This is a genomic window from Alishewanella sp. SMS8, assembly GCF_030737935.1.
GTDB lineage: Bacteria > Pseudomonadota > Gammaproteobacteria > Enterobacterales > Alteromonadaceae > Alishewanella > Alishewanella maricola.
Window position 1 is genome coordinate 172,062 of sequence record NZ_JAPJEA010000003.1, and the last position, 57,671, is coordinate 229,732.

Annotated in this window: 56 protein-coding genes (2 of these 56 cut by a window edge); 36 read left to right on the forward strand and 20 right to left on the reverse strand. The window is 45.9% G+C overall.

The genetic code is table 11. The features are described from left to right. Window positions 1–800, reverse strand: partial view of a methionine adenosyltransferase gene (gene metK, locus ORJ01_RS11260; protein WP_226751868.1) — the 5' portion only. 349 nt of this gene lie to the left of the window's left edge; the window shows 800 of its 1,149 coding nt (coding positions 1–800); its start codon is at window positions 798–800; the stop codon falls past the left edge of the window. A gap of 362 nt (window positions 801–1,162) precedes the next feature. Here metK and tkt point away from each other — a divergent pair, with 362 nt between their 5' ends. The 11 genes from tkt to ORJ01_RS11315 all read left to right on the forward strand — a co-directional run bounded on the left by tkt (window position 1,163) and on the right by ORJ01_RS11315 (window position 12,599). Further along, window positions 1,163–3,160: a transketolase gene (tkt, locus tag ORJ01_RS11265; protein WP_306178109.1), complete on the forward strand. Its 1,998-nt coding sequence runs from the start codon at window positions 1,163–1,165 to the stop codon at window positions 3,158–3,160. 200 nt (window positions 3,161–3,360) lie between these two features. Continuing rightward, a complete protein-coding gene (epd, locus tag ORJ01_RS11270; protein ID WP_306178110.1) occupies window positions 3,361–4,368 on the forward strand; it encodes an erythrose-4-phosphate dehydrogenase in 1,008 nt (335 codons plus the stop codon). Window positions 4,369–4,390: 22 nt separating this feature from the next. Beyond that, window positions 4,391–5,569 (forward strand): phosphoglycerate kinase, encoded by a 1,179-nt coding sequence (locus tag ORJ01_RS11275; protein WP_306178111.1) that lies wholly within the window; start codon window positions 4,391–4,393, stop codon window positions 5,567–5,569. 56 nt (window positions 5,570–5,625) lie between these two features. Continuing rightward, complete coding sequence (fba, locus tag ORJ01_RS11280) at window positions 5,626–6,690, forward strand: class II fructose-bisphosphate aldolase (protein ID WP_229584467.1); 1,065 nt, start codon at window positions 5,626–5,628, stop codon at window positions 6,688–6,690. Between the two features lie 244 nt (window positions 6,691–6,934). Beyond that, the gene (locus tag ORJ01_RS11285; protein WP_226751873.1) at window positions 6,935–7,705 is read left to right on the forward strand and encodes a DUF3450 domain-containing protein; all 771 of its coding nucleotides are present in this window, start codon (window positions 6,935–6,937) and stop codon (window positions 7,703–7,705) included. A 6-nt stretch (window positions 7,706–7,711) separates the two neighbouring features. Then, window positions 7,712–9,079: a MotA/TolQ/ExbB proton channel family protein gene (locus tag ORJ01_RS11290; RefSeq protein ID WP_306178112.1), complete on the forward strand. Its 1,368-nt coding sequence runs from the start codon at window positions 7,712–7,714 to the stop codon at window positions 9,077–9,079. After that, on the forward strand, window positions 9,079–9,606 hold the full coding sequence (locus ORJ01_RS11295; RefSeq protein WP_226751875.1) for a MotA/TolQ/ExbB proton channel family protein: 528 nt from the start codon (window positions 9,079–9,081) through the stop codon (window positions 9,604–9,606). Before ORJ01_RS11290 ends, ORJ01_RS11295 begins: the two co-directional genes overlap by 1 nt. A gap of 12 nt (window positions 9,607–9,618) precedes the next feature. Continuing rightward, window positions 9,619–10,023, forward strand: coding sequence for a biopolymer transporter ExbD (locus tag ORJ01_RS11300; RefSeq protein WP_306178113.1), 405 nt, complete (start codon window positions 9,619–9,621; stop codon window positions 10,021–10,023). A 2-nt stretch (window positions 10,024–10,025) separates the two neighbouring features. Beyond that, on the forward strand, window positions 10,026–10,643 hold the full coding sequence (locus ORJ01_RS11305) for an energy transducer TonB (protein ID WP_226751877.1): 618 nt from the start codon (window positions 10,026–10,028) through the stop codon (window positions 10,641–10,643). A gap of 4 nt (window positions 10,644–10,647) precedes the next feature. Next, window positions 10,648–11,913 carry a tetratricopeptide repeat protein gene (locus tag ORJ01_RS11310; protein WP_306178114.1) on the forward strand — a complete coding sequence of 422 codons (1,266 nt, stop codon included), beginning with the start codon at window positions 10,648–10,650 and terminating at the stop codon, window positions 11,911–11,913. A gap of 80 nt (window positions 11,914–11,993) precedes the next feature. Continuing rightward, window positions 11,994–12,599: an ACP phosphodiesterase gene (locus tag ORJ01_RS11315; protein WP_306178115.1), complete on the forward strand. Its 606-nt coding sequence runs from the start codon at window positions 11,994–11,996 to the stop codon at window positions 12,597–12,599. A 59-nt stretch (window positions 12,600–12,658) separates the two neighbouring features. On the opposite strand, the gene ORJ01_RS11320 is transcribed toward ORJ01_RS11315, so the two are convergent. Further along, the gene (locus ORJ01_RS11320; protein ID WP_306178116.1) at window positions 12,659–13,492 is read right to left on the reverse strand and encodes an ion transporter; all 834 of its coding nucleotides are present in this window, start codon (window positions 13,490–13,492) and stop codon (window positions 12,659–12,661) included. Between the two features lie 55 nt (window positions 13,493–13,547). Further along, a complete protein-coding gene (locus ORJ01_RS11325; RefSeq protein WP_306178117.1) occupies window positions 13,548–14,255 on the reverse strand; it encodes a helix-turn-helix domain-containing protein in 708 nt (235 codons plus the stop codon). Between the two features lie 238 nt (window positions 14,256–14,493). Between ORJ01_RS11325 and ORJ01_RS11330 the strand changes: the two genes are divergently transcribed. From ORJ01_RS11330 to chrA, 7 genes are all read left to right on the forward strand, one after another. Next, window positions 14,494–15,420, forward strand: coding sequence for a M14 family metallocarboxypeptidase (locus ORJ01_RS11330; RefSeq protein ID WP_306178118.1), 927 nt, complete (start codon window positions 14,494–14,496; stop codon window positions 15,418–15,420). 1 nt (window position 15,421) lies between these two features. Beyond that, entirely contained in the window at window positions 15,422–15,934 is a 513-nt protein-coding gene (locus tag ORJ01_RS11335; protein ID WP_306178119.1) for a GNAT family N-acetyltransferase, read from the forward strand. Between the two features lie 190 nt (window positions 15,935–16,124). Continuing rightward, window positions 16,125–17,177, forward strand: coding sequence for an aldo/keto reductase (locus tag ORJ01_RS11340; protein ID WP_306178120.1), 1,053 nt, complete (start codon window positions 16,125–16,127; stop codon window positions 17,175–17,177). A 212-nt stretch (window positions 17,178–17,389) separates the two neighbouring features. Then, the gene (locus tag ORJ01_RS11345; protein ID WP_306178121.1) at window positions 17,390–18,163 is read left to right on the forward strand and encodes a metalloregulator ArsR/SmtB family transcription factor; all 774 of its coding nucleotides are present in this window, start codon (window positions 17,390–17,392) and stop codon (window positions 18,161–18,163) included. 119 nt (window positions 18,164–18,282) lie between these two features. After that, window positions 18,283–19,287 (forward strand): ArsJ-associated glyceraldehyde-3-phosphate dehydrogenase, encoded by a 1,005-nt coding sequence (locus ORJ01_RS11350; RefSeq protein WP_306178122.1) that lies wholly within the window; start codon window positions 18,283–18,285, stop codon window positions 19,285–19,287. Window positions 19,288–19,310: 23 nt separating this feature from the next. After that, window positions 19,311–20,501, forward strand: coding sequence for an organoarsenical effux MFS transporter ArsJ (gene arsJ, locus ORJ01_RS11355; RefSeq protein WP_306178123.1), 1,191 nt, complete (start codon window positions 19,311–19,313; stop codon window positions 20,499–20,501). 645 nt (window positions 20,502–21,146) lie between these two features. Further along, window positions 21,147–22,346, forward strand: coding sequence for a chromate efflux transporter (chrA, locus tag ORJ01_RS11360; protein WP_306178124.1), 1,200 nt, complete (start codon window positions 21,147–21,149; stop codon window positions 22,344–22,346). Between the two features lie 3 nt (window positions 22,347–22,349). On the opposite strand, the gene ORJ01_RS11365 is transcribed toward chrA, so the two are convergent. The 5 genes from ORJ01_RS11365 to ORJ01_RS11385 all read right to left on the reverse strand — a co-directional run bounded on the left by ORJ01_RS11365 (window position 22,350) and on the right by ORJ01_RS11385 (window position 26,963). After that, complete coding sequence (locus tag ORJ01_RS11365; RefSeq protein ID WP_306178125.1) at window positions 22,350–24,206, reverse strand: M1 family metallopeptidase; 1,857 nt, start codon at window positions 24,204–24,206, stop codon at window positions 22,350–22,352. A gap of 144 nt (window positions 24,207–24,350) precedes the next feature. After that, complete coding sequence (locus ORJ01_RS11370) at window positions 24,351–24,701, reverse strand: hypothetical protein (RefSeq protein ID WP_306178126.1); 351 nt, start codon at window positions 24,699–24,701, stop codon at window positions 24,351–24,353. A gap of 3 nt (window positions 24,702–24,704) precedes the next feature. After that, on the reverse strand, window positions 24,705–25,070 hold the full coding sequence (locus ORJ01_RS11375) for a thiol-disulfide oxidoreductase DCC family protein (protein ID WP_306178127.1): 366 nt from the start codon (window positions 25,068–25,070) through the stop codon (window positions 24,705–24,707). Between the two features lie 4 nt (window positions 25,071–25,074). Beyond that, entirely contained in the window at window positions 25,075–25,485 is a 411-nt protein-coding gene (locus ORJ01_RS11380) for a DUF3429 domain-containing protein (protein WP_306178128.1), read from the reverse strand. A gap of 134 nt (window positions 25,486–25,619) precedes the next feature. After that, window positions 25,620–26,963, reverse strand: a complete 1,344-nt coding sequence (locus ORJ01_RS11385; RefSeq protein WP_306178129.1) for a tetratricopeptide repeat protein — start codon at window positions 26,961–26,963, stop codon at window positions 25,620–25,622. Between the two features lie 591 nt (window positions 26,964–27,554). On the opposite strand from ORJ01_RS11385, the gene ORJ01_RS11390 reads away from it, so the two are divergent. Genes ORJ01_RS11390 through ORJ01_RS11400 form a run of 3 tightly spaced genes read left to right on the forward strand, consistent with a single transcriptional unit; the run spans window position 27,555 to window position 29,643 of the window. After that, window positions 27,555–28,121, forward strand: a complete 567-nt coding sequence (locus ORJ01_RS11390; RefSeq protein WP_306178130.1) for a type VI secretion system tube protein Hcp — start codon at window positions 27,555–27,557, stop codon at window positions 28,119–28,121. A gap of 35 nt (window positions 28,122–28,156) precedes the next feature. Continuing rightward, the gene (locus ORJ01_RS11395; RefSeq protein ID WP_306178131.1) at window positions 28,157–29,062 is read left to right on the forward strand and encodes a type VI secretion system tube protein Hcp; all 906 of its coding nucleotides are present in this window, start codon (window positions 28,157–28,159) and stop codon (window positions 29,060–29,062) included. 14 nt (window positions 29,063–29,076) lie between these two features. After that, window positions 29,077–29,643, forward strand: coding sequence for a PEP-CTERM sorting domain-containing protein (locus ORJ01_RS11400; RefSeq protein ID WP_306178132.1), 567 nt, complete (start codon window positions 29,077–29,079; stop codon window positions 29,641–29,643). A gap of 99 nt (window positions 29,644–29,742) precedes the next feature. Here the strand turns inward: ORJ01_RS11400 and ORJ01_RS11405 are convergent, their stop codons facing one another. After that, entirely contained in the window at window positions 29,743–30,147 is a 405-nt protein-coding gene (locus tag ORJ01_RS11405) for a YccF domain-containing protein (RefSeq protein ID WP_226750360.1), read from the reverse strand. Between the two features lie 341 nt (window positions 30,148–30,488). Between ORJ01_RS11405 and ORJ01_RS11410 the strand changes: the two genes are divergently transcribed. From ORJ01_RS11410 to ORJ01_RS11420, 3 genes are read left to right on the forward strand one after another with little or no spacing between them, the layout of a single operon-like run. After that, window positions 30,489–31,025: a TetR/AcrR family transcriptional regulator gene (locus tag ORJ01_RS11410; RefSeq protein ID WP_306178133.1), complete on the forward strand. Its 537-nt coding sequence runs from the start codon at window positions 30,489–30,491 to the stop codon at window positions 31,023–31,025. Next, entirely contained in the window at window positions 31,025–32,083 is a 1,059-nt protein-coding gene (locus ORJ01_RS11415) for an efflux RND transporter periplasmic adaptor subunit (protein WP_306178134.1), read from the forward strand. The genes ORJ01_RS11410 and ORJ01_RS11415 overlap by 1 nt, the downstream gene beginning before the upstream one ends. Window positions 32,084–32,094: 11 nt before the next feature. Beyond that, window positions 32,095–35,136 (forward strand): efflux RND transporter permease subunit, encoded by a 3,042-nt coding sequence (locus ORJ01_RS11420; protein WP_306178135.1) that lies wholly within the window; start codon window positions 32,095–32,097, stop codon window positions 35,134–35,136. A 42-nt stretch (window positions 35,137–35,178) separates the two neighbouring features. On the opposite strand, the gene ORJ01_RS11425 is transcribed toward ORJ01_RS11420, so the two are convergent. The 3 genes from ORJ01_RS11425 to ORJ01_RS11435 all read right to left on the reverse strand — a co-directional run bounded on the left by ORJ01_RS11425 (window position 35,179) and on the right by ORJ01_RS11435 (window position 37,692). Next, complete coding sequence (locus tag ORJ01_RS11425; RefSeq protein ID WP_226750356.1) at window positions 35,179–35,493, reverse strand: TraR/DksA C4-type zinc finger protein; 315 nt, start codon at window positions 35,491–35,493, stop codon at window positions 35,179–35,181. A gap of 85 nt (window positions 35,494–35,578) precedes the next feature. Continuing rightward, window positions 35,579–37,390 (reverse strand): ABC transporter ATP-binding protein/permease, encoded by a 1,812-nt coding sequence (locus ORJ01_RS11430; RefSeq protein WP_306178136.1) that lies wholly within the window; start codon window positions 37,388–37,390, stop codon window positions 35,579–35,581. 20 nt (window positions 37,391–37,410) lie between these two features. Next, window positions 37,411–37,692: a pyrimidine/purine nucleoside phosphorylase gene (locus ORJ01_RS11435; protein ID WP_306178137.1), complete on the reverse strand. Its 282-nt coding sequence runs from the start codon at window positions 37,690–37,692 to the stop codon at window positions 37,411–37,413. Between the two features lie 184 nt (window positions 37,693–37,876). Between ORJ01_RS11435 and ORJ01_RS11440 the strand changes: the two genes are divergently transcribed. Both ORJ01_RS11440 and ORJ01_RS11445 read left to right on the forward strand, forming a co-directional pair. After that, on the forward strand, window positions 37,877–40,405 hold the full coding sequence (locus tag ORJ01_RS11440) for an ExeM/NucH family extracellular endonuclease (RefSeq protein WP_306178138.1): 2,529 nt from the start codon (window positions 37,877–37,879) through the stop codon (window positions 40,403–40,405). Between the two features lie 19 nt (window positions 40,406–40,424). Further along, window positions 40,425–40,991, forward strand: coding sequence for a cohesin domain-containing protein (locus ORJ01_RS11445; RefSeq protein WP_306178139.1), 567 nt, complete (start codon window positions 40,425–40,427; stop codon window positions 40,989–40,991). A gap of 84 nt (window positions 40,992–41,075) precedes the next feature. Here ORJ01_RS11445 and fadE read toward each other — a convergent pair whose 3' ends face one another. Next, on the reverse strand, window positions 41,076–43,571 hold the full coding sequence (gene fadE / locus ORJ01_RS11450) for an acyl-CoA dehydrogenase FadE (RefSeq protein WP_306178140.1): 2,496 nt from the start codon (window positions 43,569–43,571) through the stop codon (window positions 41,076–41,078). Between the two features lie 232 nt (window positions 43,572–43,803). Between fadE and ORJ01_RS11455 the strand changes: the two genes are divergently transcribed. After that, window positions 43,804–44,574, forward strand: coding sequence for a class II glutamine amidotransferase (locus tag ORJ01_RS11455; protein WP_306178141.1), 771 nt, complete (start codon window positions 43,804–43,806; stop codon window positions 44,572–44,574). Here ORJ01_RS11455 and ORJ01_RS11460 read toward each other — a convergent pair. From ORJ01_RS11460 to cmoA, 7 genes are all read right to left on the reverse strand, one after another. Next, window positions 44,542–45,267 carry a DUF3108 domain-containing protein gene (locus tag ORJ01_RS11460; RefSeq protein ID WP_306178142.1) on the reverse strand — a complete coding sequence of 242 codons (726 nt, stop codon included), beginning with the start codon at window positions 45,265–45,267 and terminating at the stop codon, window positions 44,542–44,544. The two genes, ORJ01_RS11455 and ORJ01_RS11460, sit on opposite strands and share 33 nt — an antisense overlap. Before the next feature lie 58 nt (window positions 45,268–45,325). Next, window positions 45,326–45,988 (reverse strand): phosphoribosylglycinamide formyltransferase, encoded by a 663-nt coding sequence (purN, locus tag ORJ01_RS11465; RefSeq protein ID WP_226750350.1) that lies wholly within the window; start codon window positions 45,986–45,988, stop codon window positions 45,326–45,328. 9 nt (window positions 45,989–45,997) lie between these two features. Continuing rightward, the gene (purM, locus tag ORJ01_RS11470) at window positions 45,998–47,041 is read right to left on the reverse strand and encodes a phosphoribosylformylglycinamidine cyclo-ligase (protein ID WP_306178143.1); all 1,044 of its coding nucleotides are present in this window, start codon (window positions 47,039–47,041) and stop codon (window positions 45,998–46,000) included. 75 nt (window positions 47,042–47,116) lie between these two features. Next, complete coding sequence (locus tag ORJ01_RS11475; RefSeq protein WP_306178144.1) at window positions 47,117–47,524, reverse strand: hypothetical protein; 408 nt, start codon at window positions 47,522–47,524, stop codon at window positions 47,117–47,119. A 12-nt stretch (window positions 47,525–47,536) separates the two neighbouring features. Beyond that, the gene (locus ORJ01_RS11480; protein ID WP_306178145.1) at window positions 47,537–48,424 is read right to left on the reverse strand and encodes a LysR family transcriptional regulator; all 888 of its coding nucleotides are present in this window, start codon (window positions 48,422–48,424) and stop codon (window positions 47,537–47,539) included. Window positions 48,425–48,446: 22 nt separating this feature from the next. Next, on the reverse strand, window positions 48,447–49,412 hold the full coding sequence (gene cmoB / locus ORJ01_RS11485; RefSeq protein WP_371930738.1) for a tRNA 5-methoxyuridine(34)/uridine 5-oxyacetic acid(34) synthase CmoB: 966 nt from the start codon (window positions 49,410–49,412) through the stop codon (window positions 48,447–48,449). A gap of 5 nt (window positions 49,413–49,417) precedes the next feature. Continuing rightward, window positions 49,418–50,146, reverse strand: a complete 729-nt coding sequence (cmoA, locus tag ORJ01_RS11490) for a carboxy-S-adenosyl-L-methionine synthase CmoA (protein WP_226750346.1) — start codon at window positions 50,144–50,146, stop codon at window positions 49,418–49,420. 197 nt (window positions 50,147–50,343) lie between these two features. On the opposite strand from cmoA, the gene aspS reads away from it, so the two are divergent. The 9 genes from aspS to tolA form a co-directional block, all read left to right on the forward strand. Further along, window positions 50,344–52,119: an aspartate--tRNA ligase gene (gene aspS / locus ORJ01_RS11495; RefSeq protein WP_306178146.1), complete on the forward strand. Its 1,776-nt coding sequence runs from the start codon at window positions 50,344–50,346 to the stop codon at window positions 52,117–52,119. 79 nt (window positions 52,120–52,198) lie between these two features. Beyond that, window positions 52,199–52,942: a YebC/PmpR family DNA-binding transcriptional regulator gene (locus tag ORJ01_RS11500; protein ID WP_306178147.1), complete on the forward strand. Its 744-nt coding sequence runs from the start codon at window positions 52,199–52,201 to the stop codon at window positions 52,940–52,942. A gap of 2 nt (window positions 52,943–52,944) precedes the next feature. Beyond that, on the forward strand, window positions 52,945–53,466 hold the full coding sequence (gene ruvC / locus ORJ01_RS11505; RefSeq protein WP_229584432.1) for a crossover junction endodeoxyribonuclease RuvC: 522 nt from the start codon (window positions 52,945–52,947) through the stop codon (window positions 53,464–53,466). Between the two features lie 24 nt (window positions 53,467–53,490). After that, window positions 53,491–54,111, forward strand: a complete 621-nt coding sequence (ruvA, locus tag ORJ01_RS11510; RefSeq protein WP_306178148.1) for a Holliday junction branch migration protein RuvA — start codon at window positions 53,491–53,493, stop codon at window positions 54,109–54,111. A gap of 96 nt (window positions 54,112–54,207) precedes the next feature. After that, window positions 54,208–55,221 carry a Holliday junction branch migration DNA helicase RuvB gene (gene ruvB, locus ORJ01_RS11515; protein ID WP_229584431.1) on the forward strand — a complete coding sequence of 338 codons (1,014 nt, stop codon included), beginning with the start codon at window positions 54,208–54,210 and terminating at the stop codon, window positions 55,219–55,221. A 597-nt stretch (window positions 55,222–55,818) separates the two neighbouring features. Then, complete coding sequence (gene ybgC, locus ORJ01_RS11520; RefSeq protein ID WP_306178149.1) at window positions 55,819–56,229, forward strand: tol-pal system-associated acyl-CoA thioesterase; 411 nt, start codon at window positions 55,819–55,821, stop codon at window positions 56,227–56,229. Further along, window positions 56,219–56,899, forward strand: a complete 681-nt coding sequence (tolQ, locus tag ORJ01_RS11525) for a protein TolQ (protein WP_226750339.1) — start codon at window positions 56,219–56,221, stop codon at window positions 56,897–56,899. The genes ybgC and tolQ overlap by 11 nt, the downstream gene beginning before the upstream one ends. 2 nt (window positions 56,900–56,901) lie before the next feature. Further along, window positions 56,902–57,327: a protein TolR gene (gene tolR, locus ORJ01_RS11530; RefSeq protein ID WP_306178376.1), complete on the forward strand. Its 426-nt coding sequence runs from the start codon at window positions 56,902–56,904 to the stop codon at window positions 57,325–57,327. Continuing rightward, window positions 57,317–57,671: the 5' portion of a cell envelope integrity protein TolA gene (gene tolA, locus ORJ01_RS11535; RefSeq protein ID WP_306178150.1), read on the forward strand. 614 nt of this gene lie beyond the right edge of the window; only the first 355 of its 969 coding nucleotides appear in the window; it begins with the start codon at window positions 57,317–57,319; the stop codon falls past the right edge of the window. Before tolR ends, tolA begins: the two co-directional genes overlap by 11 nt.

Sequence of the window (57,671 nt, forward strand, 5' to 3'; positions counted from 1 at the left end):
TCTTTACCTGAGAAAGCACCACCACCGTGACGTGCCATACCACCGTAAGAGTCAACGATGATTTTACGACCGGTTAAACCACAGTCGCCCATCGGACCGCCGATGACGAAACGGCCAGTAGGGTTAATAAAATATTTGGTTTTGCTGGTTAGCCATTCTGCAGGTAATACTGGCTTAATAATGGTTTCCATAACGGCTTCACGCAAATCAGCGGTGCTGATGGTGTCACAATGCTGTGTCGACAAGACTACTGCATCAATACCGATGGGCTTACCGTCTTCATAAATAAAGCTTAACTGCGATTTCGCATCGGGACGTAACCACGGTAAGGTACCGTCTTTACGTACTTGCGCCTGACGCTGTACTAAACGGTGCGAATAAGTAATAGGAGCAGGCATCAAAACGTCGGTTTCGTTGCTTGCATAGCCAAACATTAAACCTTGGTCACCTGCGCCTTGCTCGCTTGGATCGGCACGGTCAACACCTTGGTTGATGTCAGGAGATTGTTTACCAATTGCGTTTAACACTGCGCAAGAGTCAGCATCAAAGCCCATGTCTGAATGGGTATAACCAATTTCACGCACGGTTTTGCGAACGATCTCTTCGATATCAACCCAAGCTGAAGTAGTGATTTCACCACCCACAAGCACCATACCGGTTTTAACGAAGGTTTCACACGCAACACGTGCTTTACTGTCTTGTTCTAATATTGCATCCAGCACTGCGTCTGAAATCTGATCGGCAATTTTATCCGGATGTCCTTCAGAAACTGACTCAGACGTGAAAATATGTTGTGCCATTAGTTGTTTTCCACCACGTTGGTTAATGCGGAATGCGCCAAAGCGCCTGTCTAAAATTACGCCTATTTGCAAAAGCTTGTACCGGCAAGCAATGCCAGTGCAGGTTGCAAAGTGATGGGCGCCAAAAAAATAGCCGCTAATTTTAGTGAAAATTGCGGGTAATTACCAGTAATATTTGACGCCCAGACGTCTTTCTTTCCGTCAATTACGCCAGGCGCTGTTTTTAGATCAGATGCCAAGGAAATAAAGGCATCTAGCAAGATTAACATTTGCCATCTGCCGGCAGCTGAGTGAAAATAGTGGTAATTTAAGCAGCAAGCTAGGCGCTTAACTTGCCTTGCGCCCAATTTTCAGGAGTAAACATGCCATCTCGTAAACAACTTGCTAATGCTATCCGTGCACTCAGCATGGATGCGGTACAACAAGCTAAATCGGGCCACCCAGGTGCACCCATGGGCATGGCAGATATTGCCGAAGTACTCTGGCGAGATTACTTGAAGCATAACCCAACCAATCCAAATTGGGCTGATCGTGATCGCTTTGTGTTATCAAACGGCCATGGCTCAATGCTGATTTATTCTTTACTACATCTTAGTGGTTATCAGTTAAGCATTGACGATCTAAAACAATTTCGTCAATTACACTCTAAAACCCCAGGGCACCCAGAATACGGTTATGCCCCCGGTGTAGAAACCACTACGGGTCCATTAGGGCAGGGTATTACCAACGCCGTAGGTATGGCTTTAGCAGAAAAAGCCTTAGCCGCACAATTCAATCAGCCAGGTTTTGATATCGTTGATCACTTTACTTACGTGTTCTTAGGCGATGGCTGCCTAATGGAAGGCATTTCGCATGAGGCTTGTTCTTTAGCGGGTACTTTAGGCTTAGGTAAGCTGATAGCCTTTTGGGATGATAACGGTATCTCTATCGATGGCCACGTTGAAGGCTGGTTTACTGATAATACTCCAGCACGCTTTGAGGCCTATGGCTGGCACGTTGTGCCGAATGTCGATGGGCATGATCCTGAAGCAGTAAAAGCGGCCATTGAGCAAGCGCGTGCGGTTACCGATAAGCCTACCTTGATTTGTTGTAAAACGGTGATTGGTTATGGTTCGCCAAATAAAGGTGGTAGTCATGATTGTCATGGTGCACCGCTGGGCGATGCCGAAATTGCCGCTGCTCGCGCCTTTTTACAATGGCCACATGCGCCTTTTGATATTCCTGCTGATATTTATGCAGATTGGGATGCGAAAACCACAGGCCAACAAGCAGAAGCTAAGTGGCAACAGCTTTTTGCTAGCTATCAAGCCGCTCACCCCGCTTTAGCTGCGGAGTTTTTACGTCGTAGTAGCGGTGCATTACCGGCAAATTGGGCTGAGCAAAGCCAGGCCTATATCGCCAAGCTACAAGCTAACCCTGCAACGATTGCCACGCGCAAAGCATCGCAAAATGCACTAAATAATTTTGGCCCCTTATTGCCTGAGTTTATGGGCGGTTCGGCTGATTTAGCCGGTTCTAACCTGACTATTTGGTCGGGCAGTAAGCCCCTGACTGCCAAGGATGCCAGCGGTAATTATGTTTATTACGGCGTGCGTGAGTTTGGTATGTCAGCCATGATGAATGGTATTGCCTTGCATGGCGGCTTTGTACCTTATGGTGCGACTTTCTTAATGTTTATGGAATATGCACGCAATGCCGTGCGCATGGCCGCATTAATGAAGCAACGGGTTATTTTTGTTTATACGCACGACTCGATTGGTTTAGGTGAAGATGGTCCAACACACCAACCGGTAGAGCAACTGGCTAGCTTACGTGTTACCCCTAATTTAATGAATTGGCGTCCTTGTGACCAAGTTGAATCAGCGGTGGCTTGGCAACAAGCTATTGAGCGAACTGAAGGACCAAGCAGCTTGATTTTTACGCGTCAAAATCTGGTGCAGCAAACCCGTAATGCTGAGCAATTAGACGCGATTAAACGCGGTGGTTATGTGCTATTAGATAGCGCTGATACACCTGAACTGATTTTTATTGCTACAGGTTCAGAAGTTGAACTGGCCATGCAAGCAGCAAAACAATTACAAGCTGACGGAAAAGCGGTACGTGTTGTTTCCATGCCATCTACTGATGTGTTTGAGCAACAAGATGCTACATATCGTGAAGCCGTTTTGCCAAAAGCCGTGACTAAACGTGTTGCGGTAGAAGCGGGCATTACAGATACATGGTATAAGTATGTGGGTTTGAACGGTGCCATCATTGGTATGAACTCTTTTGGTGAGTCAGCACCGGCAGAGCAATTATTTGCTCACTTTGGTATTACTACCGAAAAAGTACTTGAGGCTGCTCAGCAATTACTGAGCTAAGTTAAGCTTTTATAACGGCTCATGTTGAGCCTGTGCTGTTCATCTCAACGCTAATGGGGCCAACAAGGCCTCGTTACGCCAGCAAGGATGCATGAGGTAAAGTGGTGATGAATTGCATCATCACTCTGCTTCATTTCATATTAGCACGGCGCGTTAGGTGCACAGTATTACCCGCAGATAAGGTTCTTGCAGTTACGTTTATGGCAATAAAACTGGCAATAAACGGCTTTGGCCGTATTGGACGCAATATCTTACGTGCTATTTATGAAAATGGCTGGCAAAAGCAATTTCAAGTCGTCGCGATTAATGAATTGGCCGACGCAGCTGGTGTCGCACATTTATTAAAGTATGACAGCTCGCATGGTCGATTTGGTTATGCTGTGCAATCGTTTCCTGGGGGGATAACGGTGGCTGGCGATAATATTGCCCTGTTTGCAGAGGCCGATCCGCTGGAATTACCTTGGCGCGAATTAGCAGTAGATGTGGTACTGGAATGCACCGGCATTTTTTCTACGAGAGAGCACGCACAGTGGCATCTCGATGCCGGTGCCAAGCAAGTGTTATTTTCACATCCCGCGGCAGCGGACATTGATGCCACTATTATTTACGGTATTAATCAGCATTTACTCGAACCGAGCATGCAAGTTATTTCAGCCGGTTCTTGCACTACCAATTGTATTGTGCCGGTGATTCAGGTGCTCGATCAGCATTTTGGTGTGGAAAGCGGTACCATCACAACGATTCATGCCTCGATGAATGATCAACAAGTAATCGATGCTTATCATCCCGATCTACGCCGCACGAGAGCGGCCAGTCAATCGATTATACCGGTGGATACCAAATTAGCCTTGGGTATCGAACGCATCATGCCACACTTGGCCGGCCGTTTTGAAGCCATTGCAGTGCGGGTGCCTACGTTAAATGTCACGGCAATGGATTTAAGCGTTACCTTAGATCACGATGTCAGTATTCATGATATTAACCGGGTGTTACGCGAAGCCAGCCAACAAGCATTGCGCGGTATCCTAGATTATACTGAAGAGCCTTTAGTTTCTGTCGATTTTAATCATGATCCGCATTCCTGTATTGTTGATGGCTCGCAAACGCGGGTTAGTCATAAACGATTAGTTAAGTGTCTAGTTTGGTGCGATAACGAGTGGGGTTTTGCCAATCGTATGTTGGATACCGCCAGAGCTATGGCAGGGTAAGCTTTTTGCAATGGAGAATAAAATGTCAGTAATTCGCATGTCCGAACTGGATCTTAGCGGTAAAAGAGTGTTAATCCGCGAAGATTTAAATGTTCCTGTTAGTGAAGGGGTTGTTACCTCTGATGCGCGCTTAAGAGCGGCAATGCCTACCATCGAGTTAGCGTTAAGCAAGGGCGCCAAAGTGATGGTGATGTCGCATTTAGGTCGACCTGAAGAAGGCGTCTTTGACAGCGCATCATCAATGCAACCTGTGGCTGATTATTTAGCAAAAGCTCTTACTGTTCCTGTGCGGTTAGTAGCCGATTATCTCGAGGGGGTCGAGGTTAACGCTGGTGAAGTGGTGGTTTTTGAAAACGTGCGCTTTAACAAAGGCGAAGGCAAAAACAATGACGAGTTGGCAAAAAAGTTAGCGGCATTATGTGATGTGTTTGTGATGGACGCTTTCGGTACTGCGCACCGCGCACAAGCGTCTACTCACGGTGTGGCTAAGTACGCACCTGTTGCCTGTGCGGGCCCTTTGCTCACCGCTGAATTAGATGCCTTAGCCGCAGCATTGAAGAATCCGAAACGGCCATTAGTAGCTATTGTTGGTGGTTCTAAAGTGTCAACTAAACTCACGGTGCTTGAATCTTTATCCAATATTGTGGACCAACTGATTGTCGGTGGTGGTATTGCCAATACCTTTATTGCAGCAAATGGCCATAATGTCGGTAAATCGTTATGTGAAAATGATTTAATCCCAGAAGCGCAGCGCTTGATGGCGCAAGCAAAAGCGCGCGGTGGCAACATTCCTGTACCCACAGATGTCGTGGTGGGTAGCGCCTTTAGTGCTGACACAGTAGCGGTTTTAAAACCGGTTGCTACAGTTAACCACGATGACATGATCTTTGATATCGGACCAGACAGCATTGCAGAACTTACCGCTATACTAAAACAAGCTGGCACGATAGTCTGGAATGGTCCTGTTGGGGTATTCGAATTTGCGCAGTTTGGCGCAGGTACTGAAGCTTTAGCTCGCGCTATTGCAGAAAGCTCAGCGTTTTCTATTGCAGGTGGAGGTGATACCTTAGCTGCAATTGATAAATATGGTGTAGCGGCAGATATTTCTTATATTTCAACCGGTGGTGGTGCCTTTTTAGAGTTTTTAGAAGGTAAAACTTTACCCGCGGTCGCCATTTTAGAAGAACGTGCAAAAAAATAACAAAATAACAAAACTAAAATCTTACTACTGTACCTAACACAAAAAGAGAGGAACTCATGGCACTGATATCATTACGGCAAATGCTGGATCACGCCGCCGAATTTGGTTACGGCATCCCAGCATTTAACGTGAATAATCTGGAGCAAATGCGCGCTATTATGCTGGCAGCTGAGAAAACCGATAGTCCGGTTATCGTGCAAGCATCAGCAGGCGCGCGGAAATACGCTGGCGCACCTTTCTTGCGTCACTTAATTTTAGCTGCGGTGGAAGAGTTTCCACATGTGCCGGTTGTGATGCATCAAGACCACGGTACCTCTTTAGGTATTTGTCAACGCTCAATTCAGTTAGGCTTTTCATCTGTCATGATGGATGGTTCGCTAGCGGAGGACGGTAAAACGCCGACTGACTATGCTTACAATGTGAATATAACGCGCAAAGTTGTTGAAATAGCGCATGCTTGTGGTGTATCAGTAGAGGGCGAGTTAGGTTGTTTGGGCTCGCTTGAAACTGGCGACGCGGGTGAAGAGGATGGCATTGGTGCCGTGGGTAAACTAACGCACGATCAAATGCTTACTGATCCGGAAGAAGCCGCACAGTTTGTTCGCGAAACACATGTTGATGCCTTAGCCATTGCTTGTGGTACTTCTCATGGGGCCTATAAGTTTAGTCGGCCACCAACAGACGACATTCTGGCGATTGACCGGATTAAAGCGATCCACCAACGTATTCCAAATACCCACCTTGTTATGCATGGCTCTTCTTCAGTGCCGCAAGACTGGTTGGAGATTATTAATGAATATGGCGGTGCTATTCCTGAAACCTATGGCGTTCCGGTTGAACAGATCCAACAGGGAATCAAATTTGGTGTGCGCAAAATTAACATCGATACTGATTTGCGCTTAGCTTCTACAGGTGCTATTCGTCGTTATATGGCAAAGCATCCTGCAGAATTCGATCCTCGAAAGTATTTACAAGAGTCCGTGAAGGCGATGTCTGATATCTGTATTGCACGTTATGAGGCATTCGGCTGTGCTGGCCAAGGTAGTAAAATTAAGCCATTATCTTTAGATGCTATGGTAGATTTGTATACGGCGGGCAAATTAGTGCCGCATATAAAATAAGCAGAGTTATTAATAAGAGTTAAAAAAAATTAATAATGAGTTTATCGGTACTCAGAAAATGGTGTTAAACCATACAAAACCCGCATAAATACAGGTGTTTCAGGGGCGTCTGTCAGTTGACATCTTACTTTTTACCTGTAATGATGCGGTTGGTTTACCCTCTAAAACGAGGGTCTGCTGTCGTTTTAAACGGCGACCCTTACAACATCAGGTTACGTTAATCAGCAATCATTGGTTGGGAACTATGTTTAATAAAAAAACTCATATGAGTCTTGTGGCCTCTGCGTTGGCAGGCAGCTTCGCGCTGGCTGGTTCAGCTGCAGCAACAGACTTAAAAGATCTTCATCAAGCAAATAATCAAATTCAACGTGCTGCTGTTCAGTCACAAGAGAAAATCAACACAATTTATGAGCAAGCTCAAGAATTGTTAGGTGAGTACCGTGTAGTTGTTGACCAAACAGACAACTTAAAAGTATACAACGATTTCTTAGCTACCTTAGTTGCTGACCAACAACGTCAAATCAACTCTGTGCAACGCCAGATTGATGGCCTTGAGAGAACTAACCAAGGTACAGTACCGCTCATGTTCCGCATGATCGATTCTTTAGAGCAATTCATCAAAGCCGATATTCCACTGCGTACTGAACGTCGTTTAGAGCGTATTGAGCGGTTACGTGAATTGATGGCTCGCTCAGACGTACAGCGTTCAGAGCAATTCCGTCAAATCTTAGAAGCCTATGAAATTGAAATGGGTTACGGTAGCGAGTTAGCCGCTTTCCAAGGCACGTTAACCACTGGCGGTAGCGAAATTACAGTTGATTACGTTCACTTAGGCCGTTTATCTTTAATGGCAATCGCTTTAGATGGCAGCGCTGGTTGGGTGTTCAATAAGAGCACTGGCGAGTGGGTTTCATTAGACGCTTCCTATTTACCTTCAGTAGGTAACTTTATCAAGATGGCTCGTCGTGAAGCCACGCTTGAAATGGATCGTGTACCACTTTTCGCAGCGGAGTAAGAATAGATGAAAATGGCAATTAAAAGTTTAGTTGTTGCTGCGGCAGTTACACTTTCTGCGTCAGTAGCTTTCAACGCGGTAGCTAATACCGAAAAGTTAGACCAATTACTGCAACAAATTCAACAGCAACGCACCGTTGAAGGTCGCGTTAACCAAGAGCGTGAGCGTGCATTCTTAGCTGAGCGCGCTGATAAGCAAGCATTATTAAATGCGGCGAAAAAAGCCTTAGCTGATCAAGAAGCTCGTGGTAAACGTTTACAGCAAGAATATGCTCAAAACGACATCCTTATCGCCCAAAAGCAACAAGAGTTACAAAGTGCTTTAGGTACAATGGGTGAGGTATTCGGTGTGGTTCGTCAAACAGCCAACAAAACACTCGGTACCATTAGCAGCTCAATCATCAGCGCTCAGTATCCTGGCCGTGATGTACCATTACGTGAAATCGCTGCAGCAACTGAACTTCCAACGTTAGATCAAATGGAAGACCTGTGGGTTGCTATGTTAACTGAAATGACTGAATCAGCTAAAATTTCAAAGTTTGACGCTGAAGTGGTTGAGTTAGCCGGTGGTACTTCTACTCAACGTGTAACTCGTTTGGGTGCTTTCCACTTAACCACAGCGACTGATTATTTGATCCGTAACGTTGATACTGACCAAATACAGCCACTGGGTCGTGCTCCACAGTCTAAAATCCAAAGCTCAGTTGCTACGTTTAACAGCGCAGGTGCTGGTGAATTAGCGGGTATGTATGTGGATCCAACAAAAGGTAACTCACTGTTACGTTTAAATCAGCAACGCGCAACATTGATGGAATACTACCATCAGGGTGGCACGGTTGGTTATTTGATCACCGTATTATTAGCTATCGGTTTACTGATTGCCTTAGAGCGTATCCTAGTATTAGCTGCTGTTGGCGGCAAAATGCGCGCACAGCTGAAAAATCTGGGTACACCATCAGAGAAAAACCCACTGGGTCGTATTCTGAAAGTTTATCATGACAACAAATCTGCTGATGTTGAAAACTTAGAGCTTAAGTTAGACGAAGCTATCCTGCGTGAAACTCCAGCGGTTGACCGTGGTATCGGCTTAATCAAACTGTTTGCTGCAGTAGCACCGTTAATGGGTCTATTAGGTACAGTAATCGGTATGATTTTAACGTTCCAACAAATCACGTTATACGGTACAGGTGACCCGAAACTGATGGCAGGTTCAATCTCTTTAGCATTGGTAACAACTGCGCTAGGTCTGATTTGTGCTTTACCATTACTGTTCGTTCACAGCATCGTTCAGTCACGTGCTAAATCAATTCTACAAGTTCTAGATGAGCAAAGCGCGGGTATTGTTGCTGCTCACGCGGAGAAGGAGAAAGCCTAATGAATCTCCAGCTAGTAGGGCTGTGGGAATCAGTACAGGATTTTATCCATACGGGAGGCAACGTCCTGTACGTTGTCGCCATAGTGCTCTTCATTATGTGGGTATTGATGATAGAGCGTTACTGGTATGTCACTTCAATATTTCCTAAGATGAAACGGGAAATTATTGCTAAGTGGGATGCTCGGGAAGATACAACTTCCTGGTATGCGCATAAAGTCCGTGATTGCTGGATTTCTGAAGCGACGGATCAACTCGATCAAAGAATGTTACTGATTAAGACACTGGTTGCAATGTGCCCATTAGTGGGTCTGCTTGGAACGGTAACGGGTATGATTGCGGTGTTCGATATTATGGCCACCCAAGGTACCGGTAACCCTCGCACAATGGCGGCGGGTATCTCCATGGCAACTATCCCGACAATGGCGGGTATGGTTGCGGCTTTGTCAGGTGTATTTTTCAGTTCGCGGCTGGAAGTGAAAGTCAAACGAGAGAAAGCTGATCTCGTAGACAGCTTACCGCATCATTAAGAGAGAATTTTTATGGCACGTAAACGTATACGCGAAGACGAAGAAGCCGCAATCGACATTACGCCGATGATGGATATCGTTTTCATTATGTTGATCTTCTTTATCGTTACGACTTCTTTCGTGAAAGAAGCAGGTATTGATGTCAACAAACCTGAAGCGGCCCAGGCCACTAAAAGGCCTAGTGCGACAATCTTTATTGCTATCCGTGCTAACGGTGAAGTTTGGATGGACAAGCGTCCGGTTGATGTTGAGCGGGTTTCTGCAAACATCGAGCGGTTAAGAGCTGAGTCACCTACTGATACCATTATCATTCAGGCAGACAAAGAATCGAAACACGGTGTAGTAATGGAAGTTATGGACCAGATTAAAGCAGCTGATCCGTCGCTTGTTATTACTGTTGCTGGGGAGAATAACTAATTATGGTACGTTTCCTAACATCGTTAATTATCGGTGCCGTGGTAACGTTCCTGTTGTTTCTGATTATGGCGCTGCTCATTGAGGGCAGCGGCGAGCGGCGTCCTCCTGAGCAGGAGCGTATTATTATAGAAATTAATACGACACCGCCGGATTCAGATACACAGACGCGGACTCCACCACCACCGCCACCACCGCCACCACCGGCTCAGCCGCCTAAACAGCAGCAGCCGGAGCCAGAAATGAGCAATACTGCCGGTGCCGTGTCGTTCAATATGCCAGGTCTTGATCTGGGTGCAAACACGGGGTTAGGTGATCCAGGCTCTTTATTACGTGACGGTGATGCAACGCCTATCGTACGTATTGAACCACGGTATCCTGTGCAAGCAGCGCGTGACGGCTTACAAGGCTGGGTACGTTTAAGCTTTACTATCATGGAAGACGGCAGTGTGGATGAGGTTGAAGTGATTGAAGCCGAACCACGTCGTGTATTCGACCGTGAAGCTATCCGTGCTCTGCGTCGTTGGAAATACAGCCCGAAAGTTGTTGATGGCAAGCCAATGCGCCAGCCTGGTCAACAAGTACAGCTAGATTTCAGCTTAGACATGCAACAGGGAGATTAAAGAAATGAGAAAATTATCTTTATTAACCTCAGCTCTGATCGTTGCCGCCAGTTTTAGTTTTTCTGTGCCAGCAATGGCACAGGTTAACATTACTGATGCTGACAGAGCGCGCATTGAAGAACGCAAAAACCGTAAAACGCAGTTACCTGGTGAACGGGTAGGTCGCGGTGTAACTAAAGCGTTTGAGCTATACAGCGAAGAGAAAATTGACGAAGCCTTGCAAGTATTGCAAGAAATTCGTGGTGGTAATGATTTTGATAATGCGTTTTTAGCACGTTTTATCGGTTCTTTATATGCCACTAAAGATACCAAGCAAGCGATCAAGTATCTTGAGCAAGCCGTTAAGTCTGACTTATTAAGTTTTGCGGATCATTCTGCATCGTTAAAGTTGGTTGCAGATTTGCAGTCAATGGAGAACATGCATAAAGATGCCATTAGAAACTATGAAGCTTGGATGAAGTTTACCGGTGAGCAAGACCCAGATGTTTATCTGCGTATTGCTAACGCTTACTACCAACTAGGTGATTACAAAAACGTTCTTACTCCGATTGATAATGCTATTCGTTATGCCAAAGAGCCTAACAAACAGTATTACATGCTGAAAATGGGCGCCTTGTATGAGTCTAAAAACTACCCTAAGACGGTAGAAACGGTAGAAACCATGGTGCAATTGTTTCCTGAAGAACGCCAATATTGGGTTTACTTAGGTAACTTTTATACCTTAGTTGAAGATTACCAAAAGTCGTTAAGTGCTCTGCAAATCGCTTACAACAATGGTTATTTGCAATCAGAGTCTGAGCTGAAAACGCTGGGACAAATGTATGCAAATAACAACATTCCGCATAAAGCGGCAGCGATTTACGAAAAATACATGAAAAGCGGTAAGATCAAAAAAGATCGTACCATGTTAAATGCTATTGCATCTAACTTCCAAGCTGCTCGTGAATTTGCTAAAGCTGCTGAGTACTATGGTGAATTAGCTAAAATGACCAATGAAGCTGATGCGTATCGTCGCCAAGGTATGGCTTACTTAGCCATCCAAAAGTACAACGATGCCATTAAAGCATTTGATGCCTCTTTAGCCATTGATTCACGTGATGCCGGTAAGATCCATATGAGCCTGATGGAAGCTTACTTCTATCAAGGTAAATATCGCGAAGCGAATGCTGCATTGCAAGCGGCCAAGCGGGATCCAGCAACTGAGCGTCAAACACGTAGTTGGCAGAGTTATATCAATGAAAAAGCGCGTGTAAAAAACATCAGCTTATAATTGATACGCTTACTAAAAAACCCGCTATATAGCGGGTTTTTTTATCAAATCGTTTAAGCAATTTTGTATTACAGGTGATGATGAACTATTTGGCACATATGGCTCTAGCGCAGCCTACAGCGCCATCGTTAGTGGGGAATTTGTTGGGTGACTTCTCTAAAGGCGTATGCCTTGTTTCACTTGCCCCCTCAATTAAAGCCGGCCTTGCTAATCATCGTGCAGTAGATGCTTTTACTGATGCAGATAGTGCTATTTGTTTGGCTAAGCGGCAATTTTCATCAACAAGGAGGCGCTTTGCTGGGGTGGCTTTAGATGTATTATTTGACCACTTTTTAACAGTGCATTGGTCTCGCTTTTATGCAGAACCTTTTAGTCGCGCTAAGTTAGCGCTTTACCAGCAACTAGCCCATGCGGAGCCTATAATGCCAGCGCAGATGTTGTGGACTATGCAAAAAGTACGACAGCAAGATTGGTTTGAAAGTTACCAGCAATTACCTCGAGTCGGCATGGCGTTAGATAGGATTGCTCAGCGAATTCGTTTTGCTAATCAATTCGATGGCATTATTACTGAAATTACCCCGCGCTATACTGAGCTTGAACAGGTATTTTTAGACTTTTATCCTAGGTTACAACAGCATGTGCGACAACAGGCTTTAGAGCCGATTATCATGCCCACACAGCGTTAGCTAGTGCCCTGCAAGCCTATCAAGCCTGTAAATGGTTATTTCTTTGAAGCGGTATGGCTTTAGCCCTCGGTATTTTTTTGTTGTTCAACCCGTTTGCTGGCTTCCGCGGCTCTTCGTTCTTCTAAATGTTTTAAGTGTTGTGCTTTGTGTTCGCGGGCTTGTTGATAAGCATCGCTAAAAGCGGCCGCCAATATGCCCGTAGGCATGGCGACTAAACCAATACCAATTAACGCAGTAATACCGGCACAGAACTTACCCAGTGGCGACAGGGGGGTGACATCGCCATAACCCACAGTGGTGAGTGTGGCAATAGACCACCACATGGTACGCGGTATACTGCCAAAGTCTTCTGGGTTACTTTTCCCTTCCACCAAATATAACAATATCGACGTGAATAACAGTAATAAAAGGGCTATTAGAAAGCTGATGCCCAATTCGGTTTGTCGTTTACGAATGGATTGCAGCAGTAAAGTGAGGGAGTAATTAAAGCGTGTCAGCCGGGATAAACGCAAAATACGGAAAACGCGCATCAAACGAATCACCAATAGCGGTAAATCTTCGGACAATGGCATAAAAGTTAACAGCACTAAGATATCCAGCAAAGTCCAGCCAGAGATAATAAAGCGCCAACGGCTAATGCCCTGTTCACCGTGCCCATAGGGTGCAATATAGATACGTAAGGCTAACTCAGTAGCAAATATGATTAATAATATCTGATTAATTAAAACAAAGTATTCAGGGTAAGCCTCTGTTAATAAGGGTTCTGTTTCTAAAATGGCGAAAATTGTGGAAAGTACAATGACAACGCATATAAATAAATTGAATGGGGATAGCCCTTCTTGACGCCATGACGAAGGATCTATCTGTTTTGCCAGCCAGTTTCTTTTATTCATCACTGCATTTACGATAGCTAATATGAGCTCAGCCTAACAGCAGTTATTGGGGGACTCAAGCGGCATCTGTGCTTTGCTGTTGAATGGCTTGTTGCAGTTTAAATATTAATGGCCGATAGACCAGTTCGGCAAGCATAGCAGCATATAACCACGCCAAAGTAAGCACGCTTAACCCAGAGAATAATAGGCTTGAGTTGCGCTCAACACTGTAATGAAACACACTAACCAAACCAAACAAACTACAAAGCAGTGCAGCGTTGTAACAGAGTCGGTATTGCAGTCGATAAATACTTCTAAGTTGTTGTAACTGCGATGTACCATATAATTGTTGACTAAAAAGCAAGCGTAACCCGCTAATTGAACGTTTTAAACCAGCAAAACCCAAGGTTATTATAGTAACACTTGGCAGAAACAGTGCTAAAAATAGCAATGAAATGATATCAATATACAGTGTGTATCTGCCGTTAGAGGCTAGCATGATTAACGCTAGCGTTATTGCCAACAACATTAAGCAAGCAATAGCCTTACAGCTAATACTAACAAAAGACCAGTGTGCAATCGGTAACCCTTGTTCGTTGCGAAGCGCCATTGGGCTAACATTTAATGTGGCAGAGAGTGCTAACAGACTTTCTGCGGATCCACCGCCATCTCGCTCAAGCCGCTGAATAGTGCGCAGACTTAATCCACTTTGTTTCGCCAATAAATCCTGTGATAAGCCATGTTGTAGGCGGAGTGCTTTGAGTTTTTCTGCAATAATATCCATGGATCTTTTTCCTTAAATTGACCACTAAAGTAAACGTGTTTTGCTGTTTATTAGCAAGCGAAGCAGGGCGTAATTTTGATGTCAACTTCCCGACAAAGGTGTGACAACTGCCGTTCTGGGTATTTTTAATGCAGTCTGAGGGATTGATGCCCTGCGCATGACTTGGCGTTGTTCAAGGATTCAGGTAGGCTGATAAGCTTATCAGGTTATAACACGTTGTTTGTTGAATGGGGATCCTATGACCGAAACAGTTTATGCCATTGGCACACCAGGACAGCCTTGGACCGGAGCAGAGAAACAGCAATGGCTTAACTTACAAAAAGTGCAACGCAGTTATCAGCAGGATGTGTTAGCGTTATTAGCCACGCTCGATGCGCATTTCGAGAGAGAACAATATGGTGCGGTCGATTATCAAGCGCAAGGTTTTGCTTGTTACCCGCTGTATATTTTAAAGAGTCGTGATTGGCGAAACGATAAACCCTTAGCGTTAATTACCGGTGGCGTACATGGTTATGAAACCAGTGGTGTGCATGGCGCTTTGCGATTTGCGGCGCAGCATGCTGCAGCGTATTTAGCTGATTTTAATCTGCTAATTGCACCTTGTATCAGCCCTTGGGCTTATGAAACGATTAATCGCTGGAGCCCTTTGGCGGTGGATCCAAATCGCTCGTTTAGCGGTGATAGTGCAAGTGACGAAGCACGTTATTTACGTGAGTATATACAGCGACTGTGTATCACCCCTTTGTTACACATTGATTTACATGAAACCACCGACAGTGATAATACGGAGTTTCGCCCAGCAAAAGCTGCGCGCGATGGCACCGTCAATACCAATTGGAACATTCCGGATGGTTTTTACCTCGTTGGCGATGCAGAACGACCCGAGCCGGCTTTTCAGCAAGCAATTATTAATGAAGTCGCCAAGGTAACGCATATCGCGCCGCCGGACGAAAACGGTGAGTTAATTGGTGATCCTATGGTACAACCGGGGGTGATCAATTATCCAAAGAAAGCCTTGGGTTTATGCGGTCGTGTTACAGAGGCCCCATATGTGACCACCACTGAAGTGTATCCAGACAGCCCCAGTGCCACGCCTGAACAATGCGTTATGGCACAAGTTACCGCGATTTGTGCTGCTTTAAACTTTGTTAGGCAAGCGAGCTAGTATGGATGTCAGGATCCGTCTGCTGCAAGCGGATGATCTTGCTAAGGTGGTTGCCTTGCAAGATCACTGCTATAGCGACGATTTATATGAACCGCCAGCGTTACTCGGTGCGCGTTTAAAGGTGGCGGCAGAAAGTTGCTGGTTGGCCGAAAATACAGCGGGTGAGTTACTTGGCTATTTATTCAGTTATCCTGCGGTAACTCAGCATGTGACTGTTTTAGCCAGTCAGTTTGAGTGTGCAGCGGCAGCGGATCTATTGTACCTGCATGATCTGGCCGTTAGTGAGGCGGCACGGGGTAAAGGTATTGCCGCCATACTGTTAAAACAAGCTGAGCAGCATGCGACTGCTTTATCGCTGCCATGTTTAGCCTTAGTTGCTGTTCAAAAATCGCAGCGTTTTTGGCATAAACAGGGTTTTATTGCGCACAGGCTCATAGCCGAAAAAGCACAATGCGCTTTGCATAGTTACGGCTTAGATGCAGTGTATATGCAGAAGCCTTTAACCAGTGGCTAATTTTTTAGTGATGCGTATATCAAGCTGCTCCCTGCTGTTGTAACGGCTAAACACTGGCCTGTTGGCTTTTAGTTTCTGGGACTTTAGCCTTATTGCCTGTTTGTAACATCTACAGTAGCGCCGCAACGAGTCACTAAAATGCAGAGTAATCTGCTATAGTCGGCTTATTTGAATAAATTCAGAGACAAACATGCAGTATTCAACATTAGGTAGCAGCGATCTTAGTGTATCTCGAGTTTGCTTAGGCACCATGACTTGGGGCCAGCAAAATACCCAGGCAGATGCCAATGCGCAGTTAGCATTGGCGTTAGAGGCTGGTGTAAACTTTATTGATACTGCTGAGCTTTACGCTATTCCGCCACGTCCTGAAACTTATGGTGCCACAGAGCAAATTTTGGGTAATTGGTTAAGCCGCCATGCTGCGCAGCGCGATAAGTTGATTATTGCCAGCAAAATTGCCGGTAATGGTATTAGTCATATTCGTAACGGTAGCCCGATCAGCCCGCAAAGTATCATCGCAGCCGTTGAAGGCTCACTTAGCCGTTTAAATACCGACTATATCGATTTATATCAATTGCATTGGCCGAATCGCACATCTCCACATTTTGGTAAGCATGCGGTTAACCGCATCAATTTTGCTACGGTCAATGTGCAGCAGCAACAAGATGAGATCTTAGCGATTTTGCAGACACTGGCCGATTTAGTGCAGGCCGGTAAAATCCGTTATTGTGGCTTGTCAAATGAAACCCCATGGGGGATCAGCCAATATTTGCAGTTAAGTAAGCAGCATAACTTGCCTCGAATGGTCTCAGTGCAAAACGAATTTGGCCCGCTGCACACCAAAGACTGGCCTTATTTGTTAGAGCAATGTCAGCATGAGCAATTGGCATACCTGCCTTGGTCGCCTTTGGCGGGTGGGGCATTGTCGGGTAAATATCTCGGCGGGGCGCGACCTGCCGGCAGTCGCTGGTCTATCGCTCAGCGTAATGGCTTATTTCGAGATACCGCACAATCTAATGCCGCGATCGCTGACTTTGTTGCACTGGCGGCGAATTTTCGCATCAGTCCAACGCAGCTAGCATTAAGCTGGACCAATCAAGTTGTCGGCGTTACCTCCACGATAATCGGCGCCACTAACACTCAACAATTACAGGAAAATATTGCGGCTTTTGCCATACCGCTAAAACCTGCAGTACTTGATGCCATGAACGATTGGTTACAACGGCATCCACAGACCTTTTAAATTTCCCTTCTGCTTTCACCATCAGCACTGAGCCTATGCTCGGAGCTGATGGTGGATCATTTCTTTATCTCAGTATGCGTAAAGTCGGTAACGACGGGTCCGTTTCAAAATGTGTTATGTGGCAGTTTGATGAACTTTGCGTTTTAGGCTTGCAGTTTCAATAAACACATATAATATAATTCGCATATTCGTTTTTTCATATGTGAATAATTGTGACATTACCCACTCTACTGTTTATTTGCACCGAGAACTCCGCGCGTTCTATTTTAGCGGAAGGCTTAGCTCGGCATAAATATGCGGATCGTTTTACAGCATACAGTGCGGGTAGTGCACCTGCTGTTGCCGATCCTCGCGCTTTAAGTACTTTAGCCGCTCAGGGTATCAGTACCGAGGGTTTGTACGCCAAACCCCTCAGTAAATATCGGCATATCAATTTTGATTATGCGATTGTGCTATGCAATAAAACAACGGCAGAGTGCGCCAACGAAATCACCGCTAAGCATTTATTGGCTTGGGATTTTAGCGATCCAAAGCAAAGTTCTGATTCTCATGCTTTTGAAACCACACTTCATCAATTAGCCGAGCGCTTAAGTATGTTTGTGCTGCTATACGATCGACAGCATCAGCACAAACCCTTAACCCCACTGAGTTTTTTTAAATTACTGGCCGATGAAACCCGGCTCAATGCGTTGTTATTAATTATGGCCGAGCAAGAATTATGTGTTTGCGAGCTCACGACCGCCTTACAAGATACCCAGCCCAAAATTTCACGCCACTTGGCCATGCTGAGAAAAGCCGCGGTGCTGCTCGACCGTCGTCAGGGGCAGTGGGTGTATTACCGTTTAAATCCAACCTTAGCGCCGTGGGCGCAAGCTTGCCTTAAGCAGACGGCGGTCGCGCAGCAACCCTTTCTCGCGCCGTTACAAGCGAATCTTGCGGCTATGGGCGATCGTCCAACGCGTGACAGTCAATGTTGTAGTGAATAACGATGCACTTTACAAAGTCAACACAGAGTTTTAAGTGCTTGGCATTGTGGCTGGCAAAAGTTTAAAAACGGCCGCAACAGTCGAAACTGAATAATGTTAATGAAAAACAGGACAGCATAATGACAATTAAAGTAGGAATTAATGGTTTTGGCCGCATCGGCCGTTTAGCACTGCGCGCAGCCTTTGACTGGCCTGAGTTTGAATTTGTGCAAATTAACGATCCGGCGGCCGATGCGGCCACCTTTGCGCACTTAGTTAACTTTGATTCGGTACATGGCCGTTGGCAACATGAGGCCACGGCCAATGAAGATGCCATGATAATCAAAGGGCAGCACATCAAGGTAACCGCCAATAAAGCCATTGCTGACACGGATTGGTCGGGCTGTGATGTGGTAATCGACGCCTCGGGTAAAATGAAAAGCAAGGCGCTGCTGCAAGCCTATTTAGATCAAGGGGTAAAACGGGTCGTGGTTAGCGCGCCTGTTAAAGAAGCCGGTGTGTTAAATGTGGTGATGGGGGTTAATCAGCAGTTGTTTGATCCCTCAATTCATCAGATTGTCACGGCGGCAAGTTGTACAACTAACTGTTTAGCGCCAGTGGTAAAAGTGATCCACGAAAAATTAGGCATTAAACACGGTGCCATTACCACTATTCATGATTTAACCAATACCCAATCTATTTTAGATACGCCGCATAAAGACTTACGCCGCGCGCGGGCTTGTGGCAGCAGTTTAATACCCACGACTACCGGCTCGGCCACGGCGATTACCGAAATTTTCCCTGAGCTAAAAGGCCGTTTAAACGGGCATGCCGTGCGTGTGCCACTGGCCAATGCATCACTGACAGACTGTGTATTTGAAGTAGAGCGTGCCACCACAGCAGAAGAAGTGAATGCGCTACTTAAAGCGGCAGCAGAGGGCGAGTTGGCCGGTATTTTAGGTTATGAAACACGGCCTTTAGTGTCTGTAGATTACAAAACCGATCCGCGTTCGAGCATTATTGATGCGCTTTCCACTATGGTGGTAAATGGTACCCAAGTAAAAATTTATGCATGGTATGACAACGAGTGGGGCTATGCCAATCGCACCGTTGAGTTAGCCAAATTAGTTGGCTTGGCCAAATAAGCCATTTTGCGGCAGAGAGCAGCATGAACGCAGATGTACGGCAATATTTAATTGTAACCGGTAATTACTGGGCCTTTACCTTAACCGATGGGGCGCTGCGCATGCTAATTGTGCTGCACTTTTATCAGTTAGGTTACAGCCCACTGGCCATCGCCTCGTTATTTGTGTTTTATGAGTTTTTTGGCATTGTTACCAATTTAGTAGGGGGCTGGCTAGGTGCGCGTTTGGGGTTAAACAAAACCATGAATCTGGGGTTGTTGCTGCAAATTGTCGCACTTAGCATGTTATTGCTCCCCACGGAACAGCTTACTGTGCTGTGGGTGATGGCGGCGCAGGCGTTGTCAGGTATTGCCAAAGATCTAAATAAAATGAGCGCAAAAAGTGCCATAAAGCTGCTGCTACCTGATGAAGCGCAAGGTGCGTTATACAAGTGGGTGGCGCTATTAACTGGCTCTAAAAATGCTCTTAAGGGCGTGGGGTTCTTTTTAGGCGGGGTGTTATTAGCCTGGTTAGGTTTTCAAGGCGCGATGGCGGCGATGGCAGGCAGTTTGTTGCTGGTATGGGTATTAAGTTTAGTCTTGCTGAAACAGGATCTTGGCAAAAAAAGCTTTAAACCGAAATTTACAGAGCTGCTGTCTAAAAGTGCCAGTTTAAATTGGTTATCGGCGGCACGTTTTTGTTTATTTGCGTCGCGCGATGTATGGTTTGTGATTGCGTTGCCGTTGTATTTGGCGAGTATTGCCGATTGGTCACAAAGTGCAGTGGGGGCGTTTTTAGCCAGTTGGGTTATTGCCTATGGCATAGTGCAGGCGTTTACCCCTAAGCTTACCCTAAGTAATAAGCAAGCGCCGCCAACGGCCAGTACAGCACTTAATTGGGTACTGCTGTTAGCCTTGTTGCCTTGGTTAATAGGTGTCGCCATGCTGTATAGCGCTCAGCCGTTACTCGCGCTGTTGTGTGGTTTATTGCTTTACTGTGTGTTTTTTGCCATTAACTCGAGCTTACATAGCTACTTAATTGTTGCCAGTGCCAATCGTGATGGCGTGTCGCTGGATGTAGGCTTTTATTATATGGCCAATGCCGCCGGGCGTTTAGCTGGAACCTTGTTATCAGGCTGGGCATACCAAAGTTATGGGTTAGTGGCGTGTTTGTGGTTATCCGGTTTGCTGTTACTCGGGGCGGTGTTGTGTACTTGGCGATTAAAACTGCAATAAATAAATGAAGTGTGACATACAAAATTACACCATGCAGCTGTTTCACAGTGGTGTGGTTGTGAATTTTTGGCACACAAAAAGAGTTTTGTGCACTAAATATGGCGAGGAGCTACGTCCATTTTTTCTGAGGTACGCCGTGAATCCGCCCCTTAGGGCCAGCAGAGCTGTCCAAATTCGTTTCAGACGAATTTGTCAGGCATCAATGCCGGAGAGGCTTTGCTTAGCAATATCTGCTCTCTGCTTGGCTAGAAAATACCTTTAAAAGATAACGTTATACATGGCGTTCTGTAACGGTAAGCATCTTATAATGTTTGTTTCAGCTTAGATGACACATAAATATCAAACGAGGTGACAAGTGCGCAGTACCCTTTGCTGGGGACGTCTTTGGCATGGATGCCAAAGAGGAGCCTACAGGGATGTATTTACGGCGTGCCCCAGCGAAGGTGTACGGAGTACTGGGTCACCGGATGAACTGAACTCGCAGCATTAGTTGAACGAATATGTATCCACAGCGTACTTTGCAAAGTTGTACGTCGCGTTTAGCCTCCGGGTGCATCAACGCTTGCAGCGTTGTGTAAACTGACGCTAAAAACGCAGCTAAGGGCCGTTGCTCAATAATAATGAAAGCGCAATAACAGGTTAACCATGACTGAAACCGCATCACACTCTCGCTTCTGGAGCTTGTTCCGGATTTTTTTCGTACTTGGGATCACCTCCTTTGGAGGCCCCGTGGCACACCTGGGCTATTTTCGTTACGCATTCGTTGAAAAACGCCAATGGCTTAGCGAGCGTGATTATGCCGAACTCGTTGCGCTGTGCCAGTTTTTACCTGGCCCCGCCAGTAGCCAAGTAGGTTTAGCCATTGGTTTGCTGCGTGGCCATTACCGCGGCGCTTTGGCTGCATGGTTAGGCTTTACCTTACCCTCCGCCATACTACTCATTGCCTTTAGTATAAGCTTACCCCTTTTACAAAGCGCGCTCACGCAAGGTGTGTTGCATGGTTTAAAGCTGGTAGCCGTTGCCGTCGTTGCCCATGCCGTCTGGGGCATGGCAAAAACCCTGTGTAATACCAAAACAAAAATCAGCATTATGACCATCAGCACATTGCTGCTATTAGTATTCCCGCTTGTTTGGTTACAACCTCTGGTAATTGTACTTGGCGCCTTCTTAGGCTATCTGTGCTTAGCACCAGAGCCGAGCAGCAGCAACGCCTTACCCTTAAAGATATCAAGTACTGCCGCCAAAGGCTTTGGGCTACTGTTTCTGCTGTTGTTAATCGGCTTGCCGTTATGGGTACAGTTGTATCCCAGCGCTGCGTTAGCGCTGTTTGAATCCTTCTACCGGGCCGGTGCCTTAGTGTTTGGTGGCGGCCATGTAGTACTGCCGTTATTACAAGCGGAAGTGGTGCCAAATGGCCTAGTGGATGCTGACACCTTTTTAGCCGGCTATGCCGCTGCACAGGCGGTGCCAGGCCCACTCTTTACCTTCGCGGCTTTTCTTGGGGCTGCAAATACCGGCCCAGTTTCGGGCTTCAGTGGCGGGGTATTAGCCCTGTTAGCCATCTTTTTACCGTCATTTTTAGTGCTGGCAGCGGTATTACCCTATTGGCAGCAATTGCGCAGCTCTGCCACCATCAGCCGAGTGATGGCCGGGGTAGGGGCTAGCGTTACTGGTATTTTATTGGCGGCCTTGTATCAGCCGATTTGGCAAAACAGTATCTTTAATGTTGTTGATCTGGCTATTGCACTTGGTGGGTTTGTGGCATTGCAGTTTTGGCGCCGGCCAGCTTGGCAACTTGTGCTGGCTGGCGGCGCTTTGGGGGCGCTATTAACGCTAATTGGCTAAGGCTTAGTTAGCGAGTTTTAAGATCTCATCAACACTGCCTTGGGCTAGAGGATGATAGCCAGGGCGAGCCTGCTGATACACTTTGCGTGCCAGTGCCAACCCCTCTGGCGTGCTGGCCAGTTGTTTATACAGCGGCAAAATCAGCTTACGCCGACCAATTTTCAGCAAATAGCCCTCAAGTGCCGGTAACACCGCGGTGTAATTAGTTTTTAACGCCAACAAAAACCAAGCATGGGCAATTTCACTATTACTCGATTGCGTCAGCGCAAAGGCACTGTCTAACTGTTGCAATTGCCCAAGGTTGATATCAAGTGGCAAGTTATTAATAAAATACAGCCATTCGTGCACCGTCCACTCGCTGGTGGGGATCTCGGTAAGGGCAGTTAAGCCAGAGCGCCAAGCATTGCTGTATTGCTGCACGCGTAAAAACGCATCCGACTGCGGCTTAGGCGAGCTGGCAGGCAAACCGCTGCCGTGGATCCACTCTTGCACCTCTGCAGTGCTGACTTTACCCGGGTGTACTTGCAGTAAATTCGCGGTTAAATAACGCTCAAACTCTGCGGTGGTAATACTTTCAAAGGCATGGTCGGCAAAGTATTGGCGCACAAAAGGATCGAATACCGCACGGCCAAAGCGCTGTTCTAAAAACATCAAAAATAGTTGGCCTTTGGTGTAGGGTACGCCAGTAAAGGCATCGTCTGGATCACGGCCTTTTAAATCCAGATAAAGCTGTGTGTCATCAGCGGCTAGGCTGGGCAGCTCTTTCATTAAATCTTGCACCGATAAGGCCTGCTCCATTAGCGCACGATCAGTGCCAAACACCTGCTCCATAATGCGGTTTTCCACATAAGAGGTGAAGCCCTCATTTAGCCACAGATCTTGCCAAGTGGCATTGGTCACTAAGTTACCGGACCAAGAATGCGCTAACTCATGCGCAATTAAATTCACTAAACTGCCATCGCCAGCCACCACCGTGGGGGTAATAAACGACAGCACTGGGTTTTCCATACCACCAAACGGGAAGCTGGGCGGTAAAATCAATAAATCATACCGGCCCCAACGATACTCGCCGTAGAGCTGTTCTGTGGCGGCAATCATTTGTTGGGTACTGGCAAATTCTTTGGCCGCGGCCTCTAAAATATAAGTTTCGGCATAAATGCCGGTTTGCTCGCTCATCGCTTTAAAGTGCAAATCACCGACAGCCAGCGCTAGCAAATACGGCGGGATGGGGTGTGGCATGTTAAAGCGATAATCACCGCTGCGCTCGGCGCTTGGTGAGTTGGGCGCGCTCATCACCGCCAGCAGTTCAGGATCGGTTTGAATACGTGCCGTGTAAGTTAAGCGCAGTGCGGGGCTATCTTGAATTGGGATCCAGCTTCTGGCATGAATAGCTTGATTTTGACTAAACATAAACGGCTGCGTTTTACCGGCGGTTTGCGCTTTACTCAGCCACTGTAATCCTGATGCGGCCGGAGTAGATTGGTATTGAACACGAATTCTCTTCGGTTGAAACCCCGGTGTAATGGTCAATTTACTGCCCAGTACCGCATCACGCGCGGCCAACTGAAAAGGCACTTGTCGCCACTGGCCATCAGCACGACGGGCATACACCTTTTTAATGTCTAAATCGCGGGTATCGAGCGTAATGTGATTACGCTCTTTGTGTTGCCAATCCAGTGTGAGCTCCGCAAAACCGATTAAGGCCTGCTTTTGAAAATCGACCTGTAAATCTAAGTACAAATGGCTAACGCGAACATCTTCTAGGTTGGCATAGGTATAACTATCCTTGGCCTGAGCGGTTTGTATAAAAAGGCTGGTGAATAACATTAAGCACACGAATAACAGCGGGCGCACAAACATAGCGGTTCCTGCAAGAACATCAAAACGAAGAACAACAGTGTACGGCCAAAGCTGGCGCCAATACAAGACGGCTATCTGTCTGCTCAGCTAACTAGACTGCGTAAGGACGCATGGTAAATTTTTTGCGCTAAAGCTAGGTGATGCTTAGTCAGTTTCGGTTTGCTGCTCCAGCAGCAAGCTATCTCGCTCTTGCTCGGTCAGGATGCCGGTTAGCAGCGTTTTGCGACGCAGCCGGCGCATGCTGTCACTGTCTTCAAGTAATGCCTGTTTAAAGATCTCAGGTTCATGCATCATCGTTAAAATACTGTGCCAACGAATATAACCCCAATGCTTAATTAAACCGGTTTGATAGCGCAGTTCTAACTTTTCAAGTAGGGGGATGGCCAGCTGAGGATTGGCCAACAGTTTATCAGCAATACGCGCATGTAATTGCAGTAACTGCCAGTCGGATTGTTGCTGCGCTTTGCTACGCACACGGTGACTAGGAGGACGCATTGGCTATTTTATCTCACACTGGCCGTCTGTGCAGTTTAAGCGTTTGCGCGCCCAATACTGATAAGCCCAATTGGCGATGGGGCGAATTAACGGAAAAGCCAAAATAGCCGGTAATAGCCTTAAACCGGCGAGTCGCCAATAAAAAAGTGTGGCAGTTAAACCTACCTGAAATTGCTGGCCATCCCAAACATGAATTTGCTGCATCATTTGCATTTTACTGGCGCCGTTAAAGCCTGTGAAATCGGGCTGGCTAATATCCACCAGTTGCATTTTTCCCTTTAGCTTAGGGCCTAACCAATTGATTTCATGCCGACACAACTTACAGCTACCATCAAAAAACAAGGCGGTTTGGTTCTGGCTGACTGACATTGCGTTATCCATAAAAATAAAAATACCCAAGATGACAACTGACCACTACTGCAGTCAACTGATAACGTAACTGACGATAACTGCGCTGATAATGTTGGCTTATACCAGAAAAATGTTCATAAAAGCTTAGTGTTAAAAATAAGCCCGCTTGGATCAGCACACTGTAAGCAGGAAGCAGAGCTAAGGCTAAAAAACTAACCACGGGGAAACTAACCGCGGCTAAGGCTTGCTGTGTAGCCGCCTTAGGCTGATGTAATACCGGCCATAAAACGCCTGCCATAAAACCTAAAATTAAACAGCTATAAAACTGAAATAACAACATGGCTTGTGCGGGGGCCATAAGCGGCCAGACTAAGCTAACAACAGGCAGTAACAAAAAGGGAATTAAACCAGCATAGCCAAGCAGGTGAATCATACGTTTCTCCTCAAACAGGTTTCAATCTACGATGTTCGCGTAACAGGCGATCAAAAGTCGAGGGCTCAATAGTACTTTTATTTTTTTGTTGGCTATTGATTAAGCTAGAGCGAGTCAGTGGTCATTTAGTGTGTCTATTTGCCTGGTTTTTGCGCCACAATTAGCGCCCCCGAGACGGCTTTACCTTTTTCTAAGCGTGGCACAATGTTTTCGATAGTACATAGAGTAAAACCTGCTAACTGCAACGCCGTATTGATATAGGCTTTAGTGTGACTGTAACGACCATTACGCTGCAGGTAATAATCATTGCTGTTAACGGTAGTACTATGTTGTTCAACGCTAAAAATAAAATAACCTTGAGGCTTAAGCACACGCAGTGTGGCAGAAAAGGCGCTGTGCAACTCCCCAAGGTAGACAAAAGTATCGGCACAAATGACACAATCAAATGGTTTAACCGTTTTTGACATGAACTCAACTAACTCCGCTTCATGCAGTTCCTTATAAAGATTAAGTTTTGCAGCTTGAGCTAACATTTTGGCAGATAAATCTACGCCAATAAGAGCCCGACAAACGGGTTTAATGAATTCAGCACAAAGCCCAGTGCCGCAACCAAGATCAAGAATATCGTGCTGTGAGCTGGCCGGAGAAAGACTGCTGAGTACTTTTTCACCAATAAGTTGCGGCACTTGGTATTCCAGTTGCGCCAAGGACAGATTAAAACTGGCAGAATAGTGATCAAAGGTTTGTTTGATGTAATTATCGGCGGCTCTAAGCGGTGGGGTATTTTGTGTATAGGCGGCGAGAAGGTGCTGAGCAATAGCATCCTCTGGCCTATGTTCGATAAGGTTTTGTAAGGTTTCGATAGCTGCTGCTGTTTGACCTAACTCGGCTAAAACGTAGGCCAGTTGCTTCGTTGCTTGATGGTGCAACGGCTCTAACATTAACACCTTCATAAACGAAGATTTAGCCAGTTCAAACTGTTGCAGGTCAATCTGAATATTCCCAAGATTGTAATGAGCAATCACATGCTGTGGTTCAAGCGCTAAGGCTCGATGAATCAGATGAAGTGCTTCTTGTGTTTGTTTGGTTTGCTTGAAAATTATCGCAAGATTAATCAGCGTATTGGTGTGGTGAGGTGCAATGCTCAGTAGCCGAGTGTAAAGCGCTTGTGCTTTCAGCAGATCGCCCGTTTCTTTGTAAATATTAGCCAAATTATTCATCGCATCAGCATAATGTGGTGCGATTACCAGCGCCCGCTTTATGTTGAATAGCGCTTCATTCACTTGCCCTGTTTGATAATACACTAACCCTAAATAGTGCAGTGCGTCAGGTTGCGTGGGTGCTAAGCGCAAAACCTTTTTATAGGCTGCAGTAGCTTGTGTCAGGTTGCCTTGTTTATGCAGCGCTCTCGCTAATTCTAAATTATGCGTGATCTTATTGTTTTTAGTTTGCGACATGATCAGGCTCGTTACTGACATTATTGACACCTTATCCTAAGGCGTTATCAATTTACAGTTAAGTTCTTTTAATGTTTCAAATACAGCCAAAATCAGGAGAGGAATAATTTAAAAATGAGTGCAAATCTAAATATTTAATATGCTACATGGCGTTACTCTTTAGTGTTTATTTTGTGAAGATAAATAAATCCCAGCCTGATTATCTCTCTTTCATACTTCATGTAAAAAAATGTCATTAAATTTATATCTTATTTTCTGACGTGGTTATTTTCCTCTGAATTTTCTAAAAAATATAAACTAGCATAAAAATATTGTCAGCTTTCTTTACAGTGTTGTGTTGCCATTTTCGCTTACTTTTTTAAGCTACTAATTTAGTGAGCTTTAATTTTAGTGGCATTAAATATGCATGTAAAAATAGTGTTTAGGAAATAAAAAAATTATTTTTATGGTGATATTGAATTTGAGGAGTATGTTTAGTGCTATTTCAAATCTTTTTTTAATATCACTTAAAATAATATTGGCAATTTCTTTCTTGGATGAAATTAACATTTCATTCGCATTAATAGTTGAGGTGTATAGAACGTTCACTTCATCTTCTGCTTAGGATAATTTATGAAAACAATAAATTCACTCTCAAAAAGTTTACTCACCATTGTTACTGCCACTAGCTTATTAATGACGCCTATCGTTAGTTACGCTGCCGTTGATATATTTTTAGAAATGGATGGTATTGTTGGTGAATCGCAAGACGCGAAAAACAGTGGTGCCATGGATATTCTGGCTTGGTCAGAAGGGTTATCCAATCCGCGAACAACGCATTCTGGCGCCGGTGGCGGGGCGGGTAAAGCCAGTTTTACAGATCTTACTTTTACTAAATATTTGGACAGTGCCAGTCCGGCATTAAGATTGTTAGTGGCAAATGGCGGTCATGTCGAAAAGGCAACCTTAATAGCAAGAAGAGCGGGTAGCAGTGCGACGCAATATTTTAAGATAGAAATGAAAAATGTCATAGTTACGTCGTTTTCTGCCGGAGGCAGTGGTGGCGAAGATAGGCTGACTGAAAATGTGTCATTGAATTTCGCTGAAGTCACCTGGACCTATTATCCTATTGATAGATTTGGCAATCCGTTAGCGCCAATTTCGATAGGTTGGAATATCGCGACAAATGTACAGCTATAACCAATCAGTAACCCCAATTATGAGGAGTTAATCACATGAGGTTATTGATAAATAGCTTTTATAGCCTGTCATGGTTATTGGCCGGGCTGTTAGTGACTTTTTCCGGTTTTGCTGTGGCTGAAGTTCTTAATGATCAAATCATTATTGATGATAAAAACTTTACTTTAGTGAGTTCGCGCCGAGTGACCCGTACCGTCAGTGAATATCGATTACGCGCCTTGGCGCAAAATGTCTCGGCTGTTGATTTAACGAACGTGAAAGCCAGTTTAGTCTCAGCACCAAGCAGCATATCAATTATTCAAGGAAACGTGGAGTTTGGTGCTATTACGGCCAATAGCAGTGTATCAAGTAGTAATGACTTCACTATTCAAATCAATGTACGCCAAGCTTATACCTTAGCGGATCTTGTTTGGAGAATTGAAGGCGATTTGCCACCACCACCAACCCCGCCGTCCCGCAGTCCAACTGCAGTGGGTATCTTTATGAAGATTGATGGGCCTGCCATTAAAGGTGAGGTAGAAAGTTCAAGCCATAAAGAGTGGATCCAAGTATTAGCCTGGAGTGAGGGAGCAAGTAATTCAAGTACCACCCATGTTGGCGGAGGGGCTGGGGCAGGCACGTTTAATCTTGGTAATGTTAACGTCACCAAATACTTAGATGCAGCAAGTAATCCGCTGAGATTAGCGATTGCCAAAGGCGAGCTTTTTGATGAGGTGCAAATCGATGTTATTAAGCAATGTGGCACAAGTTTGTATACGCAATATGCCATTACGTTAAGTAACGTTTTGGTGGTCGGGCTAAGCAGTGGTAGCAGTGGTGGAGAAGATCGTTTAACCGAAAATGTTGCTTTTAATACGGCGACGATTCAAACGATGTATACCCCAGTAGGTGATAAATGTCTTTTTCAGCAACCCATATATTCCATTCAGTCTTATAACTGATTTAAGCGGAATAGATGAATTACGGGAATTTAAAAATGCAGATAAAAAAAATAATCACGACGTTAACCTGTTTCGTGATGCTGAGCTTTCAGCCCGCATTTGCGGCGTTGATTAGCGGCACGGCGACCAATATAACCGGGACAACCTGGGAATCGCGTTATACTATTACCAACAACTTATTGTTGGATATCAATTGGTTTACGCTTTACTTTGATGCTACTCAATATGCCAATTTAGTTTATATACCTACTGCGGAATTTGGACCAGATTGGGAAATATTTACCTATGATTTTGATTTTGGAGACGATGGTTATATTGACGTTTATTCAAACTTTACAGCAATTACTGTTGGTCAAAGCGTCTCAAATTTTGTGGTTCAATATTCTTACTTTGGAATAGGCCTGCCGAGTTTGCAGCAATTTGAAGTGTATGATGAGCAATTGAAAGATCCTTACTCTGCTCCTCTTGCTGCTGGTGATATTGCCATCGCGGCAGTTCCTGAGCCGGGCTCTTTGTACTTGTTCGGGTTGGGGCTTTTGGCTTTTGCCGCTTATCGTATAAGGCAAGTGCGATTAAACTAACCGTTAAAGTGTATTTACAGTGCTCACCATACCCCCAATCAGTTGGGGGTATTTTTTCATGCAAACTAAGTGACTTAAACCGAACATAATTAAGTCAATTTAACGCCCCACGATGCCTTTACCAATGGGCGCGATACTTAAACCAGCTAATTTTAAGTGCTGGATGCCAAAAGGAATGCCAATAATACTAAGGAAGCAAACCAAGGCATGCATTAAGTGGCCAATAGCCAGCCAAATACCAAAGAAGATAAACCAGACAATATTGCCCAGAGTGCCAAAAGCCGAGGTGCCAAAATCCTCTACGCGGTTAATATAGCGACGATTAATCGCATCGCGGCCAAAGGGCCAGAACGCCAGTTTCCCCATGACAAAGCAGGCACGACCGAACGGAATGCCAATAATGCTGATAAAGCAAATTAAGCCAATAATCCACCAGGCTAAGCCCATCACTAGCCCGCCGAGTAAAAACCATAAAATATTAAAAATTAACCGTAATACACTCATCTTGCGCTCCACAACCTCATTAAATTTAATACGCTTGCCGTTCACGTGTCTTTGCACTTTGGCCGCTGACAAAACAAAGCGATAAATGTGCCAACTTTAAGTTATTGTTTATATTTGTTTTATTTTTAGCTTGTAATTTCCTAAGCGTATTTTTGTGTGTATTTAACCAGTTTATAGTAAAAATACCTAGGCACCTGTGGCACAACCCTAACCCGACAGTGTTGCCCAGATAGCGCTTAGCTGAGTCTGTGATAAAACTTTTACTGTACCAACTGGTCGGTTTGTGATTTTGCCGTTATACTATACCGACTAGACGGTTTTGATTTGAGGGTGCAGCAAACGTGAATAAAGCGCAAATTACCGTACAACAGATTTTACAAGCGGCCTTAGCCGTTGCTGCAGAAAAAGGGCCGGGTAAGGTCACCTTGGATGCGGTGGCACAAGCCAGTGGCTTAAGTAAAGGTGGCTTGCTATATCACTTTCCGTCAAAAGAAGCTTTGCTCAGTGCCATGGTGCAATTTTTAGTGGATGATGCTGAGCACAGCCGCCAACAGTTTGTTGCAACAGAGTCTTCAAAATTAGCGGCTTTCTTAAAAGCGCGAGAGTGTTTCACTCAGCAATTAAGCAGTAATACCGCGATGGCTATCTTAGCGGCGGCAGCTGAGCAACCGGCACTGTTAAAGCCGTTGCAGCAACATAACCGTAAGGTATTTAACGACATTTTAGCTGAGCATCATCACAGTCCCGAAGTGATGTCATTATTGCTGGTCAGTGAAGCCTTAACCTTTCATCAGTTGCTGAACATTTCACCCTTGACCCCAGAACAACACAGTCAATTGGAAAATTATATGACGATTCGTGCACAGGAGCTAAGTTAATGAACCGCCCATCTTTTACTCTGATCTGTAGCGTACTTAGCCTGCTGATATTTCTCAGTGCTTGTTCCGACTCGGTAAGCCAAGAGTCAGCTACCACACTAACCACGGTAAAATTATATACCGTTAGCGGCGATGAACATGCCAACAGTCGCAGTTTTATTGGGCGAATTGATGCGGTCAGTACTGTCGATTTAGCCTTTCAAGTGGGCGGGCGTGTAACTGCTTTACCGGTTCAGCAAGGCGAAATTATTCCTGCAGGTGAGCTATTAGCGGCACTGGATAACACCGATTATCAACTGGCCGTGCAACAAGCCGAAGTGCAACTTGCTCAAGCGCAGCGAGATTTAGAGCGGGCTAAGCCACTGCGTAAACAAGGGATCTTAACCCCGTCGGCTTTTGACCAGTTACAAACTAATTTTGATATTGCGCAAGTTGCGTTGCAAAACGCCGAGCGTAATAGCCAGTACACGCAGTTAAACGCGCCTTTTGATGCGTTAGTTACACGTCGCTTAATCGAGCGTTATTCCACCGTTACGGCCGGTACACCCATTTTACGCGTGCAGAATGTCTCTGAATTACGCGTGCACATTAACGTGCCAGAGCAAATGATGCGCCAAGTGCAAGATAAAGCCGATTATGCGGTGTATGTGAAATTATCTGATGATAATGCCAGCCTTCACCCGCTTACTTACCGTGAGCATGCGACGGAAGTGGATGTGGTTACGCAAACTTATCAAGTGTCTTTTGCTATGCCGCGACTCGCCGGTGAAAATTTATTGCCAGGCATGACGGTGACGGTGGTCACCGAGAACAATGCTGCTCAGAATAATATGTTGATCCCCGTCTCGGCATTAGATACTTCAACGCCAGAGCAATTCCATGTTTGGATTTATCAAGCCGAAACTCAGCAAGTCAGCAGACAACCGATCCAAGTCAGTCGGATCCACCAGCAGCAAGTTGAAGTACTTTCCGGTTTAAAAGCCGGCGATCAGGTGGTCTCTGCGGGTATTTATCATTTACAAGACGGCCAAGTCGTGCGTCCGTTTGAAAAATATTAGGAGTCAACCGCATGAAAATGGCGAGTTATGCGATTGATAAACAGGTCAACACTTGGATGTTGATTATGCTTTGTTTTTTGGGGGGGCTTTGGGCGCTAAATACCATCGGTCGTTTAGAAGATCCGGCCTTTACCCTGAAAGAAGCCATGGTGATCACCTATTATCCTGGGGCGACGGCAACCGAGGTGGAAGAGGAAGTGACTGAGGTACTCGAATCGGCAGTGCAGCAATTACCGCAATTAAAGCGCGTGACGTCTAAATCCTTCCCAGGCAAATCTGAGATCCGTGTAGTGATCCAAGATACTTACAATGGCCCAGCTATGCCGCAAATTTGGGATGAGTTACGGCGAAAAATCAGCGATAGCAGTCGGTCATTGCCTGCCGGGGTAATGACGCCCTCAGTCAATGACGATTTCGGTGATGTGTTTGGTATTTTTTATGCAGTCACTGCTGAAGGGTATAGTGATCGCGAGATCCGTGAGTTGGCCACGTTTTTACGGCGCGAAATGCTGATGGTGCCGGGTGTGGCAAAAGTACAAACCGCGGGCGAGCCACAAGAGAAAATTTATGTAGAGATTGCCCAAGAGCGGTTGCTGGGCATGGGCTTACCTTTAGATTTAGTGATTGGTACCTTACAAGCTGAAAATACCGTCGCGGCGGCCGGCTCTTTAGCCGTTGGCGATAAGCGTATCCGCTTAGTCAGTAAGCCTGGCTTAGATTCGATCAGTGCGATTGAGAACTTACGTTTAGGTAATTTGGGCTCCACTGAGCAACTGAGTATTTACGATGTTGCTAAAGTGAGTCGAGAAGAGGCGGAAACGCCGACACACTTGATCCGTCATAACGGCAAAGCGGCTTTTACGCTTGCCATTGCCGGCTTAAGTGATGCCAATATTGTCGATGTAGGTAATGCCGTTGATTTGCACTTAGCCTCTTTAACGCCGCGTATTCCACTGGGCATCGAGTTACAGCCGATCTACCAGCAACATATTGTGGTGGATAAAGCGATTAATGATTTTATTGTGAATTTATTAATTTCTGTGGTGATTGTGGTCGCCGTGCTGTGTTTAACCATGGGCTGGCGCGTGGGTATTGTCGTCGGCGGCACCTTATTGCTTACTGTGCTGGGCACTCTGTTCTTTATGCGCATATGGCAAATCGAAATGGAGCGTATTTCGTTAGGTGCGCTGATTATCGCCATGGGGATGTTGGTTGATAATGCCATTGTGGTGGCCGAAACCATGCTGATAAATATGCAGCGAGGCATGGCATCACGCCAAGCTGCAGCGGAGGCGGCCAGTCGCACCCAAGTGCCGTTATTAGGTGCCACGGTTATTGGCATTATGGCCTTTGCCGGTATTGGCTTGTCGCCTGATAGCACGGGTGAGTTTTTGTTTTCGTTATTCGCAGTGATTGGTATTTCCTTATTATTAAGCTGGGTTTTGGCGATTACTGTTACCCCTTTGTTAGGTCATTATTTGTTTAAAGTGGCCGCAGACAGCGAGCAACGTGATCCTTATGCCGGTTTTGTTTATCAGCGTTATGCCAAAGTGCTCCGTTTAGCTTTGCAGCAGCGCGCCGTTACCATCGGTTTGCTGATGGTGCTTACTGTGATCAGCGTTATTGGTTTTGGCCAAGTTAAGCAGGTATTTTTCCCTGCCTCTAATACCCCGTTGTTTTACTTAAATTATTATTTACCGCAAGGCACCGATATTCGTGCCACTGAGCGCGATATTGCCGAAATAGAAAAGATTATTTTGGCCGAAGCGTCAGTGGAGTCGGTCAGTAGTTTTGTTGGCGCAGGTGCCAGCCGTTTTATGTTGACTTACGCACCCCAATTGCCGAATAGCGCTTATGGTCAATTGATCATTCGCACCAAGGCGCGTGATGCGATCCCGCCATTGATGCAGTATTTGCGGCAAACTTTACCAGCTCAGTTCCCCAGTGCTGAAATTTATACTGAGCGGCTAATGTTTGGCCCTGGTACCGGGGCAAAGTTACAGGCTCGCATTTCTGGTAGTGATGAGGCCGTCTTGCGGCAACTCGGCCAACAAGTGGCGGATATTATGCGTAATACCGACGGCGTGACCGATATCAGGCAAAACTGGCGGCAGCGTGAGTTGGTGATAGCGCCAGATTTCAATGAAGAGCGGGCCCGCATTGCCGGTGTTAATCGTACCGATTTAGCGCAAACTCTGGCTTTTGCCAGTGAGGGCTTAGTGAGCGGTGTGTATCGTGAGCAAGAAAAACAAATTCCTATTGTAGTGCGACCACCGGCAGCAGAGCGATTTGATTTAGACAGACTAAATGACCGCATGATTTGGAGCAGCATCGACAACAGCTATATCCCGCTAACGCAGGTGATTAATGGCTTTGTTACCGAGCACGAAGAAGCGGTGATCCAAAGGCGCAATCGGGTACGCACTTTAACCGTTGAAGCAGAGCCCACCACGGCCATAACCGCCGATCAAGCCTTAAAGCGTTTGCGGGCGCCGGTTGAGCAATTAGTATTGCCTCATGGCTATACGTTGGAGTGGGGAGGCGAGTATGAAAGCTCAGCGGAAGCACAAGCTTCATTAGGGAAACAATTGCCTTTAAGTTTTCTGGTGATGTTAGCTATTAGCATTTTGTTGTTTGGCTCCCTAAAACAACCCTTAGTTATTTGGTTAATTGTGCCGATGTCGATATGCGGTGTTAGTGCCGGGCTTCTGCTGACGGGCTTTCCTTTTGGTTTTACAGCGCTGTTGGGCTTTTTGAGTTTATCCGGCATGCTGATGAAAAACGCCATAGTGTTAGTTGACGAAATGGATTTGCAATTAAGCCAAGCAACGGATAAAGCTCAAGCCATTATTGATGCGAGCATCAGCCGGATCCGGCCGGTGATCTTAGCGGCATTAACCACTATCTTAGGTATGTTGCCGCTGATTTGGGATGCGTTTTTTAACAGTATGGCGATAACCATTATGGCCGGTTTGGCGTTTGCCACCGTGCTAACTTTGGTGGCAGTGCCGGTATTGTATTCGCTGGTGTTTAAAATCAAATTAGCCCGCTAATTGAATCTGTTGGTTGCTAACAGTGCGGCTTTTGCTGTGCTGTTAGTGGCTACAGTTAACACAAAATGCGGTAGCGGGTAACGCTTCTAAGCGTGCTGGATTAATTTTTGCACCACAACGGGTACATTGGGCATAAACACCTTGCTCCATCCTTAGCAACGCCTGATTAATTTCAGCCAACTCTGCCTCGGCATGGTGTTTTAGGCTGGTTAGCACATCATCGTTTTCTCGCTCTTGTGCTTGCTCTGCAAAATCATGGCTGTGTTCTTTCGAGAGGTCTTGCTGTAGTGATACCTGCTGTCGCTCCAATTCCATTTTGCGTTGAATTAGGCGACGTTTGTATTCTTGAAATGGCATGATCTACTCCTTGTCTCTGCGCTGTCTTAAATTTAGCAGCACTTCGTTAAAAAAGCTTGATCTAGCACAAATAAACAGCAATGGCTTAGGTGGTAAGACGTGTCTGCTTGGCCTGTTGTTGCCACATTTTGGCATATTCCCCCGCTAAATCTAGCAACTGTTGATGGCTGCCTTGTTCAATCAATTCGCCCTGCCGTAAAACTAATATGCAATCGGCATCGGTAATGGTTGATAAACGATGAGCGATAACCACGCTGGTATGTTGTTTGGCGACTTCACGCATAGCCGCAACAATGCTTTGCTCTGCTAAGGAATCTAATGCCGAGGTGGCCTCGTCAAAAACTAAAATTGGCGAGCCTTTTAATAACGCTCGGGCAATCGCAATGCGCTGTTTTTCACCGCCAGAGACCTTTAAGCCGCGTTCACCCACCAGAGTGTCATCACCTTGTGGCAAACTATCAATAAACTTACGTAACTGGGCTAATTCTATAACCTGGGCAATCTCGCTGGCACTGGCCCCCGGTTTGGCATAGGCAATATTGTCTCGAATACTACTGTTAAATAACACCGTATCTTGCGGCACAATAGCAATCGCTTGGCGCAGAGAGTCGAGGGTTAGCCCCTTAATATCTTGCTGATCAATTAAAATGCGGCCGCCGCTCACATCGTAAAAGCGATACAGTAAGCGAGCAATGGTACTTTTACCCGCACCAGACGCGCCGACTATCGCCACTTTTTGGCCTGCGGTAACGGTAAAACTGAGATTATTGAGAATGGGGCGATCGGCCTGATAGGCAAAACTCACCTGCTCAAACTGAATACTGGCACCGTGGGTGACTAAGGGTTTAGCATCTGCTTTATCGACAATGCTGCTTTTGCGTTGTAATAACCCCAGCATATTTTCTAAATCGGTTAACGCGCGGCGAATTTCACGATACACAAAACCTAAAAAATTCAACGGTAAAAACAGTTGGATCATGTAAGCATTCAGCATTACTAATTCACCGATACTCATTTCACCACTCACTACCTCGGCTGCGGCTAGCCACATTAATGCAGTAATAGCCGCGGCAATTAATAGTGCTTGGCCAGAGTTAAGTAAGAGCAGGCTTAAACGGTTTTTGAGTCGCGCTTGTTCCCAAGTGGCTAAAAAGCCATCGTAAACCTGTGCTTCATGCTGCTCATTATTAAAATATTTCACCGTTTCATAGTTAAGTAAGCTATCAACGGCACGGCTATTGGTGGTGTTATCCGCTTGATTCGCTTCACGAATAAACTTGTTGCGCCATTCCGTAATATACACGGTAAAAAAGATATACAGACTGACCGCTACAACGGTGATCAGCGCATACATGGGCGAGAACAGTAAGCTGAAAATCACGGCTACCGCCACGATTTCAAGTAAGGTTGGCACAATATTAAACATCAAAAAGCGCATTAAAAAGCTTAGGCCATTGCTGCCTCGCTCTATATCGCGACTGATGCCACCGGTTTGTCGGTCAAGGTGAAACGCTAATTCTAAACTATGCAGGTGTTTAAAAACTTTTAAACCTAATTGGCGCATGGCATGTTCGGTGACACGCCCAAACAGTGCATCCCGCACTTCACCAAAAAACACCATGCCAAAGCGCAGCGCACCATACAAAAGTAATAACCAAACAGGAACAAGCAGTAATTGTTGGCGGTTGGCATCTACCGCATCGATAATTTCTTTTAAGGCCCAAGGCAGCAGTAAGGTGGCGCTTTTGGCGGCAATAAGTGCCAGTAAGGCTAACAATACCCGCCCTTTAAAGGCCATTAAATAAGGCCAGAGAGTTTTAATACTCTGACCTAGCGGCATGGCGTAATCACGCTTTAACGGTTCAGGTTGTTTTGCGGCGCTTCGCATGCCTCGCATAGTACTCTCAGTAATTCAATTTACGCATAAGTACAAAGGTACGCGGTATCCTGTTGTACTTGCAATTGAAACTTCACATTAGCTGCTACTTCAAACGCCTGACCTGATGTAAATGTCAGCCAATCATCACTGCCCGGCAGTTTTACGGTAAGGGCGCCGCTGATCACGGTCATTACTTCATGTTGGCTGGTACCAAACTCATATTCACCGGGTGCCATTACGCCGACCGTTGCAGGTAGCTTTTCGCCTTGAAAACCAATTGAGGCGACTTTGCCATCAAAATAATTGTTGACTTTAAACATCGTTAACTCCTTATATATCGGGCTGTTTAGTAAAACGGAAAAAAGCCCGTTTGTATAGCTTTTTTAGCTATTTAGATGTCTTGAAGTCTTTTTCTACTCAGTAAAGCATTCTTAAAAAGTTAATCAGATTGCCACATTCGTGGCTTAGTCTGCACAATCCTAATAACAGATCAGGGAATACCACGTGAAGAAAACACTTATTGCGGCAACACTCGCGCTTATTTTAGCGCCTGTTGCTCAAGCAGAACTATTTATTTCAGAGTATGTAGAAGGTTCAAGTTTAAATAAAGCACTAGAATTACATAACCCGGGCACTGCACCGATTAATTTAAGCGATTATCGGATCCGGATTTATTTCAATGGCGCGTTAACATCCAACGTTAATCAACAACTTAGTGGCAGCTTAGCCGCCGGTGAAACCTTTGTTTATGCTAGTTCTGCCTCTGCCGCAGCCATTTTAGCGGTGGCGAATATCACAACCGGAGCAAGTCTTTGGAATGGTGATGATGCTATTGTAATTGAAAAAAATGGTGTGGTTGTTGATAGTATCGGTACAGTGGGAGAGGATCCTGGTACTGCTTGGAACACCAATGGCGTGTCAACATTAGATAAAACGCTTCGTCGTAAGAGCGTGGTAAGAGATACCAATATCAGTGATGCTTTTGATCCCTCTGTTGAATGGATACAATTTGATCGGGATGATTTTTCTGATCTGGGCATGTTTAATGGCACAGGCGCGCCAATTGATCCTGAAGAACCTGTCGATCCCGAGCCATTACCACCTTTAGTGTGTGGCGCAACCTTTACGCCCATTTCCGTGATTCAAGGCGTGGGTAATACGAGCCCCTTAGTCGGCCAAACGGTAGTGGTAGAGGCGGTTGTCACACATACTTTACCCGGCTTACGTGGCTATATGATCCAAGCCAGTGATCTTGAACAAGATGCCGATCCGTTAACTTCCGAAGGCGTTTTTGTCTTTACCAATAATGCAAATCTGAATGTTACCGCAGGTCAGCGTGTGCGCTTACAAGCACAAGTTGGCGAAGCCTTTAATAATACTCAGCTGCAGAATGTGGCTAACATGGTCGCTTGTGGCACGGCGCAACTGCCAAACGCCGTGACCGTGAGTTTGCCGGTCGCTTCATTAGATTATTTAGAGCGCTACGAAGGCATGTTGGTGCAGTTCGCGCAAGAGTTGACGGTAAACAGCAACTTTACCTTAGGCCGTTTTGGCGAGTTAGTGTTATCAAAAGGTCGTCGTTACACACCCACTCAAGTCGTTACGCCAGGTGCCGCCGCACAAGCCTTAGCGGCTGAGCATGCCTTAAATCGCATTATGTTAGATGATGCCTCAACGCAGCAAAACCCGGGTACGGTTATTTATCCGGCACCAGGCTTAACGGCGATGAATACCGTGCGTGCGGGTGATATCGTCGTGGGCTTAACGGGTACCCTTTATTACAGCTTTAATGAATATCGGGTTAACCCGATTAATAGCGTGAACTTTGTCGCGACAAATCCGCGCACAGCGCAGCCTGAGCTCAGTGGCGATGGTAACGTGAAAATTGCTAGCTTTAACGTGTTGAATTATTTCAACGGTGACGGCTTAGGCGGGGGCTTCCCCACCGCGCGTGGTGCCGATAATGTGCTTGAGTTTGAGCGGCAACGTGCCAAGATTTTAGCCGCATTAGCAGCGTTAGATGCCACCGTGATTGGTGTAATGGAAATCGAGAATGACGGTTTCGCTGAAACCTCAGCCATTGCTGATTTAGTGCGTGGTTTACAGCAAGTCAGTGGGCAAGACGATTGGCGCTTTGTCTCAGTTAACACGCCCGTGATTGGTACTGATCAAATTACCGTGGGCATGATATATCGTGCTGATTTAGCCACTCCAGTAGGGGATGCTCAGGTATTAGATGAAAGCAACTCTGCCACAGATACCAATGGCGTAGCGTTATTTAATACCCGCAGTAATCGCCCGATGTTGGCGCAGCGCTTTAAGCTCACCAGTAACAATGCTCAGTTTGCAGTGATGGTGAATCACCTTAAATCGAAAGGTTCAGCTTGTAGCGGTGATCCCGATCTCAATGATGGTCAGGGTAACTGTAATATCACACGGACGCGTGCGGCCGAAGCGGTAGGACAATTTGCCGCGCAGTACTTCAATGACACTCCGGCTTTGGTGATTGGTGATTTAAACTCTTATGCGAAAGAAGACCCGTTAACGGCCCTGGCTCGTGCCGGTTACGCTAACGTATTTGAAGTATTAGAGAAAACGCCCACTTACGGTTATGTGTTTGATGGTTTAGCGGGTCAACTCGACCATGCCTTACTGAACGAGCCGGCACGCCGTTATTTAGTGGATGCGGCAGAGTGGCATATTAATGCCGATGAACCAATCGTGCTGGATTACAACACTGAGAGTAAATCGACGCAGCAACGTAGCGATTTTTATGCGCCCGATGCTTATCGTTCGTCTGATCATGATCCGGTGATCGTCGCTTTACAACTGCCTGCCGTGTTTAAAGCTGCAGACTTAGATCAAAATAATGTGGTGGATGTGCGCGATGTGACCTTATTCCAGCAGCGATTAAAACAAGGTGGCGTATTACCGCTGAGTCTTGATTTTAACCGAGATGGTAAGGTGAATTTAATTGATGCGCGTTTTATGACATCACTATGCGATCTACCGCGTTGTGTTACTCCTTCTTAATATAATTGGAATGAAAAAAATGAAAGCAATGTTTTTAGCCTTATGTGTCATGTTCAGTGGTTTTAGTCAGGCAGCGTTAATTAAATTTGAAGCTGATAAAGCAAATTATCAAGTAGGGGATACCGTTAGTATTGCCGTGGTACTGAGTAGTTTTTCAAGACCGGTGGCCACTGCGAGTGCTGATTTTGGTTATACCAACAGTTTTCTGCAGTTCTTAAGCGCGGAAGCTGGCAATGGCTTTGATGATGGTCTCGGCAGTTATTTTGATTTTGATAGCTCTATTGATGGTATTTTTAGTTTTTCCGATTTTGCAGATTTTTTTGCTGATGAAGCGATTTTAGCGGCAAATCAAGGCTCTAGCTTTGTATTGGCAACAATAAAGTTTCGAGCGTTAGATGCGGGCTTTGCAGAGTTAGTTTTTGATACTTCAACACTCTTTATCTCTGATTTTTTTGAAGAAGAGTTCGCAATGGAAAGCGATAATTTAGAGTTCAATATCGCTGCAGCGCAAGTCCCCGCGCCGGCAACAGCGTTGTTATTGTTAGCCGGTTTAGCATGTTTGTATCGCCGGCAACAACAAAAGTAACTAGGGTGCTGTAGCCTAAGGTAATTGAAGATAAAAAAAGGGCCAGTCATCTGACTGGCCCTTTTTATTTAGAGTGTCTCGCGCTTAAGCGGCTTCTGTTTTGGTTTGTTTCTTACTTTCAGCTTTTAACGCCTCAGCACCATTGGGTTGCTGGGTTAAAGTTTTGTCTGCCGCTAAGTAATCAGGCTCAAAATCATCCACATTAATCACAAACAAGCGGCTTTCTTCGGCTTTACGCAATTTGTCGGCCTCTTGCTTATTAATTACGCCTAACTCTAAACCAATATCAGCTACGTCATGCAGTTTAAAGAAGGGTAAGCGTTTACCTGAGGCTTTGCTGACTTTATCAAACAGCGGCTCTGCAGCTAACACATCTAATAAGGCTTGTTCTACGCGACCTAATTGATTTCCCGGTTCAACCGTTAAATATAAGTGCTTACCTAAGCGGTTGCGCGCTTCACAAGGGGTCATCATGATACGTGATACTTGATGATCCAGCATATCTGATGGTTTACGTAGCGTGCGACCAAATGGGAAGACAATGCGTTTTAGCACGATACCAATGACGCGGTTAGGGAAGTTATCGAATAACTCCGTTAACGCCAATTGCGCTTTAGCCATGTTATCTTCACAAGCCCATTTTACCAAAGGTAAGTCTTGAACTTGGCGACCTTCATCTTGATAACGCTTCAGTACTGATGAGGTGATATACAGCATACTTAAAATGTCACCCAAACGCGCTGAAATACGCTCACGACGTTTTAAGTCTCCACCTAAGGTTCCCATTGCAACATCTGACATTAACGCAAGGGCGGCACTAAAGCGGTTCATTTGCTTGTAATAGCGCGCAGTGTCATCGTTGTAAGGTGAATGGCTAAAAGCACCACCGGTCAACGATAACCAGAAGGTCCGGAAGAAGTTACTAATAGCAAAACCAATATGACCGAATAACGCTTTATCAAAGGCAGTCACGGCTGCGCCTTCATCCGTCAATTGGGCAGCTTGTAACTCGGCTAACACGTAGGGATGGCAACGGATCGCGCCTTGACCATAGATGATCATGTTACGGGTCAGGATATTAGCACCTTCAACCGTGATCGCTACTGGCGCACCTTGATAACCGCGAGCTAAATAGTTATTTGGCCCCATGCAAATGCCTTTACCGCCGTGCACGTCCATTGCATCATTAATCGCCGTACGCATACGCTCAGTCATATGGTATTTGGTGATGGCAGAAACCACAGACGGTTTTTCACCTAAATCAATCGCACCTACCGACATAGAGGTTGATGCATCGGCCATGTATGCATAACCACCAATGCGTGCCATGGCTTCTTCAACGCCTTCCATTTTACCGACAGGTAATTTGAATTGACGACGAATACGCGCATAGGCGCCAGTAGACAGCGCAGCAGCTTTAATACCACCGGTGCTGTTAGACGGTAATGTGATGGCGCGACCGACAGATAAACATTCAACCAGCATACGCCAACCTTGGCCGGCCATTTCTGGACCACCAATGATATAAGAAATCGGTACAAAGACTTCTTCACCTTGCGTGGGGCCATTTTGGAACGGCACATTCAAGGGGAAGTGGCGACGACCGATTTTCACACCTGGAGTGTCGGCAGGGATCAACGCACAGGTAATACCGCGATCTTCTTCTTCACTTAGTAGATGATCTGGATCGTACAGTTTAAAGGCTAAACCTAACACCGTAGCGATAGGCGCTAAAGTAATATAACGTTTGTTCCAGGTTAATTTTAAACCCAGAACTTCTTCACCTTGCCACTGACCTTTACAAACGATACCCACATCAGGGATAGCACCGGCATCTGAACCCGCTTCTGGGCTAGTTAAAGCAAAACACGGAACATCGATGCCTTTGGCTAAGCGCGGTAAATAATAATTTTTTTGCTCATCAGTACCATAGTGTTGCAACAGTTCGCCTGGGCCTAACGAGTTAGGAACACCAACGATGCTTGATAACACCATGCTTTTGCTGGTTAATTTTTGCAATACGCAAGACTGTGCATAAGCAGAAAACTCTAAACCACCGTATTCTTTTTTGATAATCATCGCAAAGAAACCGTGATCTTTTAAGTATTGATAGACTTCTGGCGCGAGATCAGCTCGTTCATGTGTTGTGTGCCAGTCGTCTGTCATGGCTAGTAATTCTTCAACTGGGCCGTCTAAAAAGGCTTGTTCTTCAGCACTTAACCGAGGTTGTGGGAAGTTGTGCATTTTATGCCAGTCAGGGTTACCGCGAAATAAATCGCCTTCCCACCAGGTGGTACCGGCATCGATGGCTTCTTTTTCTGTCGTTGACATTTCCGGCATAATTTTGCGATATAACGCCAGTAATGGTTTTGTCAAATGTTGCTGACGTACCGAAGCGATATTTAACGGTAAGGCAACGATTAGAAAGACTAACCAAGACCAAAAGCCGACGATGTCGCTAAAAGTACCAATTAATAATACACCCGCTAAAGCTGCGGTAAATAATGTGAGGCTGGCGCGATGATAGGCAAGAATGCCTGTCGCCACCAGCAAAGCTACACAAACCAGAAAAATACTCATTGTTAACTCCTGCGATAAGAGGTCTGACCACTAAAGCCTAAGCTTAGAACGCTTTGATTTAAGTTGCAAGTACTTCTGTGCAATGCTTATCTATACAAAGTGTCAACTAATGTTGCAGACTCTGTACAATAGCCTTTAGCATAGCTCAGCATTGGCCTTTGTGTGTCAACACAAACGCTGTTTGTACTTTTATATGCCAACGACATCATTGTGGATTAATGGGAATACACCAGTGTGTGAATTATTGGGAATGTCAGCCAATGTGCCGACCGACATTTGTTTTAGTTTTAAAGGCTTAAAAGAGCGCGGTGGGCGCACAGGCCCACATAAAGATGGCTGGGGTGTAGCCTTTTACGAGCAAAAAGGCGTTTGTACTTTTAAAGATGCGCTGCCCAGTTATCAATCCGAAATTGCCCGTTTAATTTCTGATTACCCAATTAAAAGCACCGCTGTGGTAGCGCATGTGCGGCAAGCCAATCGGGGGCAAGTGGCATTAGCCAATACGCATCCGTTTACTCGTGAACTATGGGGGCGTTATTGGACTTATGCCCACAATGGGCAGTTATCCCAATATCAACATTTAGCGGTGGATCGGTTTTTACCCGTGGGAACGACCGATAGCGAGCGTGCCTTTTGTTATTTACTCAGTGCTTTAGCGGCACGTTATCCAGAGAAAAGCCCAGGCCCAAAAGCCGCATTTCGCTATATTCGTCGCTTATTACCACAGTTACAGCAGCTAGGGGTATTTAATATGCTGCTCAGTGATGGTGAGTATTTATTGGCGTTTTGCAGCACTAAACTGCATTGGATCACGCGCCGGGCCCCTTTTGGTGTAGCACGCTTATCCGATGTTGATGTGGATATTGATTTTAGCCAAGAAACCACGCCGAACGATGTCGTGACCATTATTGCCACTGCACCGCTAACTAATAATGAGCAGTGGCAAAAAATGCAAAGTGGTGAGGCGCAGTTATTCCGTCGTGGCGAGCCCATCGACTGTTGAGGTGGGGGTGAGCCACTGTACTTTTTGCAGTTGCACATCAAATTGTTCAACGTTATCTTCGCCACGCCAAAGTCTGACGAGCATGTAATCAAGCTCAGGTGCAACCCAAGCTAAAACTTGCTTGTCTGAATTTTCTTCAACCCGAGCAATGCGTAACGCGCGAACGGTGCCAAAAGGTAAGGCCAACGCTTCTTCGGTGACTACCTGATAGTGATACACTTTATTATTACCATCGCGGTTTAACACTTGGTAGGTGAAATCGGTTTTACCGGCGCGTAAATCCAGAACCAATTGTTGATGGTAACTTAGCGGATCTAACCAATCTTCTTGCCAATCGATGGCCTTGAGCGTGGGTTTTTTACCGGTGAAAAGTTGTTGTTTCTGCCAGTCTAAACGTAATTCATAGTGTCGATTAGATCCGGTACCCGTGCGGATCATTTTATAATGTGACGGTTTTAAACGGCCCTGCTCAAGCGTAAAAGTGGACGTTTCGCTACGCTTATCACTAAATACTAACCAAGTGATATCACTGCTATAGCCCATTTCATAATGGCTGTCTTTTTTATGCAAATAGCGTTTAGCTGTGCCATGGCTTTTGCCGCCACGGTACACTAAATAATCAGCATTAAAGGAAGTGAAAATAGGTGCTGCAGCAGTGTCTTTCGACGACTCAGCAACGCTAGGGGCTGGCAACGATGTCGCCAATACAGCAGAACTACAGAATAATAGTGTGCTTAAAAAAAGTGACGTGTTAACACGCCACTTCAGAATCATCCTCATCTTCGGCATAACCTTGTACTGAAAGTAAGTTACCGTCTAACCATGCCTCATTGCCGCGCTGTTGTAAACGATTTTGACAAAACCAACGCACAACCAGTGGATAAATCAGATGTTCTTGCTCATGTACCCGTTCAGCCACTGTCGAAGCATCATCACCCGGAAAGATAGGCACTTTCGCTTGCAAGATCACCGGGCCGCCATCAAGTTGCTCTGTCACAAAATGGACACTGCAACCATGTTCAGTATCGCCGGCATCAATTGCACGCTGATGCGTATTCAAACCTTGATACTTCGGCAACAAAGATGGATGAATGTTCAATAATTTTCCAGAAAAGTGCTGCACAAAGGCGGGCGTGAGGATCCGCATAAAGCCGGCAAGCACCACTAATGATGGCGCAAAACCCTCAATAGCTTGCTGTAAAGCCTTATCGTAACTGGCGCGATCGCTATAGTCTTTGTGGCTGACGACACGGGTAGCAATACCCGCTGCCGTTGCTCGTTGCAAACCATAAGCGGACGCTTTGTTGGCAATAACCCCGGTAATTTTACCGGGGATCGTGCCTTTCGCACAGCCATCGATAATGGCTTGCAAATTACTGCCATTACCAGAGATCAGTACTACAATAGCGTTCATGCGGCCTCGTTATTCGTTAATAATAACCAGCTGCTCATCTGCCGCAGCCGCTTGAATCTCGCCAAGGTGCCAAGCTGTTTCACCCGCTTGTTGTAGTGTCGCTAACGCGGTAGGTAATTCGGCTGTAGGCACAACCACTAACATACCCACACCACAGTTAAAGGTGCGATACATTTCATGGCGGCTAATATTGCCTTGTTGCTGTAACCAGTTAAATATGGCCGGCCACTGCCAGCTCTTGCCGTCAATGACGGCTTTGGTATTAGCCGGTAAGACGCGAGGAATGTTTTCCCAGAAACCGCCACCGGTAATGTGACATAGGGCATGCACAGGGCTGGTTTTAAACAAGCTTAGCAGGTTTTTCACATAAATTCGGGTAGGTTCTAGTAGGTGATCGGCTAACGACTTACCTTCTAATAAGGTGTCTGCTGACTGACCTGACACTTCTAATACTTTGCGAATTAATGAAAAGCCATTAGAGTGAGGACCAGACGAGGCCAATGCAATAAGTTGATCGCCCGGTTGTACTTTGCTGCCATCGATAATGTCGGCTTTTTCAACTACGCCTACACAGAAACCTGCGATATCGTAATCATCACCATGGTACATGCCGGGCATTTCAGCCGTTTCACCACCGACCAAAGAACAACCTGATTGCACACAGCCTTCAGCGATGCCAGTAACAACGCGGGCGGCGGTGTCAACATCCAACTTGCCTGTGGCGTAGTAATCTAAAAAGAATAATGGCTCAGCGCCTTGCACCACTAAATCGTTGACGCACATGGCAACTAAGTCGATACCTACGCCATCATGGCGTTTTAAGTCCATGGCTAAGCGTAGTTTTGTGCCCACGCCATCGGTACCTGAGACTAACACCGGCTCTTTATAACCGGCAGGGATTTGGCACAGCGCACCGAAACCGCCTAAACCACCCATGACTTCTGGGCGAGTGGTGCGTTTTACGGCACCTTTGATGCGGTCAACTAACGCATTGCCTGCGTCAATGTCTACTCCGGCGTCTTTGTAACTTAAAGATGTGTTGTGCTCGCTCACGGCTTTCCTCGAATGGCTAAGTGGGTTGGCTAAAGTGCTAATCATTTTACCCGTTTAACCGCGCAGACAAAAGCCTTACTGCATAGCATTCTCTTTCGCTTGGCGAACATAGTCTTGTAAACTGATGGTATCGTCATTGGCGATCTTATGGTAACAGACTGAAGCAAAAGGGAATTCTTTGTCGCCAAAGGTCACTGCGATATAAGGTGCTGATTGATCTTGTTGATTATTGTTCCACTCACCCCCGACCAGTTTAATGAATACTTCACCGACATAAGCGCCAATAATATTACAAAGTGTAAATAACATTTCGCCAGAATGTTGCCGATGCTGCTGATCTTTGTGTAACGCCGACAACAAGGCGTCGACGACCGCTAAACTTTCAGCAGAGCCATCTAGCGTTAATTGATGTTGCTCGGCGGCATAAGCGATCGCATCTTGTGCAGCGGCATGCATTAGCTGGTTTATTTCGGCAGATTGCATAGGGGTTCCTTATTATTTTTGATGGACGGCCAGTAACAGCTGACGCAGCTGACGACTGCCGGGGCCAAGAGATTCTTCTTGTGGTGCCAATAAACTCATCGGTACAAAACGTTCGGTACTTTGTTGCAGCGGTAGCCGAAACAAGGTTTTATTAGCTAACAGCGGTGCTACCACAAAGTCGGGCAACCAACAAAACCCTAAACCGAGTAATAATATATCGACTGCTTCGTCAAAATTATTTACTGTCCAACGTTGTTCTGCTTTTAACCAGCCAATATGTTCTTGCGGTTTAACCGCAGTGTCACGAATAACAATTTGCAGTTGTTGGCTCAGTTCATTTTGGTCTAGGCTTGGTAGCTGCGCTAACGGGTGCGTCGCGCCCACCACGGGAATAAAACGGGTGATCGACAACGGCTCACTTAAATAGCCTTTTGGCACCATGCCAGTGATAACTAAGTCGGCTTTTTTCTGAGTAATGATCTCGCTAGTCCCAGTCAGCACTGTATCAATGATTTGTACTCGGCTGCCACGACTCATTGGATAAAATTGCTGTAATGCTTGGTATAAATAGTGTTTGGGGTAGGCTAACTCAGTGGCGATACGAATTTCTGGCTCCCAGCCCTTGTCTAAGTTATCGGCCAGCAGTTCAAGTTCTTCAATTTGTTGCGTTAAAATGCGCGAACGGCGCAGCATAACTTCGCCGGCGGCAGTCAGTTGCGCTTTACGCCCAATCACTTCGAGCAATTCTACGCCCAGCTGAGTTTGTAATTTTGCGACGGCATGATTAAGCGATGATTGGCTTTTGTTGAGCAACTCGGCCGCTTGGGCATAGCCACCGGCATCAACCACCGCTTGTAAAATGCGCCATTGCTCTAACGTAGACTTTGGGCGATAGGGCATACGAGCCGTTTCCTTACTTTGCTTAAACCCTGGCTACCACCACCGCACGTAATGGTGCTGGATAACCCTCAATGGTCTTACTATGGTCATTTGGGTCAAGAAAATCAATCAGACTTTCATTTTCCATCCAAGGGGTGGCACGTTGTTCATCCAAGCTGGTGTGATTTAAATCGACCAGTTTAATATCTTGAAAACCCAGCCGTTCTAACCAGTGACACAAAGCAGCTGTGCTAGGGATAAACCAAACATTACGCATTTTGGCATATCGTTCACCGGGCACCAACACGGTTTGTGCATCACCTTCAATAACCAGTGTCTCTAGCACCAATTCACCACCGGGGCGCAGTTGTTGTTTTAGTTGCTGTAAAAAGTCTAACGGCGAGCGGCGATGATATAACACCCCCATCGAGAACACCGTATCAAATTGCTTTAAAGCCGGCATATCATCAATACCAATCGGCAGTAAATTAACCTGCGGATCGGGATTAAAATGTTTAATGGCTTGAAATTGCGTATAAAACAGCTGTGAGGGATCAATACCCACAACAAAGCGCGCCCCAGCGCCGCGCATCCGCCATAAATGATAGCCACTGCCACAGCCGACATCTAATACCAAGCGTTCGGTTAAATCACTGATGTGCGGTAGCACCCGTTGCCATTTCCAATCTGAACGCCACTCGGTATCAATATCAATACCGTGGATCTGAAAGGGGCCTTTGCGCCAAGGTTTTAATTGCTGGAGTAAAAAGCGAATGCGTTCAGCTTCACCCGCGCTAATATCACTTGCTTGACCAAAGGCAACGGCGTCAGCCAGCTCTATCTGCGAGACGCGAGTCGCTGGCAGATTCGCAAGTATTTTTTGCCATTGTTTAAATTCACCATGCAGCGCGGTTTTCGACCACAACGCTAATTGCGCCGGTAAGGTTTCTAGCCAAGGATGCAGGCGGCTGGTAGCAAGCTGCGCATAAAAAGCGGAAAAGTCCAACATGCGAATCAATCCTTTAAAGCAAACATCGAGCAAAAATTAAAACATTGAAACCAGACACTGTGCGAATGAAAGCCGGCTTGCTGCAGGCGCGCACTGTGGGTGGCGAGCGTGTCGGGGCGCATAACTTTTTCCAGCGCGGTGCGTTTTTGGCTAATTTCTAATTCGCTGTAACCATTGGCGCGTTTAAAATCATGGTACAAATCAATCAGCAATTCATCATTAACAGGGGTATCGGCTTTAAATTTTTCTGAGATGATCAAAAGGCCACCCGGTTTTAACCCCTGATAAATTTTGTTGAGTAGAGCTTGGCGATCTTCTGGCGCCAAAAATTGCATGGTAAAGTTCACTACCACCACTGCAGCATTTTCAATAGTAAGCTGTCGAATATCACCTAATATGGCGTCCACCGGCACATCCGAGCGAAAGGCTTGCAAATGACGCTGACAACGCTCAATCATGGCACTGCTATTATCCACTGCGATCACTTTACAATTGTCGGCGGTAATATGGCGGCGCATGGACAAACTGGCCGCTCCTAACGAGCAGCCTAAATCATAATAATGGCTATTTGCCTGCTGATAGCGCGCAGTCAATTTACCGATGGTTTGAATAATCGTTTGATAGCCAGGAATAGAGCGCTGGATCATGTCAGGAAAAACGTCGGCTACCGCATCATCAAAACGGAAATCCTGAATATGTGCCAAAGGTTCGGCATAAACGTGGTCTTTTTGCATTAACACACTCAGTGGTTGTCACGAAAATGGCGGCTAGTTTACCTGAAATTTGCCGAGCGCTGAAAACTTATCGTGTTAAGCTAGCGACTAAGCAGAGTTTTCGGCTCTGGGCAGTGACTTTAAAGCGCTTTTCGCTATAATTGCCGTCATTCAAATCAGTTGCTTTCAGTAGTTCAGCATGGAGAAAGGATAAATTAATGCGTAGTCATTATTGCGGTAAGTTATCGGTAAACGAAGTCGATCAGCAGGTCACACTTAGTGGCTGGGTAAACCGTCGTCGGGATCTGGGTGGGTTAATTTTTATCGATATGCGAGATCGCGAAGGCTTGGTACAAGTCGTTTGTGATCCTGATCTGAAAGCGTTATTCGACGTCGCTTACACCTTGCGCAATGAATATTGTATTCAAGTCATCGGGCAAGTTCGGGCACGTCCCGCTTCACAAATTAACAAAGACATGGCGACGGGTGCAGTTGAAGTGTATGCCAGTGCGCTCACCATTTTAAATAAGTCAGCGCCGCTGCCTCTAGACTTTAATCATGAGAATAGCGAAGAACAACGCTTAAAATACCGCTATCTTGATTTACGCCGGCCATTAATGAGCGAACGTTTAAAGTTTCGCGCTAAAGTCACCAGCTTTGTTCGTAACTTTATGGACGGCAATGGCTTTTTAGATGTTGAAACCCCCATTTTAACCAAAGCCACCCCAGAAGGTGCGCGTGATTATTTAGTGCCAAGCCGCACGCACAAAGGCGAGTTTTTCGCTTTGCCCCAGTCTCCCCAGTTGTTTAAACAACTGCTGATGATGTCGGGTTTAGATCGCTATTATCAGATCGTAAAATGTTTTCGTGATGAAGATTTACGTGCCGATCGCCAGCCTGAATTTACTCAGATCGATATTGAAACCTCTTTTATGAGTGCGCCAGAAGTGATGGCGGTAACGGAGCAAATGGTTCAGCAGATGTTTGAACAATTGCTCGGTGTGGATTTAGGCACCTTCCCGCAAATGCCATACTGGGAAGCGATGCGTTTATACGGCTCAGATAAACCTGATCTGCGTAACCCCATGCAGTTTGTCGACGTTGCTGACTTACTGAAAGACGTTGAGTTTAAAGTTTTTTCAGGCCCAGCAAACGATGCAAAAGGCCGCGTAGTGGCATTAAAAGTGCCAGGCGCAGCAGAAAAAGTATCGCGCAAAGATATTGATAACTATACCCAATTTGTAAGCATCTACGGTGCAAAAGGCCTCGCTTGGATGAAAGTAAATGACGTTGCCGCGGGAGCCGAAGGTGTGCAATCGCCGGTGGCGAAGTTTTTAAGCCCGAGCATCATTACTGACATTTTAGCGCGTACAGCAGCCGCTAACGGTGATTTAATTTTCTTTGGTGCTGACAGCTATAAAGTGGTCTGTGAAGCCATGGGCGCACTGCGCCTAAAACTGGGTGAAGATTTACAGATCACTCAACCCGGTTGGAAGCCATTATGGGTGGTGGATTTCCCGATGTTTGAAGAAAACGACGATGGTAGCTATTCTGCTGTGCATCACCCGTTTACCTCACCATTAGATACGCAAAGCTTTTTAGCTACGCCTAACCAAGAATTAAAGCTGGGCGGATTATTATCCAATGCCTATGACATGGTGCTAAATGGTACCGAATTAGGCGGTGGCTCAGTCCGTATCCATACCGCAGAAGTACAAGCGAAAGTGTTCACGTTATTGGGTATTAGCGATGAAGAGGCGGCAGAAAAATTCGGCTTCTTACTCGAAGCGTTGAAGTATGGCGCACCACCACACGCGGGTTTAGCCTTTGGTTTAGATCGCTTAGTCATGTTAATGACCGGTGCAACCTCTATTCGTGATGTGATGGCGTTCCCTAAAACCGCCACGGCTGCGTGTCCATTAACGGATGCACCTGGTGCGGCCAACCCGCAACAACTGGCTGAGTTGGGTATCCAAGTCACGCCAAAAGCGTAGTTACTGCATTACACAGCGAGGCCCTAGTGCCTCGTTGTGCCTTTATATCCTGTTTATGATTAGCTAAGAGGAGTAAGACATGGCTGGACATAGCAAATGGGCTAACATGAAGCATCGTAAAGCCCGTCAGGATGCAAAAAAAAGTAAGATCTGGACGAAGATGATCCGCGAACTCACGGTAGCGGCGAAGATCAGTGCTGATGTGCAAGCAAATCCACGCTTACGTTTGGCTGTCGATCGCGCTTTAGCCGAAAATATGACGCGCGATACCATCGACCGAGCCATTAAACGTGGTGCCGGTATGCATGATGCCGATAACTACGAAGAACTCGTTTATGAAGGTTATGGCCCAGGTGGTGTGGCGGTGATTGTCGAAACACTCACTGATAACAATAAACGTACCGTTGCTGATGTGCGCCATGCCTTTTCCAAAAATATGGGTAACTTAGGCACCTCAGGTTCGGTCTCTTATTTATTTCATCGCAAAGGCGTGTTGTGTTTTGCCGCCGGCGCTGATGAAGAGCAAATCTTAGATGTGGCACTGGATGCCGGTGCCGATGATGTACAAACCCAAGAAGATGGCAGCATCGAGGTGCTCACTAGCCCTGAGTATTTCAGTGCAGTACAGGATGCGCTTAACGGTGCAGGCTTTGTGGCTGACTCTGCTGAGCTAACCTTAGTGCCTGATACGCATGCCGAATTGGATGCTGAGACGGCAGAGAAATTTATCAAATTACTGGATGCGTTAGAAGATTCTGACGATGTACAAAACGTTTATCATAATGCGCAGATCAGTGACGACATTATGGCTAGCTTGGAGTAGCCTTGAATATTATTCTGGGCATCGACCCTGGTAGTCGTTTAACGGGTTACGGTGTGGTTCGCCAGCAAGGTGGGCAGTTTCATTATGTGGCCAGTGGTTGTATTCGTTTAGGCACTGATGACTTTCCTGAGCGTTTACTGCGGATCTTTAACGGCATCAGTGAAATTATTGCGCAAACGCAACCGACTATTTTTGCCATTGAACAAGTGTTTATGGCACGCAACCCCGATTCCGCACTCAAATTAGGTCAGGCGAGGGGCGCGGCTATTGTGGCGGCTAAAAATGCCGGTTTAGAGGTGCATGAATATTCGGCGCGGCAAGTGAAACAAGCCGTAGTGGGCAGTGGCGCGGCGGATAAAGCGCAAGTACAACATATGATCCGGCACTTATTAAAGTTATCTGCGAGTCCTCAAGCCGATGCGGCAGATGCACTGGCCGTGGCATTGTGCCATGGTCATACGCAGCAAAGCTTAATTGCCATGGCGGGGCAAGCCAGTAAAACAGTTCGCGGCCGTTTACGTTAACGCCGCCCAAAGATAAGAAAACAGATGATTGGACGTTTAAGCGGTATTATTTTAGAAAAGCAGCCACCCGATTTATTATTGGACGTGGCCGGTGTAGGTTACGAAGTGCAATTACCCCTCACCAGTTTTTATGCTTTGCCCGAAGTGGGTAAGCCCGCGGTGATTTACACCCACTTTGTGGTGCGCGAAGACGCACAGTTACTTTATGGCTTTAGTAATCAAACTGAGCGTAGTTTGTTTCGACAATTAATTAAAGCAAATGGCGTTGGGCCAAAGTTGGCGTTAACCATCCTTTCTGGCATGACCGCGCAGCATTTTGTACGTTGTGTGCAATTTGATGATCTCAGTACCTTGGTAAAATTGCCGGGTGTCGGTAAAAAAACGGCCGAGCGTTTAGTGATTGAAATGCGTGATCGCTTAAAAGATTGGGGCGTCAGTTCAAATACGCCCATCACCGATAAAATGATTATGCAGGATGATGAAGCCTTATTCGCGCCAACGGCTTCGGCAGAGCAAGATGCGATTAGTGCCTTATTCGGTTTAGGCTATTCGCAAGCGCAAGCGGCAAAAGCGGTGCAACAACAACTGAAACCTGGCATGAGCAGCGAGCAGCTGATTAAAGCAGCGTTAAAGAGTATGATTTAACCCCGTAAGCCAGGCTAAGCAGAGTGTCATGCTGGCCTGTATCGCGGTTAATCGTGGCGTTTTCTAAGCACACAAAGCAGTTATAAAAGGCATAGCATGATAGAAGCAGATCGTCTGATCCAGCCTAGCGCATTTAAAGAAGAAGAAGCCATCGACAGGGCTATTCGGCCAAAATCGCTAGCCGATTATACCGGCCAAGCGCATGTGCGTGAGCAAATGGCGATCTTTATTGAGGCCGCCCGCGGGCGCGGTGAGCCGCTCGATCATTTATTGATTTTTGGCCCGCCAGGTTTAGGTAAAACCACCTTAGCCATGATTGTGGCCAACGAAATGGGCGTGAACATTAAAACTACCTCTGGGCCTGTACTAGAAAAGGCCGGTGATTTGGCGGCATTACTGACCAATCTTGAAGAAAATGATGTGCTTTTTATCGATGAAATTCATCGTTTAAGCCCCGTGGTAGAAGAAATTCTGTATCCGGCCATGGAAGATTATCAGTTAGATCTGATGATTGGTGAAGGCCCTGCGGCGCGCTCAATTAAACTCGACTTACCGCCTTTTACCCTAGTAGGGGCCACCACCCGGGCTGGTGCTCTGACTTCACCGTTGCGCGATCGCTTTGGTATCGTGCAACGATTAGAATTTTATAAAGTAGAAGAGCTGACGCAAATTATTCAACGCTCGGCCAACTTCCTTAATATGCATTTAGATGAAGCCGGTGCCACTGAAATTGCACGACGTGCGCGTGGTACGCCGCGTATCGCTAACCGTTTGTTACGTCGTGTGCGAGATTATGCTCAGGTTAAAGCTAATGGCATAGTCAGTGTTGAAGTAGCATCTGCCGCGCTTAAAATGGTCGATGTGGATGCGCAAGGTTTTGATTACATGGATCGTAAATTACTCGATGCCATCATTGATAAGTTTATGGGGGGGCCAGTAGGATTAGATAACCTCGCCGCTGCCATCGGTGAAGAAAAAGAAACGATAGAAGATGTGATTGAACCCTTTTTAATTCAGCAAGGTTATATTCAACGCACGCCACGGGGGCGAATAGCCACGCCGCGTGCTTATCAGCATTTAGGTTTTGACTTGCCACAGACGCCAACATAAGGGTGTTGTTACTCGGGTTTTAAGCAAAAAAAAGCCCGCTCAATGAGCGGGCAAGCAACAATTTCAGGAACTGCTTCAATAAATCCAGGGAACATGTTTGGAGCAAACAACAAAACCTCTCTCACAAAGTCTCATTGTTAAGTGACCTGTACTAAACAATCAAAAGGCGCTACCAAAATTTTGATTGTCTTTGCGCTAGCTCAGAACACATGCGTATGATAGAGAATTGGAGTTTTTACTTCAAACGAGAAAAACTGGCGTTTTGACATTAAAAAAACTAATGGTTCGTCAAGGTGTAAGATGAGCCGGATAAAAAGAGACTTACGAGTTTATCGTAAGCTATTACTGAAATTCATCTGCCATTCATCTAAATCAAGCATGATAGCAACAGATTACTTTTTATCGCTTAAAACGATAATTTGTACCTAATAAATCGGCTTTTATTCTGAACTTAGCCGATAGACCTGTGTCAACGTAATGTTTTAATAAAAAACAAGTAGTCAGTGTAAAAAAATATAGTTACGAAATTGGTCGACAGCCAATTGAGTTTGTATGCTGGCTTAATTATCATACAGGTGCGAAATAAAGCGGAACCAGATGCAGCGAAACAACTTCTCTTGGCCAGTGCGGGTGTATTATGAAGATACCGATGCTGGCGGCATTGTTTACTATGCAAATTACCTGAAATACTTCGAAAGAGCGCGCACCGAATGGTTGCGTGCCCTAGGAGTTGAGCAAGATATCTGGTTAGCGAATAAAGTCGCTTTTGTGGTTACTGAAGTACAGATGAAGAATACTCGCCCTGCAAAGTTCAATGAGCTGTTGACGGTGTCCAGTGAAATCAGTACCTTAAAGCGTGCTAGTTTAAGTTTTAAACAAGAAATTCACAATGCAGCGCTTCAAGTTGTGTGTGCTGCAGAGATTAAGATAGCGTGTGTTGACCCAGAGCAATTAAAAGCTCGTTCAATACCCGCCGAAATAACAGAGGTATTATCGCGTGTCAGGTGAAATTTCCATTCTGCATTTATTGCTCGATGCCAGCATAGTTGTTCAGGCAGTAATGTTAATCCTGGTGGGGATGTCAGTAACCTCGTGGGCGATGATTTTTAAACGCAAGAAGATCTTAACCGAAGCGTTAAGTGATGCGAAAAAGTTTGAAGACCGTTTTTGGTCGGGCATTGATTTATCAAAGTTATATGCTGAAGTCAGTGCGCGCCAACAAGCCAACGGTATGGAAGCCTTGTTCAAGTCAGGCTTTAAAGAGTTCGCGCGTATGCACAAAACCAGTCGCCAATCAGCGGCAGTGATGGACGGCACGCATCGTGCCATGCGCGTAGGTTTGTCGCGCGAAGTAGAACGCTTAGAATCGGATTTGCCGTTTTTAGCCACTGTCGGTTCGATAAGCCCGTATATCGGTTTGTTCGGTACTGTCTGGGGTATTATGAATTCTTTTATCGCTTTAGGTGCGGTGCAACAAGCCACCCTAGCGATGGTGGCGCCTGGTATCGCTGAAGCCTTAATTGCCACTGCAATTGGTTTATTTGCTGCCATCCCGGCCGTTATTGCTTACAACAAGTTCTCAACGCAGGTTGAGCAGATTGAAAGCAGCTACATCAATTTTGTTGAAGAGTTTGCGAACATTTTGCATCGCCAGGTCAGTAGCGGAGATCAAGGCTAATGATGTACCTGCGTAAAAAGCGCCGCCCAGTTGCTGAGATTAACGTAGTACCTTATATCGACGTTATGCTGGTGTTGTTGGTGATTTTTATGATTACCACACCGATTATCACGCAAGGTGTAAAGGTTGAACTGCCAAAATCAGCGGCACAACCGATTGAACAAATGAAAGACGGTAAAACGCCTTTAGTGGCCACCGTTGATGAAGATGGCTTGTATTATTTTGAGAAAGACGGTAACCAGCAAGGCCCTTTTACCGCGTCACAGTTACAGGTTGAAGTGGCAAGTTGGTTAAGTATCGAGCCTGGCACTCAGGTGATAGTAAAAGGTGATGGTCGTGTGGATTACAATTCAGTAATACGCCTGATCAATGTGTTAAAAAACGCTGGGGCTCCCGCTGTCGGGTTGATGACTGACAATGAAGTCTGATTTGCAAGCAAAGTGGTGGCAAAAACCACTGGCAAAATCAGTAGGCTTGCACCTTGCGTTAGTGCTGGGTTTATTCATCAGTACCTTAAGTTTTTGGCCAAAGCCAACTGAAATTATGTTATCGGGTGAAGCAGGGCTCAGTGCCGATGCGCCACCTCCGCCACCACCGGCGCCTGTTGAAGCGGTGGCGATTGACAAACAAGCGTTAGAACAGCGTGTTGCTGAGATTAAAAAACAGCAAGATGACACACGTAAAGCTGAAGAGAAACGTATTAGAGATTTAGAACGCCGTGCGAAAGAAGCTGAAAATTCACGTACAGCAGAAGAAGCCCGCTTAAAACGGG

Coding starts and splice junctions, on each gene's coding strand:
- tkt (WP_306178109.1), top strand. CDS start 1,163: ATGCCATCTCGTAAACAACTTGCTAATGCTATCCGTGCACTCAGCATG.
- epd (WP_306178110.1), top strand. CDS start 3,361: ATGGCAATAAAACTGGCAATAAACGGCTTTGGCCGTATTGGACGCAAT.
- ORJ01_RS11275 (WP_306178111.1), top strand. CDS start 4,391: ATGTCAGTAATTCGCATGTCCGAACTGGATCTTAGCGGTAAAAGAGTG.
- fba (WP_229584467.1), top strand. CDS start 5,626: ATGGCACTGATATCATTACGGCAAATGCTGGATCACGCCGCCGAATTT.
- ORJ01_RS11285 (WP_226751873.1), top strand. CDS start 6,935: ATGTTTAATAAAAAAACTCATATGAGTCTTGTGGCCTCTGCGTTGGCA.
- ORJ01_RS11290 (WP_306178112.1), top strand. CDS start 7,712: ATGAAAATGGCAATTAAAAGTTTAGTTGTTGCTGCGGCAGTTACACTT.
- ORJ01_RS11295 (WP_226751875.1), top strand. CDS start 9,079: ATGAATCTCCAGCTAGTAGGGCTGTGGGAATCAGTACAGGATTTTATC.
- ORJ01_RS11300 (WP_306178113.1), top strand. CDS start 9,619: ATGGCACGTAAACGTATACGCGAAGACGAAGAAGCCGCAATCGACATT.
- ORJ01_RS11305 (WP_226751877.1), top strand. CDS start 10,026: ATGGTACGTTTCCTAACATCGTTAATTATCGGTGCCGTGGTAACGTTC.
- ORJ01_RS11310 (WP_306178114.1), top strand. CDS start 10,648: ATGAGAAAATTATCTTTATTAACCTCAGCTCTGATCGTTGCCGCCAGT.
- ORJ01_RS11315 (WP_306178115.1), top strand. CDS start 11,994: ATGAACTATTTGGCACATATGGCTCTAGCGCAGCCTACAGCGCCATCG.
- ORJ01_RS11320 (WP_306178116.1), bottom strand. CDS start 13,492: ATGAATAAAAGAAACTGGCTGGCAAAACAGATAGATCCTTCGTCATGG.
- ORJ01_RS11325 (WP_306178117.1), bottom strand. CDS start 14,255: ATGGATATTATTGCAGAAAAACTCAAAGCACTCCGCCTACAACATGGC.
- ORJ01_RS11330 (WP_306178118.1), top strand. CDS start 14,494: ATGACCGAAACAGTTTATGCCATTGGCACACCAGGACAGCCTTGGACC.
- ORJ01_RS11335 (WP_306178119.1), top strand. CDS start 15,422: ATGGATGTCAGGATCCGTCTGCTGCAAGCGGATGATCTTGCTAAGGTG.
- ORJ01_RS11340 (WP_306178120.1), top strand. CDS start 16,125: ATGCAGTATTCAACATTAGGTAGCAGCGATCTTAGTGTATCTCGAGTT.
- ORJ01_RS11350 (WP_306178122.1), top strand. CDS start 18,283: ATGACAATTAAAGTAGGAATTAATGGTTTTGGCCGCATCGGCCGTTTA.
- arsJ (WP_306178123.1), top strand. CDS start 19,311: ATGAACGCAGATGTACGGCAATATTTAATTGTAACCGGTAATTACTGG.
- chrA (WP_306178124.1), top strand. CDS start 21,147: ATGACTGAAACCGCATCACACTCTCGCTTCTGGAGCTTGTTCCGGATT.
- ORJ01_RS11365 (WP_306178125.1), bottom strand. CDS start 24,206: ATGTTTGTGCGCCCGCTGTTATTCGTGTGCTTAATGTTATTCACCAGC.
- ORJ01_RS11370 (WP_306178126.1), bottom strand. CDS start 24,701: ATGCGTCCTCCTAGTCACCGTGTGCGTAGCAAAGCGCAGCAACAATCC.
- ORJ01_RS11375 (WP_306178127.1), bottom strand. CDS start 25,070: ATGTCAGTCAGCCAGAACCAAACCGCCTTGTTTTTTGATGGTAGCTGT.
- ORJ01_RS11380 (WP_306178128.1), bottom strand. CDS start 25,485: ATGATTCACCTGCTTGGCTATGCTGGTTTAATTCCCTTTTTGTTACTG.
- ORJ01_RS11385 (WP_306178129.1), bottom strand. CDS start 26,963: ATGTCAGTAACGAGCCTGATCATGTCGCAAACTAAAAACAATAAGATC.
- ORJ01_RS11390 (WP_306178130.1), top strand. CDS start 27,555: ATGAAAACAATAAATTCACTCTCAAAAAGTTTACTCACCATTGTTACT.
- ORJ01_RS11395 (WP_306178131.1), top strand. CDS start 28,157: ATGAGGTTATTGATAAATAGCTTTTATAGCCTGTCATGGTTATTGGCC.
- ORJ01_RS11400 (WP_306178132.1), top strand. CDS start 29,077: ATGAATTACGGGAATTTAAAAATGCAGATAAAAAAAATAATCACGACG.
- ORJ01_RS11405 (WP_226750360.1), bottom strand. CDS start 30,147: ATGAGTGTATTACGGTTAATTTTTAATATTTTATGGTTTTTACTCGGC.
- ORJ01_RS11415 (WP_306178134.1), top strand. CDS start 31,025: ATGAACCGCCCATCTTTTACTCTGATCTGTAGCGTACTTAGCCTGCTG.
- ORJ01_RS11420 (WP_306178135.1), top strand. CDS start 32,095: ATGAAAATGGCGAGTTATGCGATTGATAAACAGGTCAACACTTGGATG.
- ORJ01_RS11425 (WP_226750356.1), bottom strand. CDS start 35,493: ATGCCATTTCAAGAATACAAACGTCGCCTAATTCAACGCAAAATGGAA.
- ORJ01_RS11430 (WP_306178136.1), bottom strand. CDS start 37,390: ATGCGAGGCATGCGAAGCGCCGCAAAACAACCTGAACCGTTAAAGCGT.
- ORJ01_RS11435 (WP_306178137.1), bottom strand. CDS start 37,692: ATGTTTAAAGTCAACAATTATTTTGATGGCAAAGTCGCCTCAATTGGT.
- ORJ01_RS11445 (WP_306178139.1), top strand. CDS start 40,425: ATGAAAGCAATGTTTTTAGCCTTATGTGTCATGTTCAGTGGTTTTAGT.
- fadE (WP_306178140.1), bottom strand. CDS start 43,571: ATGAGTATTTTTCTGGTTTGTGTAGCTTTGCTGGTGGCGACAGGCATT.
- purN (WP_226750350.1), bottom strand. CDS start 45,988: ATGAACGCTATTGTAGTACTGATCTCTGGTAATGGCAGTAATTTGCAA.
- ORJ01_RS11475 (WP_306178144.1), bottom strand. CDS start 47,524: ATGCAATCTGCCGAAATAAACCAGCTAATGCATGCCGCTGCACAAGAT.
- ORJ01_RS11480 (WP_306178145.1), bottom strand. CDS start 48,424: ATGCCCTATCGCCCAAAGTCTACGTTAGAGCAATGGCGCATTTTACAA.
- cmoB (WP_371930738.1), bottom strand. CDS start 49,412: ATGTTGGACTTTTCCGCTTTTTATGCGCAGCTTGCTACCAGCCGCCTG.
- cmoA (WP_226750346.1), bottom strand. CDS start 50,146: ATGCAAAAAGACCACGTTTATGCCGAACCTTTGGCACATATTCAGGAT.
- aspS (WP_306178146.1), top strand. CDS start 50,344: ATGCGTAGTCATTATTGCGGTAAGTTATCGGTAAACGAAGTCGATCAG.
- ORJ01_RS11500 (WP_306178147.1), top strand. CDS start 52,199: ATGGCTGGACATAGCAAATGGGCTAACATGAAGCATCGTAAAGCCCGT.
- ruvA (WP_306178148.1), top strand. CDS start 53,491: ATGATTGGACGTTTAAGCGGTATTATTTTAGAAAAGCAGCCACCCGAT.
- ruvB (WP_229584431.1), top strand. CDS start 54,208: ATGATAGAAGCAGATCGTCTGATCCAGCCTAGCGCATTTAAAGAAGAA.
- ybgC (WP_306178149.1), top strand. CDS start 55,819: ATGCAGCGAAACAACTTCTCTTGGCCAGTGCGGGTGTATTATGAAGAT.
- tolR (WP_306178376.1), top strand. CDS start 56,902: ATGTACCTGCGTAAAAAGCGCCGCCCAGTTGCTGAGATTAACGTAGTA.